This is a genomic window from Agromyces flavus, from assembly GCF_900104685.1.
Taxonomy (GTDB): Bacteria; Actinomycetota; Actinomycetes; order Actinomycetales; family Microbacteriaceae; genus Agromyces; species Agromyces flavus.
The window spans coordinates 2,839,347-2,892,895 of the sequence record NZ_LT629755.1 but is presented as its reverse complement, the minus strand read 5'-3'; the positions used below and the strand labels follow the sequence as shown (position 1 = coordinate 2,892,895).

The following is a 53,549-nucleotide window of genomic DNA, read 5'->3' as shown; positions in this document are numbered from 1 at the left end:
CGGGCCGATCGGCCTCGAGCGCCTGCGCGCGCACCGCGATGCGGCGCGCCTGCGCCTTCGTCAGCTCGACGACCATGCGCCCACGCTACGCCGCGCCTCCGACCGCGCGAGGCTGCGCTCAGGCGACGGATGCCGCGTGGCGCGCGCAGTGCCCGGGGCCGCACGCCTCGCAGCGCACGAGCCGGCCGCGGCACGAGGCATCCGTGCAGTTCACGGTGCGCTTGGACGGAGTTCCACACCCCTCGCACGTGCCGATCACGGCGGCGCGCTCACTGAAGTCGACCGATTCACGCCCGTCGAACACGACCAGCGAACCCTCCCAGAGCCCGTCGTCGCCGAAGCGCTCGCCGTACCGGACGATGCCCCCGTCGAGCTGGTAGAGCTCACCGAAGCCGCGTGCGGCCATCAGGCTCGAGAGGACCTCGCATCGGATGCCGCCCGTGCAGTACGTCACGACCGGCCGGCCCTTCAGGTGGTCGTACGCGCCCGAGTCGAGCAGGCCGACGAAGTCGCGCGTGGTCTCGACCGGCGGCACGATCGCGCCGCGGAACCGCCCGATCTCGGCTTCGAGCGCGTTGCGTCCGTCGAAGAAGACGACCTCGTCGCCGCGCTCGGCGACGAGCTCGTGCAGTGCGTCCGGGCTGAGGCGCGTGCCGCCGCCGATGACGCCCGACTCGTCGACGCGCAGTTCGTCGGGTGCGCCAAACGAGACGATCTCGTCGCGCACCTTCACGCTGAGCTTCGGGAAGTCGAGGCTGCGACCCTCGTCGTCGAGCTCGCTGCCCTCGCTCCACTTGAAGTCGATGGCCGTGAACGCCGGATAATCCCGGGTCTTGCGGACGTAGCGCTTGAGTGAGCCCATCTCGCCGCCGAGCGTGCCGTTGATCCCGTCCTTCGAGATGAGCACGCGGCCGCGCAGGCCGAGGGAGTCCGCGAGGTCGCGCTGCCACAGCCGGATCGCGTCGGGGTCGGCGAGCGGCGTGAAGACGTAGAACAGCAGGATCTTGGCGAGCGGCACCCGGCGATCCTAGGGCGATCGCCTGAGCGGATGCCGCGTCGCGGCGTGTGCTCGTGCGGCGTGGCGCGGCCCGACGTAGCCTGACCGCGACGGTGAGAGGCGACCGGACGAGCCGACGGACGACCGACGAGGAGGATCGACGATGCTCGACCTGGATCCGTACGCTGCGCTGCAGAAGCTCCGCCCCGTGGAGTCGTTCCACGTCACGAGCGCCGACTTCGACGACGGCGGCGCACTCGCGCGCCCGCAGTGGAGTGCCGCCGCCGGAGGCGTCGACCGGTCGCCCCAGCTGTCGTGGTCGGGCTTCCCGGAGCGCACGCGCGGCTTCGCCGTGACGTGCATCGACGTCGACGCGCCGACGGGGTCCGGATGGTGGCACTGGGCGGTCGCGAACCTGCCCCTCTCGACGACGAGCCTCGAGGCGGGCGCGGGCGCGCCCGGCGGCCCGGCGCTGCCCGAGGGCGCGCTCGTGCTGCGCAACGAGGACGGCGATCGCGGGTTCGGCGGCGTCGGGCCGCCTCGCGGCACCGGGGCGCACCGGTACGTGTTCGTGGTGCACGCACTCGACGTGCCGAGCCTCGACCTCGACCCCGCGTCGTCGCCCGCGATACTCGGGATCCGCTGCTTCTTCCATGGGCTCGCACGCGGCATCCTCACGGGCATCGCGAATCGCGACTGAGCCCGCCGATCCGTCAGTCGCGTCGCCGGCCGAACACGAAGTACGCCAGCGGGCCGACGAAGTTCACGAGGATGATGACCGCCCACATCGGCTTCGGGCCGTTGACGTCGTCGGCGGGACGCTTGGCGAGATCCGTCCACGCCGCTGCGGCCAGGGCGAACTGGATGATCACCGAGATGATCGCCCTGCTCTTCTGCTGCGGCGTGATGTCGCTCCACCGTTTCGCGGTTGCCATGGGATCCTCCGTTCCCGAGTTGCCGAACCGATCTTCCGGGCTAGTGCTTGTTGCCCGACAGCGCCAGTACGCCGCCGAGGCCGATCATCATGACACCGCCGGTCGCGGCCAGGTGCGACGCGCGCCGCGGCGACGACGCGAACCAGTCGCGCGCCCACCCCGCAGCGAGCGCCCAGACCGAGTCGCACGCGAGTGCGAGCACGACGAACGCCGTGCCCAGCGTCGCCATCTGCAGCGGGATCGCCCCGGCGTGGAAGTCGACGAACTGCGGCAGGACGGCGACGAAGAACGCGATCGTCTTCGGGTTCGTGACGCCCACGACGAACCCCTCGCCGAGCAGGCGCCAGTGCGAGCGAGGCGCGACGGCACCCGTGACGGCGGCCGCGGCATCCGCCCGGTGACGGATCGCCTGCACGCCGAGGTAGACGAGGTACAGGGCCCCCGCGATCTTGATGCCCGTGAACAGCAGCACCGACTGCGCGACGACGGTGCCGACGCCGAGCGCGACGGCCGCCACGAGCGGCAGCATGCCGATCGCATTGCCGACCACGCTGAGCAGCCCGCCGATGCGCCCGAGCGCGAGCGAGCGGCCGATGACGAACAGCACGCTGGGTCCCGGGATGACGATGAGCACCACCGAGGCGAGCACGAACGCCCAGAAGTTGGATGCGGGGACCATTCGAGGATCGTACTCCGCTCTGTTCACTCCTCCTCGGGCTGCGGCGCGATCGGCTGGCCCAGTCGCACGCGCGTGCCGAACGGATCGGACACCATCGAGACGCGCTCGCCCCACGGCGTGTCATCCGGTCGCTCGATGACGAGGTATCCCGCCGTCTCGAGCGCGGTGGTGGTCGCATCGACGTCGTCGACGTAGAACCAGAGGAGCATGCCGGCGCCCTCGCCGGCGGTGCCGCCCTCGGCCAGGCCCAGCCCGAGCTGCGACGCGCCCGCCTGCAGGGTGACGAAGACGGGCTCGCCGTCGACGGGATACCGGTACACGACGGCGGTGCCGAGCGCGTCGTGGTAGAAGCGCATCGCGGCATCCATGTCGGGCACCTCGACGATGGGGAACGCGGATTCGATCATGGTCCCTCCCTCGGCCGACGCTACGCCGTGCCGATCGATGCCGCTAGCGTGGCAGGGTGAGCGAGCACCTCTCCACGAGCACGGCCGACGGCGTCGGCCGGATCACGCTCGAACGCCCGCAGGCCCTCAACGCGCTGAGCTACGAGATGATCCGCGCGCTCACCGCGGTGTTCGATGCCTGGCGGCACGACCCCGACGTGTCGATGGTGGTGCTGGATGGCGCGGGCGAGCGCGGGTTCTGCGCCGGCGGCGACGTGCGCGAGCTCTACGGCTACACGACGGCGGGGCATGTCGACGAGGCGCTGCGGTTCTTCCGCGACGAGTACCGGCTGAACTCGGCCATCGCGCACTACCCGAAGCCGGTCGTGGCGATCATGGACGGCATCACCATGGGCGGCGGCATCGGGCTCGCCGGCCATGCGCGCATCCGCATCGTCACCGAGCGCTCGCGCGTCGCGATGCCCGAGACGCGCATCGGCTTCACGCCCGACGTCGGCGGCACGTGGCTGCTCGGCCGCGCGCCCGGCGAACTCGGCACGCACCTCGCGCTGAACTCGCGCACGATGGACGCGGCCGACGCCATCCACGCGGGCTTCGCCGACGCGTTCGTGCCGTCCGAGCGGATCCCGCACCTGCTGCAGGCGCTCGCCGAGCGCGCCGATCCCGGCACTCCGTGGGAGATCGTCATGCTCTTCGACGAGACGCCCGGGCCGTCGGCGCTCGCGGCCGCCCGGCCGTGGGTCGACGCGTGCTATTCGGCCCCGACCGTCTCGGCGATCATCGAACGGCTGCGCGCGTTCGCCGAGGGGCGGGCGGATGGCGCGGGGCGCGCGGATCCGGCAGCCGCGGCCTACGCGGCGGCCGCCGCCGATGAGCTCGAGACGCTCTCGCCGACTGCGCTCTCGGTCACGCTCGAGGCCGTGCGCCGCGCCCGCACGCTGCCCTCGCTCGAGGAGGCGCTCGAGCAGGAGTTCCGCGCCGTGTCGTGGTTCATCGGCGAGCACGACCTGCACGAGGGCATCCGCGCCCAGGTCATCGACAAGGACCGCAACCCGAAGTGGGACCCGTCCACGCTCGACGACGTGCCGCCGACGCTGCCCGAGCGCGTGCTCACCGAGCAGCGGCACGAGCCGGTCTGGCCCGCGGCGGCCTGACGCTCAGCGCGCGGTCCTGACCGCCGCCTCGAGTGCGACCCACGAGAGCATCGCGCACTTGATGCGCATGACGTACTTCGCGACGCCGTGGAACGCGATCGCGTCGCCGAGCACGTCCTCGTCGGGCTCGCCCTCGCCCTTCGAGCGCAGCATCGCGCGGAACGCGTCGGCGGTCGCGAGCGCCTCGTCGACGGAGTGCCCCTGCACGAGGTCGGTGAGCACCGACGCCGACGCCATCGAGATGCTGCATCCGTCGCCCTGCCAGGCCACTTCGTCGATGCGCTCGTGCGCGGGGTCGAGCTTCACGCGCACGGTGATCTCGTCGCCGCACGTCGGGTTGTACTCGTGGTGCTCGCCGTCGGCGCCCTCGAGCGCGTGGTCGCCGTGCCGCTCCTTCGAGTGGTCGAGGATGATCTGCTGGTAGAGGCCCTCGAGTGCCGACATCAGGACGCCTCCCTCGCGAGGCCGAAGAAGCCGCGCACCTCGCCGAGTGCGGCGACGAACCGGTCGGCCTCCTCGACGGTCGTGTACACGTGCGCGCTCGCCCGCGTGGTCGCGGTGATGCCGAGCGCGCGGTGCAGGGGCTGCGCGCAGTGGTGACCGACGCGCACGACGATGCCGGCCTCGTCGAGGAACTGGCCCACATCGTGCGCATGCACGCCGTCGACGCTCACGCTGACCAGGCCCGCGCGGCGCTCGCCGGGCTGCGGGCCGACGATCCGCACGCCCGGGATCTCGGCGACGCCCGCGACGACGCGTGCAGCGAACGCCTCCTCGTGCGCTGCGACGGCGTCCATGCCGATGCCCTCGAGGTACCGGACGGCGGCGGCGAGCCCGATCGCCTGCGAGACGGCCTGGGTTCCGGCCTCGAAGCGGTGCGGGGCCGGCAGGAAATGCGACTCCTCGAGCGTCACCCTGGTGATCGTCGAACCGCCCGTGCGCGCCGGCGGCAGCGCATCGAGCAGCTCGTCCCGGCCGTACAAGACGCCGATCCCGTTCGGGCCGAGCATCTTGTGCCCCGAGAAGGCGGCGAAGTCGACGCCGTACGCGGCGAAGTCGACCGGACGATGGGGTACCGACTGGCACGCGTCGAGCACGACGAACGCCTCGCGCGCGCGCTCGCGGACGAGCCCGACGATCTCGGCGACGGGCGCGATCAGCCCGGTCACGTTCGACACCTCGGCGAACGCGACGATGCGGGTGCGCTCGGTCAGCACCGCGGCGAGGTCGTCGATCGTCCAGAGGCCGTGCTCGTCGACGCGCACCGGCACGATCCGCGCACCCGTGCGCTGCGCGACGCGCTGCCACGGCAGGAGGTTCGCGTGGTGCTCGGCCTCGGTGAGCACGATCTCGTCACCCGGCTGCAGCGCGAACCGCGCGGCATCCGGGCCGCCGATGCCGGCGCTCGCGTCGGCGATGCCGAGCGCGACCATGTTCAGCGCGTCGGTCGCGTTCTGCGCCCACACGATCTCGCGGTCGCCGGCGCCGACGAAGCGGGCGACATCGGCGCGTCCGTCCTCGAAGAGGGTGGTCGACTCGCCGGTCGCGGCGCTCGCGCCCCGGTGCACGGCGGCGAGGTGGTGCTCGAGGTACTCGCGTTCGGCGTCGAGCACCGCGAGCGGCCGCTGCGACGTGGCGGCGGAGTCGAGGTACGCGGCCGGCCGGCCGTCGCCGGTCGTCGCGAATGCGGGGAAGTCGAGGCGGATGTCGCGCACGGCGTGGCCGCCGACCGTGTCGGCGTCGGTGAGGTTCATCCCCTCCATGGTCTCACGCGTGATACCGGACACGGCTGGGAGCCCCCGGCCGACGGCCCGCGACATCCGGCACCCCATTCGGTAGCGTTGGCCCGTGAAGACCCACCACCTGCGCACCCACCGGAGCGACGAGGACCTCTCGCGGGAGGGCCAGCTCGCCTGGCAGCTCGCGGCCGTCGCCACGGATCCCGTCGAGGTCGACGACGAGGTCGTCGACATGGTCGTCAACCGGGTCATCGACAACGCGGCCGTCGCGGCGGCCTCCCTCGCGCGTCGGCCGGTGGTCGCCGCGCGCAGCCAGGCGCTGACGCATCCGGTGTCGATCGGCGGCGACGGCGCGACGGTGTTCGGGTCGGATGCCGCGCGGCGGACCTCGCCCGAATGGGCCGCGTGGGCCAACGGCGTGGCCGTGCGCGAGCTCGACTTCCACGACACGTTCCTCGCGGCCGACTACTCGCACCCCGGCGACAACATCCCGCCGATCGTCGCGGTCGCGCAGCATCTCGCCGCGGCGCGCGGGCTCACCGGGCGCGACCTCGTTCGCGGCATCGCCACCGGCTACGAGATCCAGATCGACCTCGTCAAGGCCATCACCCTGCACGCGCACAAGATCGACCACGTCGCCCACCTCGGCCCGTCGGCCGCGGCCGGCATCGGCACGCTGCTCGGCCTCGACCAGGAGACGATCTTCCAGGCCATCGGGCAGGCCCTGCACACGACGACGGCGACGCGGCAGTCGCGCAAGGGCGAGATCTCGACGTGGAAGGCGTATGCGCCCGCGTTCGCCGGGAAGATGGCGGTCGAGGCCGTCGACCGAGCGATGCGCGGCGAGACGAGTCCGGTGCCCATCTACGAGGGCGAGGACGGCGTGATCGCCTGGCTGCTCGGCGGCCCCGAGGCGACCTACGAGGTGCCGCTGCCCGACGCCGGCGAGGCCAAGCGCGCCATCCTCGACTCGTACACGAAGGAGCATTCGGCCGAGTACCAGGCGCAGGCGCTCATCGACCTCGCGCGCAAGCTCCACGACGAGTACCCGCTGATCCTCGACGACCCCGACCGCGTCGAGTCCATCACCATCCACACGTCGCACCACACCCACAACGTGATCGGCTCGGGCGCGAACGACCCGCAGAAGTACGACCCGGATGCCTCGCGCGAGACGCTCGATCACTCCATCCCGTACATCTTCACCGTCGCCCTGCAGGACGGCACGTGGCACCACGCCGACTCGTACGCCCCCGAGCGGGCGCACCGCCCCGACACCGTGACGCTCTGGCGCAAGGTCGCGACCGTCGAGGACCCCGAGTGGACGCGTCGCTACCACTCGCTCGACATCGGCGAGAAGGCGTTCGGCGGCCGCGTCGTCATCCGGCTTTCCGACGGCAACGAGATCGTCGAGGAGATCGCGGTCGCCGACGCGCACCCGCTCGGCGCTCGGCCCTTCGGCCGTGAGCAGTACGTCGAGAAGTTCCGCACGCTCGCCGAGTGGGCGCTCGAGCCCGCCGAGATCGACCGGTTCCTGGATGTCGCGCAGCGCCTGCCCGAGCTCGGCCCCGACGAGCTGCAGCAGCTCACCTTCACCGCCGCCCCCGGCGCCCTCAACGGAGTGGAACCCCCCACCGGCCTCTTCTGACGCGGTCCCGCCGGCCGCGGCGGCCCCCTTTGGTACTCGTGCAGAAACGGACGCTTCACCGACGGTGGGAAGCTCCGTTTCCGCGCGCATGCGTGACGGTGCCGGTCCAGCCTCGGCGGGCGAGGTTGCGCGCGATTCGCCCGACGAGCTCGTGTGGACGTCGCAGGTCGTGCTCCGTGACCTCCATGACGTGATACCCGAGCGACTCCAGTTCGGCCTCGCGCGTGCGATCGCGGCGCCACTGCCGCTGGTCGGTGCGGTGGTAGTCGCCGTGGTACTCGAGCACTTCGCCGTAGCTGCGGAACAGCAGGTCGACCCGTGCCACCACCCGCCCGTCGTGACGACGGATCACGACGTTGGCCTCGGGGTGGGGCAGTCCCGCGAGGATCACGATCGCCCTCAGCTCCGACTCCTTGGGCGACTCGGATGCTGCGTCGGCGAGCTCGAGCGCCGTCCGGAGCATTTGACGGCGGCGGAAATCGGGATACGCCTCGACCGCGGTTCGCAGGGCGTCGGCGTCCGTGCTCCGGGAACGGAGGGCCGAATCGGCGGCGGCGACCAGCTCGGGAACCGTGAGGCATGCGGCGAGGTCGCACCACGTGCGTGCGAGCCGGGTCAGCACGATCTCGCGGACGATCGTGACATCCTCCTCGTCGATGCTCAGACGATGTCCGACGACTCCCGCCCGACGCACCGCTGGCGCATGAGGAGGCACTGCGACATGGAGCGGCGTCGCCGCCGCGAACCGCATGGGCATGGGAAGCCCGTGCAGGAGCGCCGCCGTCGGACCGCAGATGACGGCGTCGGACCGGCAGACCAGGAGCAATGCCAGACACCTGGTATCGAGGCCCGCCTCCCGCGGCATCCGCGCGCCGTGGATCGCGGCGTCGAGGTCGCGGGCCCGGAGACGGTCGGGGGAGATGCCGAGCTCGAGTGCTTTGGCGACCGGGAACGGACGTTCGGCGAGGGTCTGGGGCAGCGGACGAGGAGGGCGCATACCCCGAGCGTGGCCGGGACCGAACCCGCCGCTCGGCGTCGGGGCGACCCATCGTGGACGTTTGCACGGTGTCGGAGGAGGGGAGGACGGGTCGCGCCATCCGACATCGTGCAGGAACCGTGGGTATGCGCGCTGGCGAAGGCACCGTTCTTGCACGAGATCGCGCAGGGGAGCCGACGGGGGCGCGCGCGGCGCCCGAGGTGGCGGACGCGCGGCGGGCGGCGCCCGCGCCGTAGGCTGGGGGAGCGACCGCGCTGGGGCGGACGCCGAATCCCACGAGGAGCACGATGAGCGAGCAGACCCCGCAGGCCGGCCCCACGTCCGAGGCCGCCTTCCAGCCGCAGATCTTCAAGGGCCTGGCGGGCGTGCCCGTCGACTACACCGCGATCTCGAAGGTGAACCCCGAGTCGAACTCGCTGCTCTACCGCGGCTACCCCGTGCAGGAGCTCGCGGCATCCGTCACATTCGAGGAAGTCGCCTACCTGCTCTGGAACGGCGAGCTGCCGGATGACACGCAGCTCGCCGCGTTCGAGGAACTCGAGCGCGGCCACCGCGGCCTCGACCACGAGACCAAGCGCATCGTCGACGAGCTCCCGCTCACCGCGCACCCCATGGACGTCGTGCGCACGGCCGTCAGCGTCATCGGCGCGAGCGACCCGAAGACGCCCGACGACTCGCCCGAGGCCAACCTCGAGAAGTCGGTCCGCCTGTTCGCGAAGCTGCCCTCGATCGTCACCTACGACCAGCGCCGCCGTCACGAGCTCGAGTTCGTCGAGCCGCGGCTCGACCTCGGGTACTCGGCCAACTTCCTCTGGCAGGCGTTCGGCGAGGCGCCCGAACTCGAGGTCGTCAACGCGTTCGACACCTCGATGATCCTGTACGCCGAGCACTCGTTCAACGCGTCCACCTTCACGGCGCGCGTGATCGCGTCGACGCTCTCCGACATCTACTCGGCGGTCACGGGCGCGATCGGCGCGCTGAAGGGCGCGCTGCACGGCGGTGCGAACGAGGCCGTGATGCACGCGTTCGACGAGATCGGCCTCGGCGAGGGTTCGGGCGAGCGTGCGGTCGCATGGCTCGACGCCGCGCTCGCCGAGAAGCGCAAGATCATGGGGTTCGGCCACCGCGTGTACAAGAACGGCGACTCGCGGGTGCCGACGATGCGCGACGCGCTCGAGCGGATGGTGGAGCACTACGACCGCCCGGACATCCTCGAGGTCTACACGGCGCTCGAGCAGGCCATGGGCGAGCGCAAGAACATCAAGCCGAACCTCGACTATCCGGCCGGTCCGACCTATCACCTCATGGGATGGGACACCGAGATGTTCACGCCTCTGTTCGTGGCGAGTCGCGTCACCGGGTGGACCGCGCACGTGATGGAGCAGAACGCCGCGAACGCGCTCATCCGCCCGCTCTCGGTCTACAGCGGACCCGATGAGCGGCACGTGCCGCCGCGCGGCAACGCCTCGGGGGAGCCGGCGGCCTGAGAGCGAGCCGCTTCGCGGCTGTGCACAACGCCGCCCCGCGGCATCCGGCACCGCACTGTGCCCGACCACCAAGGTGGAGAGTTCCACGACGAATCGGGCATACAGTCGTGGACCATGCACATGCTGTTCCGCACCCTGCTCCACGTGCTGTTGCTCGCGCGCCGCAAGCCCAGCCTCGGGCTCTACGAGGTGGCGCGCACCCGATTCATCACCCTGCCGACCGACCTCGACCTCAATCGGCACATGAACAACGGCGTGTACTTCTCGATCATGGATGTCGCGCGATTCGACATGCTCGTGCGAAACGGCGTCTTCGGGCTCATGCGCGCGAACGACTGGTACCCGGTCGTCGCGAGCGAGACCATCACGTTCCGCAAGTCGCTGAGCCTGTGGCAGCGGTTCGCGATCGAGTCGCGGATCGTCGGGTACGACGAGAAGGCGGCGTTCGTCGAGCAGCGGTTCGTGCGGCCCGGGGCCGACGGCACGCCCGAGGTCTACGCGCAGGGGTTCATCCGGGCGCGGTTCCTCCGCAAGGGCGGCGGCACGGTGCCCGTGACCGAGCTCATCGAGGTCTTCGGCGCGCCGCCGGCCGACGACGAGCTGCCCGAGTGGATCGAGCGCTGGGGGGCGGATGTCGCGCTGCCCGCGACGCGCGCTGCCGCGCCATCCCTCTGGCACTGACCCGCGTCGAGGGCACCCGGACCTGGCCGTGAACGGTATCACACCGGCGTCGGACCTGTGAAGAACGGGGATTTCGCGGAATACTGGGTCTCGCGGGGAACGGTCTTGCGAGGAGGTCACCTTGCCGTTTCGCAGTCTGAGGACCATCCAGTCGTGGCTGGACGAATTCGACCAGGTCGGCTATCACTTCGGCGGTGAGCTGAAGGTGATCCAGCAGGACGGCGCAGACGGCGCGGATACAGGCCTGGTCTCGGTTCGCCTGGTCAACGCGGCCACCGTCATCACCATTCAGCCCGAAGTCGTCGGGGCGCCCACCTGGAAGGTGACCATGGAGCCACGGGATGAAGCGGTGACGATGGACGCGGCGGCCGTCCTCAATCTTGCCGCGGAACTCTCGGTCGTGTCGGCGCTCTGCGCCTTCCTGCAGGCGAAGTCGCTCGCCTTCGTCGGCGTCGACTCTGCCTGAGATCTAGGCGGACGCGGCAGTGGCCGCCTCGGTGAACGCATCGAGGGTGGTCGCGAACCGGAGGCCGGCGTCGAGATCGCCCGCGTTGGCCGCGACGTTGAATGCATCGTCGAATCTGGTCAGTGCCGACCAAGGCTCGTCGGCGAGATCGATCGTGAGGTTGAGTCGGTTCACGCGCCGGTCCTCGGCGTCGACGTCACGACGCACCGCGCCCCGTTCGACCAGGCGATCGATGAGGGTGGTCACGCCGGCCGAACTGATGCCGAGATAGCTGGACAGCATTCCGGGGCGGGTTCCGGGATGGTCGGCGACGAAGAGCAGCGCCCGAGCGTCGAGCTCGTTGATCCGCAGCACGCGGCGCGCCTCGATGAGGGCGGCCGACCGCGCATTGACGTAGCGCAGCAGCGCCTCGGCGAGGGACGAGGTATCCGGACGTCCCGACTCCATGGCCTCTCGGCCTCCTTCTGGATCGGCGGTCAGGGTCACCTTATCAGGAAATCTCGCCAGTCTGATTTCTCAGATATTTATCTAAGTTTCCGAGATAATGGTGCTAAACTGGTGGCTCGTCCCGACGGGGGTCGCACAACGACGACGTCGGGAACCTGATGGAAGGAACGGCGATGGGCTCTCTCTACTACGGCAGCAGCAGCGAGCCGATCCAGATCCCCGACAGCCTCCTGGCTCATGTCAAGGTGGTGCTGACCACGAAGTTCCGCCGCAAGGAGCGGCTCACCCTGTCGCTGGTGACACCTGGCTCCTCGCAGGGCGGGCGCACCACGCTGTGGCTCGACCCCTCCATCCCGCTGCGATTCGTCTTCGACTCGGCCGACGCTCCGGCGCTCGACGGCACGCTCCTGCGCCAGCTCGCCGATGCGGCCAACTCGGTGCGCGGGCTCGTGATCGAGCTCGATTCCGTCGAGCAGCAGCGCGCTCTCGAGGCGCCCGTCCTCGCGGCGGTCGGCTGAGCCTCGCGGCGGTCGGCTGAGCCTCGCGGCGGTCGGCTGAGCCTCGAGGCCGCTCGCCCTACGTGCGCGCCTTCCAGGGCACCACGACCTCCTTGACGATGAGGAGGATGCCGGCCGCGACCGGGATCGCGACGAGCGCGCCGGGCAGCCCGGCGAGGGTGCCGCCCGCAAGCGCTGCGATGAGTACGATCGAGCCCGGTACCTGCACGGCCTTGCTCATCACGCGCGGCGTGAGGATGTACGCCTCGACCTGCATGTAGACGAGCATGGCGACCAGCACGATGAGCGCTGCCGTCGGCGAGACGAACAGCGTGAGCGCGGTCATCACGATGGTCGTCAGCACCGTGCCGATGAGCGGGATCAGCGTGATGAAGAACGCGGCGACCGAGATCACGAGCGCGAAGGGCTGGCCGACGAGCGTGAGCAGGATGAAGCTGTAGGTCGCATTGAAGAACGCCAGGATCACCATGCCGCTGAGGTAGCGGCCCACGTTCTGCATGATGCGCTCGGCGTAGTCGACCACCCGGGCCCGGTGCGAAGCCGAGACGAGCGTGGAGATCGCGGCCTTCGATGCGTCGAGCGTGGCGATGAAGTAGATCGTCAAGACGAAGATGAAGAAGCCCGACGAGATCCCGCCGATGATCGCGATGCCGATGTCGAGCGCACCGCCGCCGATCGTCGCCCACGTGGTGGGATCGGCGAGGAGATCGACGAACCAGGCGTACACGTTGCCGAGCACGCCGCCGGAACCCGACACGGCGTCCTGGTACCAGTCCTGCTGCTGCAGCTTGGCGTACAGGTCGGGCAACGACGCGATGAATGCCGCCGCCTGCGAGACCACGAGCGGGACCACGACCCAGAGCAGCCCCGCGATGACCAGCACGAACAGCACGATCACGGTGACGATCGCGAACCCGCGCCGCATCCCGCGCCGCTCGAACCAGCGCACGAGCGGATCGAGTCCGAGCGTGATGAAGATCGCCGCGAACACCGAGAACAGGACGCCCGACAGACTGAGCAGGGCGGCCGCGATCGCCAAGGCCACGAGCACGCCCGCGGTCGCGATGAATGCCCAGACGAACGGGCGGTTCGCCATCAGGCCGCCGGGCGCCGAGACCTGAGCGCGGCGTGCGCGCGAGTCGCGCGCACGCCGCTCGATCGCTCTCAGCGCCCGACTTCCGTCACGGGCGCCGGCACATGCAGCGCCCGGTAGGTGTCGACCAGTCCGGGGTCGTAGTCGCTCCGCTCGGGCAGGGCCCGCCCGGCCCGGACCGCGGCGAACCGATCGAGGTAGTAGTCGCAGCGTGGACCGACCGCCGCGGCATCCGTACCGGACTGCAGGCGGTGCCCGAGGGTGAGCGTCGTCATGCCGCCGGCCTCTCGGAGGTGGCAGTACACCCGGATCGCGGACTCGTCCTCGCCGATGTCGGCTCGCACGCGGTGGGGCGGGTCCCACAGGAGAACGGAGGCGTTGCGCCACTCGCCCTCGTCGCCGGACATCCGGAATCGCACGGCACCCGTCGACGGGATGCCCGTGTACGTCCCGATCCACGCCTGCATGGCGTTCGGATTCGTGAGGGAGTACCAGACCTCCTCGATGGGAGCGTGGAAGAGCCGGTCGAACTGGAGGTAGAGCCCGTCGTCCTTGCGAACGTAGTGGCCGGTCGCCCGAGTGATGGTCATCGTCGCCCCCTGCGTGTCGTCCTGACCACAGGCTAACCGGGGCGGCATCGCAGGGCTAGAGTGACGCGCATGGGCAGCTCTGGATCGAAGCGACGCACCACCAGCCGCCCCTCCGGGGGACGGACGACCGCACCTCACCAGGAGGAGGCGCTGCATCTCCCCGAGGGGCATCAGACGATGTGGGGATGGTTCGCGGGCATCATCGTGCTCGCGCTCATCGCGGTGCCGCTGAGTGCGGCGTTCTCGTTCGCGACGAACCCGCGCACGCAGCAGCTGTTCGCGGGTCGCCTGTCCGAGGCGACGACCGGCGGCTACCAGGCGTTCTGGTGGGTCGTCACGCTCCTGCTGATCGGGCTGCCGATCCTCGTCGGCTACGGCGTGGCGAACCTGTCGACGCGCGCGCTGGCGATCGTGGGCGGCGTGGTCGCGCTGTTCGTCATCGCGATCCTCGTGCTCGGCCAGATGTTCGTGTTCTAGATCACGGCGATCGGATGGCGCGGCCCGCGTCCGCGCCACGCGGTGCGTTCAGGGCAGCTCGCCCTCGAGCACGGCCATCGCGGCGTTGTGCCCGCCGATGCCGCTGACCGCACCGCCCCGGACCGCGCCCGAGCCGCAGAGCAGCACGCGCGCGTGCGGGGTCGCGACCCCCCAGCGCTCGGCCGGCGTCCGGAGCTCGGCGTCGCGCTCGGCCCACGGCCACGACAGGGCTCCGTGGAAGATGCTGCCGCCGGGCATGTTCAGCGCTTCCTCGAGGTCGCGCGTGGTCTTCACCTCGATGCACGGGCGGCCCGCACCATCCGTCGCGATCACGTCGGCGATGGGCTCGGCCAGCACCGAGTCGAGCGAGGCGAGCACGGCGTCGCGCAGCCGTTCGCGCAGCTCGTCGTTGCCGAAGCGATCGACGAGGCGGTCGGGCACGTGCAGGCCGAACACCGTGAGCGTCTGCGCCTCGGAGTCGGCGAGCTCGGGGCCGAGGATGGTCCGGTCGCTCAACGTGTGGCAGTAGATCTCGCACGGCAGCGGGTCGGGCAGCTCGCCGCTCGCCGCCTGCTGGAACGCGGCCGCGAGCTGCGTGCCGAGCTCGTTGATGTGGAACGTGCCCGCGAACGCCTGCTCGGGCGCGACGGACTCGTCGAGCAGGCGGGGCAGGCGCGTCAGCAGCAGGTTCACCTTGACCTGGGCGCCCTCGGGCATGCCGAGGCGCGCGAGCCGGCGCTGCGCGTACTCATCGACGGGCACCTCATCGGAGCCGGCCGAGAAGGGCGGTTCGTCGCGCGGCGCCACCGACGCGTCGGGTCCGGTCTCGTCGGCGGGGGCGCCCGCGCTCGTGGTGACGCCCGCGGCCTCGAGACTCGACGCGGACGGGCCGAGCAGGCGGTCGAGCACGAACGGTGCGACGTTCGCGAGCACCACGTGGGCACGCGCCATCCGCTCGCTGCCGGCCTCGATCCAGTGCACCTCGCCGGTCTCGGCGTCGATGGCGGTGACCTCGGCCTTGGTGCGCAGGCTCGCGCCCGCCTCGCGCGCGACGCGGGCGAGCTCGCCCGTGACGGCGCCCATGCCGCCGACTGGGACGTCCCAGTCGCCCGTGCCGCCGCCGATCACGTGGTAGAGGAAGCAGCGATTCGCATCGAGGGACTCGTCGCCGAGGTCGGTGTACGTGCCGATGAGGCCGTCGGTGGCGACGACGCCGCGCACGAGGTCGTCGGCGAAGCGCGTGTCGATCGCCTCGCCGAGCGGGCGCTCGATGAACTCGGTCCACACGCGATCGTCGCCGACGAGCGCGCGGGCTTCGTCGCGTGTCGGCAGCGGTTCGGTGAGCGTCGGGAAGAGGGCCTCGCCGAGCCGGGCCGTGTCGGCGTAGAACGCCTGCCACGCGTCGACGTCGTCGGCCGCGCCCACCCGGGCGAACGCGTCGCGGGCGGCCGCGGCATCCGCCTCGACGTCGACGAGCAGGCCGCGGCCCGGGTCGCGCGGGTCGGGCGTGTAGGACGAGAAGCGGCGCCGCACGAGGCGCACATCGAGGCCGAGGTCGTCGATGATGCGCTGCGGCATCAGGCTCACGAGGTACGAGTAGCGGCTGAGGCGCGCGTCGACGCCGTCGAACGCCTGCGCCGAGACGGCCGCGCCGCCGAGGTGCTCGTCGCGCTCGAGCAGCAGCACCCGCTTGCCGGCACGGGCGAGGTATGCGGCGGCCGTGAGCCCGTTGTGCCCGCCGCCGACGATCACGACGTCGTGGTCGGGCGCGGCGTCGGAGCCGGCGGGTGCGGGGGTCGGGTGCGCGTCGATGGGCATCCATCGAGCGTAGACGAGCGGATGGCGCGCCCCGGCCGGTCGCGCCATCCGCCCCTCTCTTCGGGCCGGCGGTCAGCGGGCGCGGCGCATCGCCCGGACGCCCAGCGCGAGCCCGATCGCGCACGTGACCGCTGCGGCGATCATGCCGCCGACGATCGACGGGTCGCCGAACTCGCCGCCCAGCAGCGCGCGCTCCGCGTCGACGAGGTAGCTGAGCGGGTTCACGGCCGCCGCGACCTGCATCCAGGCGGGCCCGTCCTCGAGCGGGAGCAGCATGCCCGAGAGGATCATGAGCGGGAAGAGCAGCGTCTGGTGCACCATCCAGAACATCCAGTCGCGGTTGCGGCACGCGAGCGCGAGCGTGTAGCTGAGCGCTCCGAGCCCGACGCCGAACACCGCGAGCACCACCAGCCCCGCGACGAGCCCCGGCACGTCGAGCCGGAACCCGAATGGCACGGCGACCAGCACGACGATCGTGCCCTGGATCACGAGCGGCACGACGTCCTTGAGCGCGCGGCCGACGAGCAATGCGCCGCGCGAGAGCGGGGCCACGAGCGTTCGCTCGTGCGATCCGGTCTGCATCTCGAACAGCAGGTTCGCGCCGGTCGACGCCGTGCCGAACAGCGCCACCATCACGAGGATGCCGGGGACGAACCACTGCAGCGTCGACGCCGCGTCTCCGCCGGCCGCGCCGACGAGCAGCGGCCCGAACAGGCCGAGGAAGACGAGCGGTTGCACGAGCGAGAACACGACGCTGAACGGGTCGCGCACGAGCGGGCGGGTCTCGCGGACGAAGACCGCTGCGGTGTCGTGCACGAACCCGGTCGGGCGAGCGGATGGCGCGCGGTGCGCGTCGCGCGCGGCGGAGGGCGGCGTGGTGGTGCGGGTGAGGGTGTTCATGCGGATTCAGCTCCTTCGTCGTTCGATCGGTGTCAGGCTGCGGCGGGCTCGTCGGAGGCGGCCTCGTCGGATCCGGGCGTGGCGCCCTCCTCGCGCAACGACCGGCCGGTCAGGGCGAGGAACACGTCGTCGAGCGTGGGCGCGCGGTGCGTCGCCGCGGTCACCTCGAGCCCGTCGGCCGCGAGCCCGCGGATCCAACGGGGGAGCGCCCGGTCGCCGTCGGGTGCCGTGACGGTCACGACCGCTCCGTGCACCTCGCCGCCGACGTGCGACGCCGCGGCAGCGGCATCCGACGCCGACCCGAATGCGAGCGTGACCCGGTCGCCGCCGAGCTGCTGCTTGAGCGCGGGCGCGGTGTCGTCGGCGATGACGCGTCCGTGGTCCATGACCATGACGCGCTCGGCGAGTTCGTCGGCCTCGTCGAGGTAGTGCGTCGTGAGGAAGATCGTCGTGCCGGTGGTCCGCCGCAGCTCGATGATGTGCTCCCACAGGTTCGCGCGGCTGTGCGGATCGAGCCCGGTGGACGGTTCGTCGAGGAACAGCAGCTCGGGCCGGTGGAGGAGGCCGAGCGCGATGTCGACGCGCCGCTTCTGCCCACCTGAGAGCGACTGCACCTGGCGGTTCGCGACCTGTCCGAGCTCGAGCGACTCGACGAGCTCGGCGGCGCGGACACGGGTCTCGCGTCGGCCCAGCCCGTAGAACGCGCCCTGCGCGTGCAGCTCGTCGCGCACCCGCTGCGAGTGGCCCCCGGAATCGCCCTGGCCGACGTAGCCGATGCGGCGCCGCACGCCGGCCGGGTCGAGGCGGATGTCGCATCCCGCGACCGTCGCCTCGCCGGCCGTGGGCGGCAGCAAGGTGGTGAGCATGCGCAGGGTGGTCGACTTGCCGGCGCCGTTCGGGCCGAGGAACGCCACGAGCTCGCCCGCCTCGACGGCGAGGTCGACGTCGCGGACCGCCTCGACGGGCTGTCCCTTCGCGCGGAACGTCTTGGTGAGGCCCCGCGCGGTGATCATCTGGTTCGTCATGTGACCAGCCTCTCGCCGCTTGCGGACAGTTCCTGTCCGCAATAGGAGGAGAATCAGCACATGGCCGCGACCACGACCCGCACGCTCGAACTGCTCTCGCTGCTGCAGAGCCACCGCCACTGGACGGCGCGCGAGCTCGTCGACCGGCTCGACGTCTCCGAGCGGACGCTCCGTCGCGACGTCGAGCGGCTCCGCGAACTCGGCTACTCGATCGAGTCGACGCGGGGTGTGGCCGGCGGATACCGGCTCGAGGCCGGCACCGGGCTGCCGCCCCTGCTGCTCACCGACGACGAGGGGGTCGCGATCGCGGTGGGCCTGCGATCCCAGGCGGCCGCCGGGCTGCGCGGCGCCGAGCACACGACCCTCAGCGCCCTCGCGAAGATCGAGCAGGTGCTGCCGCCCGCACTTCGGCGGCGCATCGAGGCGCTGCAGGCGGTCGCGACGCCGGCGGTGCCGTCGGGATGGTCCGGGCTGGGTGGGTCGGGCGCCGGCGCCGCGCCGTCCGTCGACAGCGACCTGCTCGGGCTGCTCGCGCTGTGCTGCCGCGACAGCGAGCGCGTCCGCATGCGATACACGGATGCCTCGGGCGTGCCATCCGCTCGCTCGATCGAGCCCCACCGGCTCGTGCCGCTCGGCCGGCGCTGGTACCTGCTTGCCTGGGACCGCGACCGCGACGACTGGCGCACGTTCCGCCTCGACCGGATCGCCGACGTGTTCCCCACGCGCGTGCGCTTCGCGCCGCGGCCGCTCTCCGACGAGGACGCGCTGGAGCGAGTGCAGCGGGCCGTGCGCTGGCGCGACCGGGGCATGACGGCCCGCATCGTGGTCGACCTGCCGCTCGAGGAGTTCCGGGAACGGCTCGGCTGGTGGGCCCGCGACGCCGTGGCGACCGCAGACGGCGCCGGAACCGAGTGGCCGATCGAGGGCGAGTCGGTGCAGGCGGTCGCCGCCGCACTGCTGTGGGTGCCCGAGGGCGTCGGATGCCGCATCGAGGGTTCGCCCGAACTGCTCGAGTTCCTGCGGTCGCAGTCCGCGCGCCTCGCCGCCGCGGCTGGCTCGTCACCCTGACGTCGACCGTGACACAGGGGTGGCGGTGTCGGCGGGGTGAGGTCGAATGGGGCACATGGACATCGCCTTCATCGCCGGATTCGGGCCGATCGGCACCGTCGACTCGGCGTCCCACGACTTCTGGGCGGGCGCGCTCGGCATCCCGTTCCACGAGAACGCCCCGCGCTACTTCCACACCGAGGAGGTCGAGGGCGCCAAGGCGTTCGCCATCTGGCCACTCGACCAGGCCGCCGAGGCGACCTTCGGCACGACCGAGTGGCCGGCCGACCGGCCCGTGCCGCAGGCGTGGATCGAGTTCGACGTCGCCTCGCCCGAGGCCGTCGCACCGGCGGTCGAGGAACTGCGCGCGAAGGGCCTCGAGATCCTCGTCGAGGCGCACGAGGAGCCGTGGGGACAGACCACGTCGCGGCTCATGAGTCCCGAGGGGCTGCTCGTCGGCGTGAGCTACACGCCGTGGATGCACGAGGCGGGCTGAACCTCAGTCCGCGCGCTCGAGCTGTCCGATCTGCGCACCGTCGGTACCCAGGACCGTCATGGTGTCGCCGGAGACCTCGGCGACGCTCAGCTGCGACATCCAGTCGTCGACGCCCTCGCACGCCTTCTGGGTCGACGCCACGTTCTCGAACACGACCTGGTCTGCTTCGTCGACCGACCACGTGCCGCTGAGGCTGTTGCAGCCGTCGCTGCCCGAGAGGTCGCCACCGTCCTCCAGCGTGAGGAACGGCGAATCGGTGCCCGAGGAGTCGCCCCACGTGCCGGTCGGGTCGATGTCGCCGCCGCTCACGTCGCCCTCTTCGCCGGCGCAGCCCGCGAGGGCGAACACGATGGCGAGGCCACCGACGAGCACGATTCCGTGAGGTCTGCTCATGCCCGAAGCGTAGACCCGGGTCCGCTTCGCGTCACGCCCCCGTTCTGGTCGGATCGGACGCTCGCCCTACGTCACCGGGTCGGGCCGCCCGCTGCGCGCGGCCGCCCGTGCCAGCGCGTCGCGTGCCGCCACCACCGCGGGCCGGCGCGCCGCCGCCTGCCGCGTCGACGAGAACACCTCGCGCTCGGGTTCGCCCGGCAGGGGCACGAGCTGCACGCTCGGCGCCTCGCCGGCCCACACGAGGTCGGGCAGCAGCCCGACGGCGTTGCCCGACCGGATCAGTCGGATGTGCGCCATGAGGTCGGCCGTCTCGAAGCGGACGTCGGGCTCGAAGCCCGCCTGACGGCAGAGCTGCTCGGCCCACTCGCGCGACGCGGTGCCCTCGGGCTCGAGCACCCAGGGGCGAGCGGATGCCGCGGCGAGCGTGTGCCCGGAGGACGTGGTCTCGCGACGGTGCTGCGCGCCTCCTCGGCCGCCGGCATCCGTGGCGGGCGGCAGCGCGAGCCGGATGGCGTCGCGCGCGAGCGGCACGCGATCGAGTTCGGGATGCAGCGGACGCGTGTAGCCCGGATACTGCTCGGCGACCACGAGGTCGAAGTCGCGCGCTGCGACGTCGAAGAGCGCGAGCTCGGGCTCGCGCTCGGTGATCTCGACGCGCAGCGACGGGTGCTCGGCCGCGAGGAGCGTGAGCGCCTGCGGGACGACGGCGTGCGCGGCCGACTGGAACACCGCGATGCGCACGGTGCCGCCGACCGTGGTGAGGGAGCGAGCGACATCCGCCTCGGCCTCTTCGAGCCGCTCGAGCACGGCCTGCGCGTGGCCGACGAGCACCTGCGCCTGGGGCGTGAGCTGCACGCGCCGGCCGACCTGCACGAGCAGCGGCACGCCGACCTCCTTCTCGAGCTGGCTCAGCTGCTGCGACACCGATGACGGGCTGTACGAGAGCGCCTCGGCCACCGCGGTGAGCGTGCCCCGCTGGCTGAGCTCGACGAGCAGGCGGAGTCGGCGGACATCGAGCATGGCGTGCCTCCTTCCGCGCGGCATCCGAACCCGAGAGAATGTTCGGGAAACACGAACAGTATGCATCGGATTCATTCGCTGTACTGAATGGATGGTTGGGCGCACACTGGAGGTGCCGGGCGCGCATGACCCCCGCGCGCCCTCCGAGACGAAGGACCACGCCGTCGTGACCACATCCGAACTGCTTCCCGAGACCGTGCCGAGCACCGACCACGTCGTCGCGCTCGTCGAGCGCTGGCTCGCCGAGAGCGCCCAGCACCCCGTCGACCCCGCGGCGCAGCGGCTCGCGGGCGTGCTCAAGGACCCGAACGGGCTCGCGTTCACGGTGGGCTTCGTCGACGGCGTCATGCGACCCGAAGACCTCGGCGTCGCCGGCCGCAACCTCGCCGAGGTCGCGAAGCTCACGCCGAAGTTCCTGCCCGCGCCGCTCAAGGCCGCGATCCGGCTCGGCGGTGCGATGGCACCGACGTTCCCCTGGCTCGTCATCCCGATCGCCCGCCGCGTGCTGCGCGCCATGGTCGGCCACCTCGTGCTCGACGCCACGCCCGCGAAGCTCGGTCCCGCGATCGCGAAGCTTCGCGAGTCGGGCAACCGGCTGAACCTCAACCTCCTCGGCGAGGCCGTGCTCGGTGAGCACGAGGCCGACCGCCGCCTGAAGGGCACCTACGACTTCCTCGCTCGCGACGACGTCGACTACGTCTCGATCAAGGTCTCGAGCGTCGTCAGCCAGCTCTCGATGTGGTCGTTCGACGAGGCCGTCGAGAAGGTCGTCGCGAAGCTCACCCCGCTGTACGAGCTGGCCGCCAAGGGCGCCGCCGCGGGCAAGGCCAAGTTCATCAACCTCGACATGGAGGAGTACCGCGACCTCGACCTCACGATCGCGGTCTTCAAGAAGGTCCTCGAGCAGCCGCAGCTGCAGCAGCTCGAGGCCGGCATCGTGCTGCAGACCTACCTGCCCGACGCGCTCGGCGCCATCCAGGACCTCACCGACTGGGCGCAGGCCCGCCGTGCCGCGGGCGGCGCTCCCATCAAGGTGCGCGTCGTGAAGGGCGCGAACCTCGCCATGGAGCAGGTCGACGCCGCGATCCACGACTGGCCGCTCGCGACGTACGACCGCAAGCAGGACTCCGACACGAACTACAAGCGCGTCCTGCACTGGTCGATGACGCCCGAGCGCATCGACGCCGTGAAGCTCGGCGTCGCGGGCCACAACCTGTTCGACGTCGCCCACGCGTGGCTCACCGCCAAGGAGCGCGGCGTCGAGGACGGCGTCGAGTTCGAGATGCTGCTCGGCATGGCGACGGGGCAGGCCGCGGCCGTGCGCGGCGACGTCGGCCGTCTCCTGCTCTACACGCCGGTCGTGAACCCGTCCGAGTTCGACGTCGCGATCGCGTACCTCATCCGCCGCCTGGAGGAGAACGCGAGCCAGGACAACTTCATGTCGGCAGTGTTCGAGCTCTCCGAGAACCGAGCGCTGTTCGAGCGCGAGCGAGACCGCTACCTGCGCTCGCTCGCCGCGCTCGAGGCCGAGACGTCCGGGGCGGATGTCGCGGCACCGGGCCCGAACCGCACGCAGAACCGCCGCACGGAGTGGACCGAGCCCGGCACCGCCGGAGCCTCCTCGCCCGTCGCCGCCCCCGCGCCGGGGGAGGAGCACGAGGGATCGCTCACCAGCGTCGTGCTGGGCATCACGCGCGGCTCGGCGCTCGACGGCGAGCTGATGGATGACGCGGCCGCCGCGGCATCCGGCCTCACCGGCCCCGGCGTCACGCCCGGCTTCCGCAACGAGCCCGACACCGACCCCGCGCTCGCCGCGAACCGCGACTGGGGCCGTCGCATCCTCGAGCGCGTGCCCGGCTCGACGCTCGGAATCGACACCCTGAAGGCGAACCGCATCGAGACCGTCGACGAGCTCGAGCAGCTCATGACGGCGGTCGTCGCGCGCGGCACCGAGTGGGGCGCGCTGTCGGGCGACGAGCGCGCCGCCGTGCTGCACCGCGCCGGCCTCGCGCTCGCCGCGAACCGCGACCGCCTCATCGAGGTCATGGCCGTCGAGACCGGGAAGACCATCGCCGAGGCGGACCCCGAGATCAGCGAGGCGATCGACTTCGCCCACTACTACGCCGAGCGGGCCCGCGAGCTCGACCGAGTCCAGGGCGCGCGCTTCGTCCCGTCGAAGCTCACCGTCGTGACGCCGCCGTGGAACTTCCCGGTCGCGATCCCCGCCGGCGGCGTGCTCGCCGCGCTCGCCGCGGGCTCGGGCGTGATCATCAAGCCCGCGAAGCTCTCGCAGCGCTCTGGCGCGATCATGGTCGAGGCGCTGTGGGAGGCGGGCATCCCGAAGGACCTGCTCGCGCTCGTCGACCTCGGCTCGCGTGACCTGGGTACGAAGCTCGTCTCCGACGAGAAGGTCGACCGCGTCATCCTCACCGGAGCGTACGAGACAGCCGAGCTGTTCCGGTCGTTCCGCCAGGACCTGCCGCTGCTCGCCGAGACCAGCGGCAAGAACGCCATCATCGTGACGCCGTCGGCCGACCTCGACCTCGCGGCATCCGATGTCGTCAAGAGCGCGTTCGGCCACGCCGGCCAGAAGTGCTCCGCCGCGTCCCTCGTGATCCTCGTCGGCTCGGTCGCGAAGTCCGAGCGGTTCCGTCGCCAGCTGGTGGATGCCGCGACGTCACTGCGTGTGGGCTGGCCCGAGCACCCCTCGAGCCAGATGGGACCGATCGTCGAGCCCGCCGACGGCAAGCTGCTGCACGCGCTCACGACGCTCGGCGCCGACGAGGAGTGGCTCGTCGAGCCGCGGCAGCTCGACTCGACCGGCCGGCTCTGGTCGCCCGGCATCCGCGCGAACGTGAAGCCCGGCTCGTACTTCCACCTCACCGAGTTCTTCGGCCCGGTGCTGGGCGTCATGCACGCGAAGGACCTCGACGAGGCCATCCGCTTCCAGAACGCGGTCGACTACGGCCTCACCGCGGGCCTGCACTCGCTCGACTCCGACGAGCTCGCGACCTGGCTGGCGAACGTCGAGGCCGGCAACCTGTACGTCAACCGCGGCATCACGGGCGCGATCGTGCAGCGCCAGCCGTTCGGCGGCTGGAAGCGCTCGGCGGTCGGCGCCGGCGCGAAGGCCGGCGGCCCGAACTACCTGTTCGGCCTCGGCGACTGGGAGCCCGTGCACGACGAGCCGAGCCGCTCGCTGCACCTGCGCGGCCTCGAGCAGCGCGTCACCGAGCTCATCGAGGCGTCGCAGCCGTCGCTCGACTACGAGTCGTTCGAGGTGCTCCGCCGCTCCGCGCTGTCGGACGAGGTCGCGTGGGCCGAGGAGTACGGCACGGTCAAGGACGTCTCGGGCCTCGGCGTCGAGCGCAACCTGTTCCGCTACCTCCCGACGGCGGTCACCATCCGCGTCGGCGAGGACGCGACGCTCGCCGACGGCCTCCGGGTCATCGCGGCCGGCCTGCTCGCCAAGTCGAAGCTGTCGGTCTCGACCGCGCACGAGCTGCCGAAGGGCGTCCGCGCCCTGCTCGCCGCGCGCGAGATCCGCGTGGTGCGAGAGGGCGATGCCGGGTGGCTCGACCGCGCGCGCAAGGGGGAGATCACCGGTCGCGTCCGCCTCGTCGGCGGTTCCGCCTCGGCGCTCGCCGAGGCGACGGGCGGCACGCCCGACCTCGCCGTGTGGTCGCACCCGGTCACCCCGTCGGGCCGCGTGGAGCTGCTGCCGTTCCTGCACGAGCAGGCGGTGTCGATCACCAACCACCGCTTCGGCAACCCGACGACGATCTCCGAGGGCGTCATCTAGGGCCGACGGGTCATCGGATGCCACGAGGGGCGGTCGCGTGAGCGGCCGCCCTTCTCGTCCGCGCCCCCTGGGCCATCCGTAGCGGGCGACCGTTTCCCATCGGCTCATGTGAAGCGCGCCTCACATGAGGCCGCGCTGGCACGAGCACGTAGACGACCTCGCCACGCGTGCCAGACGACGCTCAGGAGATGGGCGCCGGGCGACGGGGCCAGGGTGCCCACATCCCGCCGGGCGGCAGCGCCGCGAGCGCGGCGGCGACCGCCTCGCGCGGCAGGTCGTCGGCCCGCGCAGAGCCCGACTGGCTGCCGACGCCCGGCACCGACAACGAGAACGCCACGCCATGCCCGCTCGACGGAACGACCTGTTCGCGATAGCCGCCGTCCACCACGGCCTGCACGTGCCACTCCAGCTCGTCGGCGAGGTACTCCACGCCCTCATCGCACGCGTCGCATCCACATACAGGGAAGAGGAAGTCGTGCAGCGCTCCGGCGTGCAGGATCACCGACGGGAACGAGGTGAAGACGAACGTGAGCGGCGCGGCCGCGGCATCCGCCGGGGTGAGCCGAATGGCCCGAACGACATCGTCGCGAGGATGGATCAGGTCCGATGCCGCGCCGAGGTCGTCATCGACTCCGACCGCGTAGTGCTCGACGAGGTGGGCGATGAGCGCCTCTGCAACGTCGTGCAGCGGGAGGAATCGATCGAGGTGGCTCGTCCGCGAGTACGACTCGGGCGTCGGATCGCCGCCGTCCCACCGACGGCCGTACGGGATGGGCGCGCCATCCTCGTCGTGGAAGACCGGCGACTCGATCGGCGGTCGGAGATAGCCGTCCATGCGTCAGCCGATCGGGTGCTCGACGATGTGGAACTCGCCCTCGGTCGGGTCCTGGTCGGTCATCGATCCTCCTGCGGGTGCGGGATGCCCCCAGTATCGCCCCGGCGGACGGCCCGACCATAGGCTCGTGCCATGTCCGTGCACGCACCGATCGTCACGCTGACCATGAACCCGGCACTCGACGTGTCGAGCACCATCGACCGCGTCGTTCCCGAGCACAAGATGCGCTGCGGGCCGAGCCGGTTCGACCCCGGCGGGGGCGGGGTCAACGTGAGCCGCGCCATCCGGAACCTCGGCGGCCACTCGGTCGCGATCTACCCGCTCGGCGGGCCGACGGGGCAGGCGTATCGCGGGTTCCTCGAACACGCGGGAATCGTCGGCCGCGTCGTCACCATCGCGGGCGCCACCCGCGAGAGCTTCACGGTCGACGAGACCTCGACGGGTGAGCAGTACCGGTTCGTGCTGCAGGGTCCGACGCTGCGGGAGCCGGAGTGGCGCGCGTGCATGTCGGTCGTCGGCGACCACCTGCCGGTCGGCGGGTTCCTCGTCGCGAGCGGCAGCCTGCCGCCGGGCGTGCCCGTCGACTTCTACGCGCGACTGGCGCGCATCGCCGCCGAGCACGACGTGAAGGTCGTGGTGGATGCCTCGGGGCCTGCGCTCATGGCGGCACTCGACGAGGGCGTCTACCTCATCAAGCCGAGCCGCGACGAGCTCGCGGGGCTGATCGGCGCCGACGCCGACCTCGGGCTCGACGAGCAGGTCGACGCCGCACGCGCGATCGTCGCAGCCGGGCGGTCGGCGGTGGTCGCGTTGACGCTCGGGGGTGCCGGGGCGGTCCTCGTCACCGCCGACGAGGTGCTGCGCCTGCCCACGCCGCGGGTCGAGGTCGCCAGCGCGGTCGGCGCGGGTGACGCGTTCCTCGCCGCCCTCGTGCTGCGGCTCGCGGAGGGGCGGTCGCTCGCCGACGCGTTCCGGACGGCAGTGGCCGCCGGGAGCGCGACCGCGATGCTGCCCGCGACCGAGCTGTGCCGTGCCGAGGACGTGGAGGGGCTGGAAGCGCAGCTCTCGTCCTGATCGGGGGAGACCGAACGCTTGCCGCGCGCGCCGAGGATGCGCTAGACACGGAGGCGGACCGCCGGGTCCGGGACTGTTCGTCATTCGGGGGAACCGAGCAGGGGGTCGATGGATGTCGACGACGGCCGATCAGCAGCAGACCACGTCCAAGCTGAGCCTCCCTGCGCTGACCGGCATGGTGGTCGGCTCGATGGTCGGCGCGGGTGTGTTCCAGCTTCCCGCACGCTTCGCCGGCGAGACGGGCGTGTACGGCGCCCTCATCGCCTGGTCGATCGCGGGACTCGGCATGCTCACCTTGGCGCTCGTCTTCCAGACGCTCGCCGTGCGCAAGCCCGAGCTCGACAACGGCGTCTACGTCTACGCGCGCGAGGGCTTCGGCCTGTACCCCGGCTTCCTCTCCGCGGTCGGCTTCTGGGCGTCGGCGTGCGCTGGGAACGCGTTCTACTGGGTCCTCATCATGACGACCCTGTCGCAGCTCTTCCCCGGGCTGGAGCCCGTCCTCGGGCAGGGCGACACGTGGCCGGCGTTCTTCATCTCCGTCGCGGCCGTCTGGGGATTCTTCCTCCTGATCCGACGCGGGGTGAAGGAGGCCGCCGGCATCAACTTCGTCGTGACCGTCGCGAAGCTCGTCCCACTCGCGCTCTTCCTGGTCCTCGTGATCTTCTTCCTCGACTGGGACGTCTTCGTCGGCAACCTGAGCGGCGGTGCCGACGTTCCCGGCGGCGACTCGCTGTTCCTGCAGGTGCAGGGCACGATGCTCATCACGGTGTTCGTCTTCCTCGGCATCGAGGGAGCGAGCGTGTACTCGCGGCACGCGCGCAAGCGCGAGGATGTCGGAAAGGCGACCGTGCTGGGGTTCCTGTCGGTCCTCGCGCTGTTCGCGTCCATCTCGATCCTCTCGTACGGCATCCTCCCCAAGGACGAGATCGCTGCCCTGCCGCAACCCTCGGTCGGCGGTGTGCTCGAGGCGGCGGTCGGCCCGTGGGGCGGGGTCCTCATCCGCATCGGCCTCATCATCTCGGTGCTCGGGGCCTACCTCGCGTGGCAGCTCCTCGCCGCCGACGTCGTCTTCGCGGCCGCACGCGACAACGACCTGCCGCGTCGGTTCGCGCGCCTCAACGCACGCGACGTCCCGGAACAGGCGGTGCTCTGGACCTCGATCCTGGTCACCGTCATCCTCTTCGCCGTGCAGTTCGTGAGCGATGCGCTCGACTTCACGCTCGATCTCACGGCGGCGCTCGCGCTCGCCCCGTACGCGCTCGCGAGCGCGTACGCGGTGAAGATCGCGGTGCAGGGCGACGGGTACGCCGGAACAGAGCCCGGCCGACGCACTCGCGAGCTCGTCATCGCGGCGATCTCGACGCTGTACACGCTCTTCCTCGTGTGGGCGGCCGGGTACGTCTTCCTGTTCCTCGCGTGCATCCTGCTCGCCCCGGCGACCGTCCTCTACATCATGGCGCGGCGGCAGCAGGGCGCCCGGGTGTTCACGCGGACCGGGCTCGTGATCTTCATCGTCGTCGTGGCCTTTGCGGTCGTCGGCGTCGTCCTGCTCGCCACGGGAACCGTGCAGATCTGACCAGCGTCGACCGCGTCGACGGCGCGGCAGAAGGGAGCCTCCCATGGGTGACATCGCGTACGGAGTCCACTCCGAGGTCGGCCGGCTGAACAAGGTGCTCGTGTGCCGGCCCGGCCTCGGCCACGAGCGCCTCACGCCGAGCAACAGCGACGCGCTGTTGTTCGACGACGTGCTGTGGGTGCAGAACGCGCAGCGCGACCACGCCGACTTCGTCCGGAAGCTCCAGGACCGCGGCGTCGAGGTCGTGGAGCTCCACGACCTCCTGGCCGAGACCCTCGCCGTGCCCGGAGCCCGGGCGTGGCTGCTCGATCGCAAGATCACTGCGAACGAGGTCGGCAGCGGACTGGTGCACGACACCCGGGCGTTCCTCGACACGCTCGATCACGCCGCGCTGGTCGAGCACCTCATCGGAGGACTCTCGACGCGCGACCTCCCGACCGAGTTCCGCTCGGGCCACCTGGCGCTCGTCCGCGAGTCCGCCGGCGTCACCGAGTACCTCATGCCGCCGCTGCCCAACACGATCTACACGCGCGACACGACGTGCTGGATCTACGGCGGCCTCACGCTGAACCCGCTCTACTGGCCCGCGCGGCACGACGAGACCCTCCTGATGAAGTCGATCTACGAGTTCCACCCGGACTACACGGGCAACACGATCTGGTGGGGCGACCCCGAGCTCGACTGGGGCCAGGCCACGCTCGAGGGCGGCGACGTCATGCCGGTCGGCAACGGCGTGGTGCTCATCGGGATGAGCGAACGGACGTCCCGCCACGCGATCACCCAGCTGTCCGAGCGGCTCTTCGCGGCGGGCGCGGCCGAGCGGGTGGTCGTCGCGGGCATGCCGAAGCTGCGCGCGGCGATGCACCTCGACACGGTGTTCACCTTCGCCGACCGCGACCTCGTCACCTACTACCCCGACATCGTCGACGGCATCAGCACGTTCTCGCTCCGTGCCGCGGACGCCGGTGGAGTGGAGGTCACCGAGGAGAAGGCCGCGTTCATCGACGTGGTCGCCGAGTCGCTGGGCCTCCCGCGGCTGAGGGCGGTCGAACCCGGCGGCGGATGGTACGCGGGCGAGCGCCAGCAATGGGACAGCGGCAACAACGCGGTGGCCGTCGAGCCGGGCGTCGTCTTCACCTACGACCGGAACACCTACACCAACGAGCTGCTCAGGAACGCCGGCGTCGAGGTGATCGAGATCGTCGGCGCCGAGCTCGGTCGCGGGCGTGGCGGCGGCCACTGCATGACGTGCCCGATCTCCCGGGACCCGGTGGACTACTAGCCCCGTCGAGCCGATCGACTCAGGCGCGCCCGCGGTTGCGACGGCGGATGGGTCGGGGCGCGCGCCCGCCCACGAAGGAACGCCCGGCATCGACGAGGAACCCGTTCCGCAGCGCCTCGCGGCCGACCAGCATGCGGAACCCCATCTCGTCGCGATTGGTGAGCGTCACCTCGGCGGTCACCGCGCGACCGAGCAGCACGACGTCCATGAGCACGACCAGCCGCTCCTGCGTATGCCCCGTCGAGCTGCGGATGACGCGGCGATCGTGCACCGGAAGCTCGACGGTCGCCGCGTCGATGTCGGTGTCCTGCCAGGGGTGGATGCCGAACCGCACCCACGACGAGCCGTCCCGCTCGAACTCCTCGACGTCGAACGCGTGGAGCGCCGACGAGCGGGCACCGGTGTCGAGCTTGGCCTTGATCCAGTCGATCTCGGCCTGGGGGAGACGCACCCATTCGCGCCATCCGGCGATGGTGCTTGAATGGGTGGGCTCTGTCATCCGAACCATCTTCGCAGGGACTCTCGAATGAAACTCGCGATCCTGTCGCGCGCCCCCCAGGCCTACTCGACCCAGCGTCTCCGTGCTGCAGCGCAGCAGCGCGGCCACGACGTCAAGGTCCTGAACACCCTCCGCTTCGGCATCGACCTCTCGGGTCCCGAACCCGACCTCCAGTACCGTGGTCGCCCGCTGTCCGACTACGACGCCGTCCTGCCGCGCATCGGCAACTCGATCACGTACTTCGGCACGGCCGTGGTGCGCCAGTTCGAGCAGATGGACGTCTACACGCCGAACACCGCGAACGGCATCACGAACGCGCGCGACAAGCTCCGCGCGACGCAGATCCTCTCGCGGCACGGCATCGGCATGCCCGCCACGACGTTCGTGCGCAACCGCGCCGACCTGCGCCCGGCGATCGAGCGCGTCGGCGGGGCGCCCGTCGTGATCAAGCTGCTCGAGGGCACGCAGGGCATCGGCGTCATCCTCGCGCCAGAGGTCAAGGTCGCCGAGGCGATCATCGAAACGCTGCACTCGACCAAGCAGAACGTGCTGATCCAGCGCTTCATCGGCGAGAGCCGCGGCCGCGACATCCGTGCCCTCGTCGTCGGCGACCGCGTGGTCGCGGCGATGCGGCGCGTCGCGAGCGGCGACGAGTTCCGCTCGAACGTGCACCGCGGCGGCACCGTCGAGCCCGTCGCGCTGTCGGCCGAGTACGAGCAGGCGGCCGTGCGATCGGCGCAGATCATGGGACTCAAGGTCGCGGGCGTCGACATGCTCGAGGGCAACGAGGGGCCGCTCGTGATGGAGGTGAACTCGTCGCCGGGCCTGCAGGGCATCGAGACGGCGACGAACCTGGATGTCGCGGGCGCCATCATCGACTACATCGCCAACCAGGTCGCCTTCCCCGAGATCGATGTGCGCCAACGTCTCACGGTGTCGACCGGGTACGGCGTCGCCGAGCTGCTCGTCCACGGTGCCGCCGACCTCGTCGGCAAGACGCTCGGCGACTCGGGGCTGTGGGACCGCGACATCACCGTGCTCACGCTGCACCGCGGCACGAGCGTCATCCCGAATCCGCGCAAGGGCGTCGTGCTCGAGGCCGAGGACCGCCTGCTCTGCTTCGGCAAGCTCGAGGAGATGCGCTCGATGATCCCCGAGCGCCGCCGCCGGCGGCAGAAGGTGCGCCGGCTGCCGAAGGAGCCGATCCCGGCCCCGGTCGAGGTCGCCGGCTAGCGTCGCCGCGCTGGTCTCTGCGAGTCAGCGGGCGCCGAGTGCCCGCTCGACGGCCTGCACCGCGGCATCCGTCGGCACCGACAACCTCGCGACCGCGTCGGCGTACGCGGATGCCGCGGCCTGCAGCGCCTGCTCGACGGGGTCGCCGGTCGCGCGCACGAACGTGCCGTTCCGGCCTCGGCCCTCGACGACCCCGTCGGCCTCGAGCTCGCGGTACGCCCGGGCGACCGTGTTGACCGCGAGCCCGAGCTCTTCGGCGAGCGCTCGGACGGTCGGCAGCTTGGCGCCGGCGGCGAGCCGACCGTCGCGGACGGCGTCGACGACCTGCATGCGCAGCTGCTCGTACGGCGGCGTCGTGGAGCCGGCCTCGACGGTGAAGCGCATGGCGTGCCCGACCGCGATCAATCGCGGTTGCGGTTGACGAGGCGCGAGAGCACGATCGCGCTGCGCGTGTGGTCGACGTTCGGCGCGATGCGCACGCGTTCGAGCGCGTCCTCGAGCGAGGTGATGTCGCGGGCCCGCATGTGCACGATCGCGTCGGCGCTGCCCGTCACGGTTCCGGCGTACACCACCTCGGGGACGCCCTGCAGGATGCGCTGCAACTCGTCGGGCGCCACCGTGCCGCGGCAGAACAGCTCGACGTAGGCCTCCGTGCTCATGCCGTCGACGGCCGGATCGACCTGGATGGTGAACGCCTTGATGACCCCGTCGGCGACGAGCTTGTCGACGCGCCGCTTCACCGCCGACGCGGACAACCCCACCGAGGAGCCGATATCGCCGTACCCGGCGCGCGCGTTCTGTCGGAGCAGGTCGAGGATGGCCCGGTCCAGGTTGTCCATGCGCCGAGTGTACGACCGATCGTTGCGTCGCGGTACGCAAGGACGCCGCTTTCCTGCGTGCCGTTGCGCATCCGTGATGGTTCGCGCGTTGGGCCAGAGCGTGAAGCCGGGCGGGACGAGGCATCCGTTCGCGTTGGGCGCAACGCAACCCCTCCGAAACCGTTCGCCGCTGTGCCTACGCTCGACGCATGACCCCGAACCCCACGAACGCACCCGCGCGCCTCGGCGTGCAGCTGCAGCCCCAGCACGCGAACTACACCCAGATCCGTGACGCCGTGCTCCGTATGGAGGACCTCGGCGTCGACGTCGTCTTCAACTGGGACCACTTCTTCCCGCTCTCGGGCGACCGCGAGGGACTGCACTTCGAGGCCTGGACGATGCTCGGCGCGTGGGCCGAGCAGACCGAGCGCGTCGAGTTCGGCACGCTCGTGAACTGCAACTCGTACCGCAACGCCGACCTGCAGGCCGACATGGCCCGAACGCTCGACCACATCAGCGCCAAGGGCGGCGACACCGGCCGGTTCATCTTCGGCACGGGCTCCGGCTGGTTCGAGCGCGACTACGACGAGTACGGCTACGAGTTCGGCACGGTCGGCTCGCGACTCGACGACCTGGCTGAGGCGCTGCCGCGCGTCAAGGCCCGCTGGGCGAAGCTCAACCCGGCGCCGACACGAGGGATCCCGATCATGATCGGGGGCAAGGGTGAGCAGAAGACCCTGCGGCTGGTCGCCGAGCACGCCGACATCTGGCACTCGTTCGTCGCGCCGGGCGACCTCCAGCACAAGCTCGACGTCCTCGCTCGCTGGGGTGAGAAGGTCGGCCGGGATGTCTCGGGCATCACGATCTCGAACGAGCTGTCGCGCGGCTCGCTCGACGACGGGCACGCCGACGCCCTGTACGCCGCCGGCGTGCGTCTGTTCACCCTCGGCCTGTCCGGCCCGCACTACGACGACACCCCGGTGCGGCACTGGCTCGCCTGGCGCGACCGGAAGAACCGCGAGGCGGGGGTCGGCGCCGCCGCCTGACGCGGGTCAGTTCGCGGGGCTGCTGCTCAGGCTCAACGCTCCCGAGGGCTGCCACGAGATGCGGTAGGACATTCCGCCGATCTCGCTGTCGAGGGTCATGCCGTCGGTGGCGAAGTCGCGCTCGGCCATGCACATCGAGCTTGCTCCGTGGTCAGGTCGTTCGACGTGCAGGCAGATCTGGTTGGCATCGTCCTGGTGGGCGGCGTGGACGGAGGCCCCGTCGGGAAGGGTGGCGATCCGGCGGTAGGACGACGGGTCGATCTCGGGATGGGTGGAACTCGGGAGGTCCTCCGGGACCTGGGCCCGCTCGAAGACGGCCATGGCGGGCGCATCCTCGAGCGAGGTCGGCTCGGCGGGCTGCGCGGGTGCGAGCTCGAACGTCACGTCGTCATCGGGTGCGGCGGCGGGCGCGGCGCCGGGGGTGAGCGTCGCCGCCGTCTGCACTCCGAAGAGCCATCCGATCCCGACGCCGACGGCCAGAGCGACGGCGCCCGCGAGTGCGGCCCATTGGAGGGTGGTAGACCGCGAGCCCGCGAGATCTTCGGCATCGGCGTCGAGGTCCGGGTTCGGGTCGGCGGTAGGGGAGCCGACCGTTGTCGTCTCCACGTCGGGGGCAGCGCCCGCCGAGCGCGAGTCGGCCGCCTCGGCACGGGAAAGCGCAGGGCGAAGGCCCTCGAGCTCATCGACCGCGGCCGCGCGTTCATCGTCGGACGCGCCGGCGCCGTACACGACGCGCTGGAGTTCGGCGATGCGTTCGGCGTTCGACATCCGGATCTCCTCGCTGGGCCGGCGTAGGGCAGGTCGGGGCTGCGCCCAGCCTGCCCGAACCCCCCGGAGCGGGCAAGCCGCTGCATGCGAGGAGCGGGGTCAGTACCTCATTCGGCCGGGACCGCTGGGGCGATCGACACTCGACCGCTCACATCCCAGGTTGCGCTGTACGCGCCCGTTCCCGTCGTCTCGGTCTCGGCCACCAGGCCCGCGACCGGGAAGCGGCCGTCCACCGTGCAGGCCGACGCGGGAGGCGCCAACGGTGCCACGAGCACGAGACACGCATCCCGGCCGTCGACGGTTCGCACGGCGGTCACGCGGAGGCCGTCCCAGCGCGAAGCGAGGACGCGGCGGCTGTCCAGGTCGAGAACGAGCTCGACGTCCGGCTGTGGGAAGCGGGCGGGATGGCCGTTCAGCGGGGGAAGTTCGAACACCCGCCAGGCCTCGGTCTGCGCGGCGGGCACCGTCCTCGAGGTCGCGACCAGTCCGCCCACGGTGCCGAATGCCCACCCGATCGCCACGCCGGCCAGAAGCAAGACGGCCGAGGCGGTCCGCCGGTGCCGCGCCGAGGCCGAGGGGGCGGTCGAGGGCGCCGCAGGAGCGCCCGACCGAGCGGTCGGCGTCGGGTCCGCCGTCGGCTCCACCGGCCGTTCGACAACGCCCTCGGTCGCCCCCGCCCGCCCGCTCGCGCGTCGCAGTGCGGCGAGCTCGGTCGCGGCCGCCGCTCGCGCCTGATCGGACGCGTCGGCACCGTAGGCCGCGCGCTGCAGGCGTGCGAGCCGATCCTCGTCGAGCCGGGACATCCCGCGTTCCTCATCCGGCTGTTGCAAGCCGTAGCTCCAGCATCCGCCGAGGCGCGCGTCCGCGCAATGGATCCGCGACGTGCACCGCCGACTGCGAGACGGGCCGGCTCGCAACGATCGAGCGGCCAGCGGCAGCGGTGGAACGGCGAAACTGTGCGGCCGCTCGGTCGCACACTGGCCGACCATTGCGTTGGAGCGCAGAACGCGCACGAATCGTGTGCGCTACGCCGAGAAGGCGCGCGAGTTTCGCTCCACACTGGGAGTGGCGTCTCGACGGCGGCGCAATCCGAACGGCGTCGTCGAGGCTCGAGAGAGCGACCTGGTCCGCCGACACCACACCGGTCGAGCCGGCGGCGCGCCGCCGTCCTCGGCCCACCCGATCCTCATGAGGAGTGAGATGTCGACTGTGACCGAGACCCAGTCCGAGACCACCATCGAGGCCGCCGTGCGCCCCGCCGCGATCACCCGCACGCCGTCGAAGAAGACGGTGCTGATGTGCCGCCCCGAGCACTTCACGGTCGTCTACCAGATCAACCCGTGGATGGACCCGGCCAAGCCGACCGACACCGCGCTCGCGATCGCGCAGTGGCAGACGCTCCACGACACGTACGTGGCACTCGGCTTCGACGTGCACCTCATCGACCCGGTCGAGGGCCTGCCCGACATGGTCTACGCCGCCAACGGCGGCACGGTCATCGACGGCATCGCCTACGGCGCGAAGTTCACCCACCAACAGCGCGCGGCCGAAGGCCCCGCCTACATGGACTGGTTCCGCGCCGCCGGCTTCGACGTCCGCGAGCCGGTCGAGGTCAACGAGGGCGAGGGCGACTTCCTGCTCGTGGGCGATGTGATCCTGGCGGGCACGGGCTTCCGCAGCGACGCGTCCAGCCACGCCGAGCTGGCCCGCATCACGGGTCGCGAGGTGGTGACGCTGAACCTCGTGAACCCGAGCTTCTACCACCTGGACACGGCGATCGCCGTGCTCGACTCACGTGCAGGCCAGGAGCACATCGCCTACCTGCCGAGCGCGTTCGACGAGCCGTCCCTCGCGATCCTGCGCGAGCGCTACCCCGACGCCATCCTGGTCTCCGAGGAGGATGCCGCGGTCCTGGGCCTCAACTCGTACAGCGACGGGCTCAACGTCGTCATCGCGGCCCGCGCGACGGGATTCGAGCAGCAGCTGAGGGAGGCGGGCTACCACCCGATCGGCGTCGACCTCTCCGAGCTGCTGCTGGGCGGCGGCGGCGTGAAGTGCTGCACGCTCGAGCTGCGTCGCTGACGGGCGGGCAGACCCGTCAGCCTTCGGCCGCGAGGAATGTCAGCAGCGCGGCGTTGACCTCCTCGGCGTGCGTCCACATCATGCCGTGCGGCGCACCCTCGATCTCGACGTACTCGGCGGAGGGCAGGCTCTCGCGGAACCGCCTGGCCGTCACGTCGATGGGCAGGATCCGGTCGGCGGTTCCGTGGAGGATGAGCGAAGGGACGTCGATGCGCTGGATGTCGCCGCGGAAGTCGGTGAGCCAGGCGTCGACGCACGCCGACGCGGCGTACCAGGAGGCCTGCGACGCCGTCGCCCAGTTGCCGCGGAGGGCGGCCTCGGAGATGCGCGACCCGAGGTTCTCATCGAGGTTGAAGCAGTTCTCGAAGTACGCGTCGAACCACGCGAACCGGTCGCCCTCGGCCTGCGCCTTCAGGCCGTCGAAGTCGGGAGCCGCTCCGTCGGGATTGTCGGCGGTCTGACGGAGGTACGGCTGCTGGCAGCCGAGGAACGCGGCCTTGGCGACCCGGTCGCTGCCGTAGTTCCCGAAATACCGCGTGATGTCGCCCGTGCCCATGGAGAAGCCCACGAGCGAGACGTCGCGCAGGTCGAGCGTCTCGAGCAGGGCCCTGAGGTCGGCGGCGAACGTGTCGCAGTCGTACCCGATCGTGGGCTTGCCCGACCGGCCGAATCCGCGCCGGTCGTAGACGATCACGCGATAGCCGGCGGCGAGCAGCGCCCGCTGCTGCTTCTCCCACGACTGGCTGTCGAGCGGATACCCGTGCAGGAGCACCACCGGCCGTCCCGTCCCATGGTCCTCGTAGTACAGCTCGATGGGCGCCGAGTTCTCGGTCCCGACGGTGATGGTGGGCATGCGGATTCCCTCGTCTGCGTTCGTGGTGTCGTGCCGTGCGCGGCCAGTCCAGCACCGGGGGCCGCACGGGGCAAGGCCTTGCGTCCGAGCGTGCGGGGTCGTTCAGGCGATCGCCGCCGCGACGAGCGTCGAGCGGAGGCGGTCGCGTGCGTGGCGCACGGCGGCCGCCCCGGGCGAGACGACCGCGCCGGCGGCCACGATCGGCGGGATCGAGGCCAGCGCGCCACCCCCGAGTGCCGGACGGTTGTCGCGGAACGCGGCCTCGATGTCGCCGGCAAGCGGTGCCCACCATCCCCCCACGGTGATCACGTCGGGATCGACGGACGGCACGACCACCTGGAGGGCTCGGCCGATCCAGAGGGCGGCGTCCAGCCACGCCCACCGGGCACGGTCCTCCGCCTCAGCGACGCGCGCGGCCAGTTCGTCGAGCGCGGCGCGTCGCCCGTACTGCCGGTCGACGTCGTCGAGCTCGGCCCGCTCGAGCAGGACGGCCGGCGAGGCGACCGTCCTGAGGCAGCCGCGCTGGCCGCAGCCGCAGCGGACGCCGTCGGGTACGACGGGCAGGTGCCCGAAGGTCCCGGCGAGGCCGTGCGCACCGAGGTACGGCGCGCCGGCGATCGCGATGCCGGCAGCGACCTGAGGCTCGCCGGTGAGGTGCAACAGGACGGCGGCACCCCGGATGGAGGCTTCGTCGACCGCGCGGGCAGCCGGCTCGGAGACGAGGAACGCCGGCACCGTGAACTCCGGCTCGACGTCGGCCAGCCGCTCGGAACGGTCGCGGACCGCGGCGATCACGTCGGCGGGCTCGAGGCCGAACGCATCGTCGAGCACCGCGAGCTCGGGCGAACCGGCGACGGCGCCCTGCACGATGATGCCGGTCGTGGCCAGGCTCCGCCCGTCTCGGCCGGCGCGCGCGAGCGCCCGATCGACGACGACGGCGAGCGCATCGAGCGACGCCGCAGCGGGGCCGCGGAAATCGTCGTCAGTCACCGCAACGGGTTCCTCGTAGCGGGCGACCTCGGCGCCGTCGAGCTCGAGGAGCGTTGCGACGGCCTCGTCGCCCCGGACCCCGGCGGCGAGGATCAGGCGGTCGGCCACGGCGAGCGCGACACGGGCGCCGCGCGGGCCGGGCGCGCCATCCGACTCGATCACCACGCCGCGTTCGACCAGGCGATGCACGAGCGCCGAGACCGCGGTCCGGCCGAGACCGGTCGCCGACGCGAGCTCGGACCGGGTCGCCGCCCCCTTGGCGAGCAGGTGATCGACGACGGCCGCGACGTGCGCGACGGGTGCGGCGCCGGGTGCCGCGGTCGGGAGGGCGTGGGAGTCGGCCGGGGCGCCGGGCTGCGTCATGGCGCAAGCATGCTGGCCGCGGTTGCCACGCAGAAAGCACCCCGTTCGGGGGGCGTCAGCGGCCGCGACGCCCGGCGAGCCATCCGTCAACCCATGGTCGCCTCACAGCCGCGGCACCTAGCCTGACGTGGTCCGGCCGTGGCCGGCCGCCGTGGGGGGAGGGCAGCAGCTCGTGCAGACCTTCCTGCCCTATGCCGACTTCGCGCGCAGTGCGGCCGTGCTCGACACGGTCCGCCTGGGCAAGCAGCGCGTCGAGACGCTCCAGGTGATGCGCGCACTGACCATCCCGAGCTACGGATGGCGCCACCACCCGGTCGTGCGGATGTGGCGCGGCTTCCGCCCGGCGCTCATGGCGTATCAGGACGCGGTGTGCGACGAGTGGGAACGTCGCGGGCACTCCGACACCTGCCGCGAGAAGACCCTCGCCGAACTCGATGCCGACCACCTCGATGCCGCGGCCTACCGCGCCCGCGAGTTCCCGCTGCCGCCGTGGGTCGGCGACGAGGAGTTCCACCGCTCGCATCGGTCCAACCTGCTGCGGAAGGACGGCGAGTTCTACGCCGAGATCGCGTCGGACGTCCCCGCCGACCTGCCGTACGTGTGGCCTCCGGGCCACGAGACGATCGTCTGAGCTCGCGCGGGCTAGCGGCGTTCCTCCGCGACGGAGTTCCCGCCATCGACCGCGATGAGCTGCCCGGTGACGTACGAGGCGCCGGGTGTCGCGAGCCACGCGACCGCCGAGGCGACCTCGCCGGGTCGGCCGCTGCGCGCCACCGGCACGAGGAGGCCCTCCTCGGCCTCGCTCGGAAGCTGGCTCGCCGTCGCGATCCACCCGGGTGCCACGGCGTTGGCCGTGATGCCCGTCAGCGCCTCGTCGACCGCGAGCGCGCGCACGTAGCCGAGCATGCCGGCCTTGGCGGTCGCGTAGCCGACGTCGCCCTTCGACGCCATCAGCGGGCCCGAGACGCTCGAGATGCAGATGACGCGTCCCCATCCGGTGTCGCGCATGCCGGGGAGCATCGCGCGGGTCAGCAGGAACGCGGTCGTGAGGTTCATCGCCAGGCCCGCGTTCCAGTCGGCGAGGGTCATCGTCCCGTCGCCGTGCAGCATCTCCGGGTCGCCCGTCGCGATCATGCCGGCGTTGTTCACGACGATCGTGGGCCGGATGCCGGCGGAGGCGAGCTCCGCCCCCAGGTCGTCGACCTGCGCCTCGTCGTCGAGTCGTGCGATGACCGCCGTGGCCGCGATGCCGTCGCGCCGCAGCTCCTCCGCACGCTCGTGCACGCGATCGCTCGTCGCCGTCAGCACCACTCCGGCGCCGAGCTCGCCCAGCGCGCGGGCTGCCGCGAACCCGATGCCCTCGGCGCTGCCTGCGCCGCTCACGATCGCGACGCGGCCCTCGAGGCTCCACAAGGAAGGAATACTCATGGCGGCATCGTACGAATCGCGCGCCGGATGCGGAATCCGAACGGTCGCGCGGATGCGGTCAAGGGGTTGGGGGAGGAGCGGCAGGCGGCGTAGCCTCGCCGACGAGCGGACCCGATCGGGCCGCATGGGGAAGCGAGGGGAAGCGATGGTCGCGGTGCACGACCGGGTGAGCTGGGCGACGTCCCAGGGGCGTACGCAGGGTCGCGTGGTCGAGCGGAAGACCGAGGACTTCACGTTCGACGGTCAGCTATTCACGGCGTCAGCCGACGACCCCGCGTTCATCGTCGAGAGCGAGAAGACCGGTGCGCGCGCCGCGCACAAGGGATCCGCGCTGCGCGTGCTGAAGAAGTAGGAGGACCCGATGGCGAAGACCGAGACCGATCGAGACATCCGACGTGCCGCGAAGCGCGCCGTGAAGGAGGCCGAGCGGGCCGGCAAGGAGGCCCGCAAGCTCGCCGATTCGCTCCCCGAGCCGGCGAAGACCAAGGTGAAGGCCGCCCAGAAGGCCGAGGCCGAGCGGATCGGCCGCGCGAAGAAGGATGCGTCCCGCAGCCCCCTGGCCGCCCGGCGCGCCGCACGGCGTTCGTCGGCCCGGCTCGAGCGGGTGTCGGTGCGCTACGGCACCGCGGGCGGGCGTGCCTCGTCGAGCGACGCGCCGAAGAGCCGCCGTCGCTCCAAGACGATCAAGCAGCAGCGCGCCCAGGTGAAGCAGCCGTCGAAGATGGCCGTCCTGAGCGGTTTCCGCACGGCACTCGCCACCATCTTGACCCCGACCGACAAGGAGGCGGCGCGCAAGACCGCGAAGCTGCGCGTGCGCCGCATGAAGGCGAAGGGAGCCTGACGTGGGCATCCGGTTGAACGAGACGGCGCTCAAGCACGCCAGGTCGCTGGTTCGCGAAGGCAAGGTCGTGCGCGACGAGCGGGACGACTGGAGCGAGCACGCACCGAGCGCCGATGACGAGAACCGCGTGATCGAGAAGGACGGCTGGACCGAATTCCGCCACTGGCACCTCGGCATCGACGACGACGAGAACCAGGACACCAAGGGCGCGTACTCGTTCCCCTACGGCGACTACGCCAAGGTGCACCGTTGCGCGGTCATCTCGCTCGAGAGCCGCGCGGGCCAGTACGACCACGACGACATCCGCGATGCCGCGAAGAAGCTGCTCGAGCTCATCGACGAGGGCTGACCGACCGCTCCGGATGGCGCGAGCGGCGTGCGCCGATCGGAGCGGCTGAATCCGGGGTCGGTCCCGATGCGCCGCGCCGACCCGGGTCGTAGCGTCGCAGCATGGATGGCGCCATCCTCGCCGGCGCTCTGTCGACCGGCCTCTTCGCCATGAGCTACCTGCCCATGCTGGTGAAGGCTGCGCGCACGAAGGACCTCTCGTCGTACAGCCTCGGCAACCTGGTGACCACGAACGCAGGCAACCTCGTCTACTCGTTCTACGTGTTCAGCCTGCCGGCGGGTCCGATCTGGTTCCTGCACGGCTTCTACCTCGTCGCGTCGGCGCTGATGCTCGCGTGGTTCCTCCGCTTTCGGCCCAGGGCGAGGGCGGCAGATGGAACGACGCTCGATGCCGCGCACCGCGTGTCGCCGCGGCCGCCGGCACGACACGTCAGTCGAGCGGCAGCACGCATGTCGGTGACGTGACCTCGAGCACGCGGCGTGCGGCACCGGTCACGAGATCGACCTCGACGAGCGCGTGGCCCCGCTCGGCGGCGACCACGACGGTGCGGTCGTCGAGGTGCGCGTGGTGGCGCGGCCACGCGGCACCGATGGGGTGCTCCGACGCGAGGTGCGGGTGCGCGGCATCCGTCGCCTCGAAGACGCTCACGGTGTCGCGGCCGCGCACGAGCGCCGTGAGCAGCCGCCCGGACGGGCTCGCGTCGAGGTGCGAGGGCTGCACGACGTCGTCGGCACCGCCCGATGGCCGGACCATCACGGACTCGGTGCCGGCGGGGCGCGCGCTCGCCGCGTCGACCTCGAACGTGTGGAGGTGCCCGTCGAGCTCGCCGATGACGTGCACCTGCCCGGACCGCACGAGCAGGTGGCGGGGACCGGTGCCCGGCGCGAGTTCGATGGTGCGCACGATGCGCAGCGCCGGGCCGGAGGCATCCGTCGCCCGTTCGGCCACCAGCTCGTGGACGGCGTCGCCGCCGAGGTCGCTGACGAGGTGCGTGCCCCAGGGGGTGGCCACGACCTGGTGGGCGTGCGGAGCATCCTGCCGGTCGCTCACCGGACCCGTGCGCGGCGGGAGCCGCAACGTGACCGGCCGGCCGAGCGCGCCCGACTCGAACGGCACTGCCGTGACCGAGCCGCCCGTGTAGTTCGCGACGAGCAGCAGGCCGGATGCCGCGTCGACGGCGATGTGGCACGGGTGCGCCTCGCCGTGCTCGACGGAGTCGACCGGTTCGAGCGCGGCGTGCGCGCCATCCGCCCCGCCCTCGTCGATGCGGAAGCTCGCGACAGAGCCGGACGCGTCCTCGCCGACCGCGAAGAGCAGGTCGCCCGATCTCGCGACGAACGACGGGTTTGAGGCGGTGGCCGACGCGACGATCCGCCACTCGCCGGACTCCGAGCGCTCCGCGAGGTGCAGGCTCGGGCCCGGCCCGTCGGGCGTGTAGGACCCGAGGGCGAATCGCCGCGTCGGTGCGCTCACAGCTGCACGGGCAGCCGCGCGGCGACGGCCTCGGCGGCGTCGGCGACGGGGCGGGAGATCGGCTGCAGGCGCGTGAGCTGCGTCACGTGCTTCGGAGACAGCTCGTCGAGCGTCGCGACCTCGAGCAGCTTCATGGTGCGCTCGATCTCGGCGCGGAGGATCGCGATCGTGCGGTCGACACCGCGGCGACCGCCGGCCATGAGGCCGTAGAGGTACGCGCGGCCGATGAGCGTGAAGCGTGCACCGAGCGCGATCGAGGCGACGATGTCGGCGCCGTTCATGATGCCGGTGTCGAGGTGCACCTCCATGTCGCCGCCGACCTCGCGGACCACATCGGGCAGCAGGTGGAACGGGATCGGCGCGCGGTCGAGCTGGCGGCCGCCGTGGTTGGAGAGCACGACGCCGTCGACGCCCGTGTCGGCGAGGAGCCTGGCGTCCTCGACGGTCTGCACGCCCTTCACGACGATCTTGCCCGGCCAGATCTCGCGGATCACGTCGAGGTCGGCGAACGAGATCGTCGGGTCCATCGCGGCGTCGAGCAGCTCGCCGACCGTGCCGCCGGTCGAGGAGAGCGACGCGAACTCGAGCTTCGGGGTCGTGAGGAAGTTGATCCACCACGCCGGGCGGGGGATCGCGTTGATCACGGTACCGGGCGTGAGCTGCGGCGGGATCGAGAAGCCGTTGCGCTTGTCGCGCAGGCGGGCGCCCGCGACCGGGGTGTCCACCGTGAAGAACAGCGTGTCGAATCCGGCGCCGGCCGCACGACGAGCGAGCTCGTAGGAGATCTCGCGGTCGCGCATGACGTAGAGCTGGAACCAGTTGCGACCGTTCGGATTCGCGGCCTTCACGCCCTCGATCGAGGTCGTGCCGAGCGTCGACAGCGTGAACGGGATGCCCGCCGCGCCGGCCGCACCTGCGCCGGCCTCCTCGCCCTCGGTCTGCATGAGGCGCGTGAAGCCCGTCGGCGCGATGCCGAACGGGAGCGCGCTCGGCCCGCCGAGCACCTCGCGGCTCGTGTCGACGACGGGCACGTTCCGCAGGATCGACGGGTGGAACTCGACGTCCTGGAAGGCCTGCCGAGCGCGGGTCAGCGAGAGCTCGCCCTCGGCGGCTCCCTCGGTGTAATCGAACGGCGCCTTGGGCGTGCGGCGCTTGGCGATGTCGCGCAGGTCGGCGATCGTGAGCGCCTTCTCGAGACGGCGGTCGGTCGGGTTCAGGGTCGGCTTCTTGAACCGCATGAGTTCGGCGAGCTCGCGCGGGTTCGGCAACTGGCGCTGGACCATGGTTCGGCTCTCTTCCTAGGGGGTGCTCGTGGCGCGTGCGGCGCCGTGGTCGGGTGAGATCTCGGCGTAGTAGCGCGAGATGTGGTCGTGGATGCGTCGCCGGGCGGTCGCGGCATCCGCTGCTCGGATCGCGTCGACGACCCCGCGATGCTCGGCGCGGAGTCGGGTCGCGGTGGTCTGCCAGTCGCCGAGGCGACGGCTGCCGCCGAGCGCGTAGCCCTCGATGCCGCTGCGGAGTCCCGCCATGGTGGCGGTGACGACCTGGTTGCCCGACGCCTCGGCGAGGGCGAGGTGGAACGCGGCGTCGAGCGCGAGGAACTCGGCCGGGTCGAGGTCGGGCTCGTCCATCGCGTCGAGCAGGCGGTCGGCGGCGGCGAGGTCGGCTCCGGATGCCTCGGCGAGGTCGCTCACGACGTGCGCCTCGAGCGCGAGGCGGGTCGCGACGATGTCGTCGACCGGGAACCCGCGCACCGCGACCTGCAGTCGCATGAGCGCGCTCATGCCGCCGCCGGGCGTGGCGATGATCATCGCGCCCGCGGTCGGCCCGGATCCGGTGTGGGTGCGGATGAGCCCGAGCACCTCGAGCACGCGGAGCGCCTCACGAACGCTGGACCGCCCGACGCCGAGTTCGGACGCGAGGGCGCGCTCACCCGGCAGTCGGTCGCCGGGCCCGAGCTCGCCGTCGAGGAGCCGGCGCTCGATGTGCTCGAGCACGGCCTCCCACGCGCGCGGCTCGATCGAGCGGGCGGATGCCTCGTCGCCCATGCCGCTCCCTCCGTCGCGTGGCCTGTGGTCAGACCACAGTAGCAGATGTGGTCTGACCACAGCGGGTCCGCGGCGTAACCGACCGTCGCCGCCCGGGCAAGCCCCTGCCGTGCCGCGCCGCGGCGACGCAGACTGTCGGCCATGGCGCGACCGCGCCGGAAGGAGCGCACGACGATGAGCGACATCAACACGCCCCGCGGCGACGAGCACGCGCAGGACCCGGCCGAGGGCGCGAGCGGATCCGACGCTCCCGAGCAGCGGCACCATCCGGACCAGCCGGCGGAGGGCGCGGACCGCGACGAGCCGCCCGCCGACATGTCGTCCTACGACATCCAGCCGCCGCCCACCGAGGACGCCGAGATACCCGGCGTGCCGGACGCCAGCGCCGCGATCCAGGGCGGTACGGAGGACGAGCCGGGCACCAACGCCACGGGCGTCGGCACCTGACGCCGACTGGGGTCCTTCGTCACTACCGGGCGGACGGCGGGACCGGCACGCTGGCCCCATGAACGGCTACGCGAACCCCGACCGCCCCGATCAGCGGCTCAGCAACGCCGAACGCGAGGACGCCGTCGCGCGGCTCTCCGACGCCCAGATCGAGGGTCGGCTCACTCCCTCGGAGTACGAGCAGCGCGCGGCGTCGGTGCGGAGCGCCGTCACTCGCGGGGACCTCGCGCCGCTGTTCGCCGACCTCCCCGAGGTCGCCCCGACGGTCTCCGCGCCACCCGCGCCACCCGCGCCACCCGCACCGACCGTGTTGTCCGGCCCCGGAACGCTTCCGCCGCCGTCAGCCGGGCCGCTGCCGCCGGCGCCCGCGTCGGTGCGCGGCTCGCGCGCGCTCGGCGGCCGGATCGGCGACACGATCATGGCGCTCACGCCGTTCATCGCCCTGGGCCTGTTCTTCTGGTCGGGCTTCAACGGCGGCTTCGTCTGGTCGTGGCTCTGGTTCCTGCTGATCCCGGTCGTGGCGATCATCATCTACGGACCGGGCGGGAAGCCCGACCGCGGCACGTGAGTCGGAAGGGCCAGGTCAGCCCTTCTTCGAGCGGATGCGGACGCGGTTCTGCCCGGTCGCCTCGTCGAGTTCGACCACGCCGCCACGCGACTTCAGGAAGTCGGTGAACGTCGGGAAGCCGAGCCGGCGCTCCTGGAACGACGGGTCCATGCGCAGCATCTGGTTCTTCACCGCGCTCGAGTCCTGCCATTCCTGGTCGTTCTTCGCGCGCAGCAGCTCGAGCGCCTTGAGGAGCAGGCGGCCCGGGTTGCGCGTGGTGCCCGTCGCGGCATCATCCGCAGCACCCGGCTCGGCGGGCGCCACGAACTGCACGGCCTTGGACGAGCTCTTGGGCGCCGCTGGCTCTTTCGACGCCGGGGCCTCCGCCGCAGCGTCGGCCGGCGCGGAATCCGTCACGGTCTTCGACGATGCGCGGCGGCGCCGAGCGGGGGCTCCCGGCTGCGCTCCGGCCTCGGCCACCGGTGCGGCGCCGGCCTTGGCCGTGCCGACGGACGTCTTCGACTCGGCCCCGTTCGACCCTTCGGTTGCCTCGTCATCACGCACCGCGGCATCCGTCGCGAGGATCGCGTCGTAGTCGGCGTACTCGTCGCATGCGGCGGTGAGCGCCCGGCTGGTGCCGCCCGCGACCCCGATGCCCACGACGTACCGGCCGAGCTTCTTGGCCTTCTGCGCGAGCGCGACGTAGTCGGAGTCGCCCGCGACGATGACCACGTTGGAGAGGTTCTCGATGAGGAAGAGGTCCTCGATCGCGTCGACCGACAGCCGGATGTCGGCGCCGTTCTTCGTCGCCGACAATGGGAAGAGCTGCACGAGGTCGACCGCCCGGTCGATGAGCTGGTTGCGGTAGCTCGCGTTCACCGGCGTCGACCAGTCGGCGTAGGCGCGCGCGATCGCGATCGTGCCGAACGTGGCCGCGAAGTCGAGCACGGCGTCGATGTCGACCGTCGCCTGCTGCAGCCGCTTCCACGCCTGCGTACCCGGCTGCACCGTCTTCGTGCGGCTCGTGTCCTTGCGGTACGCGCCCTCGCCGTGCAACTGGTCGTAGCGGGAGATGACGATGTTGTCGAAGTCGAAGTACAGCGCGACCCGTGGTTCTGCCGAAGCGGGCATGTCGACCTTCCGTCGGGGTGTCCTCCGATCGTAGGCCCGGGCGGCGACGTGATCCCAGCGACAGGCGTCAGGCGGCCGCCGCGACGGCGTTGTGCAGTTCGTCGGCGTCGAGCCCGAATCGCCCGATACCGCCTCCGACGTTGGTCAGGAACACGAAGCACACGTCGAGCGAGGGCGTGATCCAGAACTCGGTGCCGGCCCAGCCGCCGTGGCCGAACGTGTCGCGTGCGAGCAGGCCGGGTGCCGAGTGCCGCACGTTCCACGTGAAGCCCCAGTCCTGCCCGCGCGACTCGACGTAGGGCTCGAGCTTCGGCAGTCCGGCGGTCAACGGGCGTCGCATGGCCTCGAAGGCGACCGGCGAGACGACCGAGCCGTCGTTGCGCAGCAACGCGCTGCCGAGCGCGAGCAGGTCGGCGGCGCGAGCGAACAGGCCCGCACCCGGATGGCGCAGCGCCGCCATGCGCGCCCAGTCGAGCCCGTGCTCGGCGGCGTCGACCGGCGCATGCGGCGATACGTCGTCGAACGTGATGCCGGCGGCATCCGCTCGCTCGCCGACCTCGGCCACGGCCCGCTCCCATGGCGCGCCCGAGGCGTCCTCGATGAGCGCGGCGATGCCCTCGAACGCGATCGTCGAGTACCGCGAGACGGTGCCGGCCGGGAAGTCGCGGCCCGGTTCGAGCAGCGAGGTGCGCAGTCCGCGTGGCGTGTCGAGCGGCGGCTCGATGATGCCCGAGGTGTGACTCGCGAGGTGGCACAGGCGCACGATGTCGTCACGGTCGGCCCCGAACGACGGGATGGCGCGGGTCAGCGGGGTCTCCGGCGTGAGCCGGCCCTGCTCGATGAGGCGCAGTGCGGCGAGGCCGACGATCGGCTTGGTGATCGAGAACAGCGGGTAGTGGTCGTCGACGGATGCTGCGCCGAACGCGTCGAGCGCGACGACGCCCTCGGACGTGGCGATGCCGAGCACCGCGGTCGGCAGCGGGCCGTCGTCGACGTGGCGGCGCACCCAGTCGAAGGCGTGGTCGAACTTCGTCATGCGGGCGGTTCCTCTCGGTCGGGCGTCTCGCGAAGGGTCAGGTGCGCAGCACGATGTTGCGGGGTTCGTCGCCGCGCGACATCCGCTCGATCTGCTCGCGCAGCAGGCGCGCCATGCGCGGCATCATCGCGGTCGTGGCGCCGCCGACGTGCGGCGAGACCAGCACGTTCGGCAGCGCGAAGAGCGGATGGTGCTCGGGCAGCGGCTCGGGGTCGGTCACGTCGAGCGCGAAGCGCAGGCGCCCCGACTGGGCCTCGGCGAGGATCGCGTCGGTGTCGGCGACCGGTCCGCGCGCGACGTTGACGACGAGCGCGCCCTCGGGCAGCGCCTCGAGGAACGCGGCATCGACGAGCCGCGTGGTCGCATCGCCCAGCGGGACCGCGACGAACACGATCTCGGCCTCGGGGAGCAGCGTCGGCAGTTCGTCGATCCCGTGGACCCGCCCGTGCTCATCCTCACGAGCACGACTCGCGACCCGGGTCACCTCGACCTCGAACGGCGCGAGCCGCGCCTCGATCGCGCGGCCGACGCCGCCGTATCCCAGGAGCAGCACGCGGCGATCGGCGAGGCTCGCGTGGCGCGCAGGAGCCCAGCGGCCCGCCGCGGCCGCACGCACGAAGTCCGGGATGCCGCGCTGGGAAGCGATCGCGAGGCCGATCGCCAGCTCGGCGGTCGACGTCTCGTGGACCGACGCCGCGTTCGCGAACACGTGCCCGGCGGGCAGCGCGTCGGGCACGTCGTCGTACCCGATCGACTGCGACTGCACGAGGCCGACCTCCACGCCGTCGAGGGCGCCGAGCCGCTCGGCCGCGCCCATGTACGGCGGCACCACGATGTCGATGCGGCGACCGGATGCCTCGGGCGGCGGCGGCCCGGCCAGGTCCCACTCCACGAGCTCGACGCCATCGGGCACGCCGCCCGGGGTCTGCTCGAGCGCTCGACGGAGGGTCGCGCCGGGAACGGTCACGAGGAGGGGACGGGGCTCGCCGGTCATTCCTCGATCCTCGCAGAGCGGATGTCGCGCCGTCACGTCGCGCTGGTACCGTGACGCGCATGAACGAGGCCGCCGCATCCGATGCCGCGGGCCGGCCGCGCCGGCGACCGCGTCGCACCGATCGTTCGGTCGACGAGCAGGCCGAGGCGCTCAAGGAACGCGTCTACGCGACCTTCACCGGTCTCGCGATCGTGCTCGTGCAGCACGCGAACGTCGAGCACGTCAGCGCGACCCGGGCCACCCTCACGCTGCTGGTCGGCATCGTGGCGATCACGGCGGCCGGCTTCGTGGCCGACATCGTCGCGCACCTCGCGGTGCACGCGGCGTTCCCCGAGCGCGACGAGCTCGGCCGCATGCTGCGCATCTCAGGCTCGGCGATCGCGTCGGCCGGCGTGCCGCTGATCCTACTCGCGCTCGCCGCCTTCGGGGTGTTCGAGCTCGAGGGCGCGCTGCGGGCCGCGTCGATCGTGTACCTCGTGACGCTCGGCCTGATCGGGTACGTCGCGGTGCGGCGCACCCGTGCACCCTGGTGGAAGCAACTCCTCGGACTCGGCGCGCTCGTCGCACTCGGCCTCGCGGTCGTCGTGCTGCAGCAGCTCGCGCACGGGCATTGAGCCGGGTACGCCTAGCGCCCCGACGGCTCGTACCGGACGGGGGTGAACGCCCGCGCCACCAGCGCGCGCAGCGACTCGAGGTCGCCCTCGGCGAAGCCCTGCGCGCGGGCCTGCACGAGCACGTTGCCGATCGCGGTCGCCTCGACGGGTCCGGCGAGCACCGGGAGCCCCGAGCGGTCGGCCGTTCGCCGGCACAGCAGCTCGTTGAGGGCACCGCCGCCGACGACATGGATCGTCGCGACGTCCACGCCTGAGAGCACCGACGCCGTGCGCACCGCGTCGGCGAACGCCTCGGCGAGACTCTCGACGATCGACCGGGCGAACTCGGCGCGCGTCTGCGGCCCCGGCACGTCCTGCTCGCGGCACCACTCGGCGATGCGGGCGGGCAGGTCGCCCGGTGCGAGGAAGCGCGGGTCGTTCGCGTCGAACACCGCGACGTCGCTCGTGACGGATGACGCGGCCGCGAGCAGCGCGGGCAGGTCGACGGCGTCCCCGTCCCGCTCCCACCAGCGCACCGACTCCGACAGCAGCCACAGGCCCATGACATTGTGCAGGAACCGGATGCGCCCGTCGACGCCGCCCTCGTTCGTGAAGTTCGCCTCGCGCGCGGCATCCGTCGTCACCGGGTGCTCGAGTTCGACTCCGACGAGCCCCCACGTGCCGCACGAGATGTACGCGGCCGACTCGGCCTGCATGGGCACGGCGACGACGGCCGACGCGGTGTCGTGCGAGCCGACCGCGACGACCTCGATGCCGGCGGGCGCGCCGAGATCGTCGGCGACGTCTGTGCGGAGGCCGCCGAGCGAGTCGCCCGGCGACACGAGCGGGGCGAAGACGGATGGCGCGAAGCCGAGCCGTTCGACCAGGTCGTCGTCCCACTCGCCGGACTCGACCGCCACGAGCCCTGTCGTCGAGGCGTTCGTGCGTTCGGAGACGCGGGCGCCCGTGAGCTGGAAGCCGATGAGGTCGGGGATCAGCAGCAGCGAGTCGGCGAGGTCGAGCCATCCGCTCGCCTGCTCGGCGGCCAGCTGGTACACGGTGTTGAACGGGAGGAACTGCAAGCCGTTGCGGCGGTAGAGCTCGGCGAACGGCACCCGGGCGTGGACGGCCTCGACGGCGGCGTCGTTGCGGGCGTCGCGGTAGTGGAACGGCTCGCCGAGGAGGCGGTCGCCGCGCAGGAGCCCGTAGTCGACGGCCCACGAGTCGACGCCGATCGACTGGACGCCCGGCTCGCGCCGGAACGCGTCGGCGAGCCCGCGCGCGAGGTCGCGGGAGAGGCCGGTGAAGTCCCAGTGCAGGCCGGAGGCGAGTCGCACGGGCCCGTTCGGGAACCGGGCGACGTGGTCGAGGTCGAGCCGCCCGGCCGCCTGGTCGACGTGACCGACGATGACCCGTCCGCTCGTCGCGCCGAGGTCGACCGCGGCGACCGCCCCGCCTCGGTGGCTCGCGCTCATCTGGTCACCGCCTCGGTCGAGGTGCCGCTTCCGCCGGGTCGGCGCGCCGCAATCCCGGCGGAACCGGCAACCCGGGCGGGGCCATGCTCGGGCGCTCGCGCCGCACGCTCCCGCGAGGTGCCACTTCCGCCGGGTACGCGCGCCGCGCTCCCGGCGGAACCGGCAACTCGACGCGGGCAGCCGCCGCTCATCGCAGGAACGCGGCGGCGACGCCGGAGTCGACCGGGATGTGCAGGCCCGTGGTGCGGCTGAGCTCGGGGCCCGTCAGCACGTAGACCGCGTCGGCGACGTTCTCGGGCACGACCTCGCGCTTGAGGATCGTGCGGTTCGCGTAGAACTGGCCGAGGTCCTCCTCCTTCACCCCGTAGGTCGCGGCGCGGTTCGCGCCCCAGCCCGACGAGAAGATGCCCGAGCCGCGCACGACGCCGTCGGGGTTGATGCCGTTCACGCGCACGCCGTGCTCGCCGAGCTCGACCGCGAGCAGGCGCACCTGGTGCGCCTGGTCGGCCTTCGTGGCCGAGTAGGCGATGTTGTTCGGGCCGGCGAAGAGCGAGTTCTTCGAGGCGATGTAGACGATGTCGCCGCCGAGCTTCTGCTCGATGAGCGCCTTCGCGGCCGCCTTCGCGACGAGGAAGGATCCCTTCGCCATGACGTCGTGCTGCAGGTCCCAGTCCTTCTCGGTGGTCTCGAGCAGCGGCTTCGAGAGCGAGAGGCCGGCGTTGTTCACCACGAGGTCGATGCCGCCGAACGCGAGCACGGTCGCATCGATCGCGGCCTGCACCCCGTCGGCGTCGGCGACGTTCGCGGCGACGCCGATCGCGACATCCGTCCCGCCCAGCTCGGCCGCGGCGGCCTGCGCCTTCTCGAGGTCGAGGTCGGCGACGACGACGCAGGCCCCCTCGGCCGCGAGCCGGGTCGCGATGGCCTTGCCGATGCCGGATGCCGCGCCGGTCACGAACGCGATGCGGCCCTGGTGCGTCTTGGGCTTGGGCATTCGCTGGAGCTTGGCCTCTTCGAGCGCCCAGTACTCGATGCGGAACTTCTCGGCGTCGGAGATCGGGGTGTACGTCGAGAGCGCCTCGGCGCCGCGCATCACGTTGATCGCGTTGACGTAGAACTCGCCCGCCACGCGCGCCGTCTGCTTGTTCGCGCCGTAGCTGAACATGCCGACGCCCGGGACGAGCACGATGAGCGGGTCGGCGCCGCGGATCGCGGGGGAGTCGGCCGTCGCGTGCGCGTCGTAGTACGCCTGGTAGTCGGCGCGGTACGCCTCGTGCAGCTCGTGCAGTCGCGCGAGCTGTTCCTCGACGGTCGCCGTCGCCGGCAGGTCGAGGAGCATCGGCTTGACCTTGGTGCGCAGGAAGTGGTCGGGGCAGCTCGTGCCCAGCTCGGCGAGGGTCGGCGCCTTCTCGGAGGCCAGGAACTCGAGCACCACGTCGGCATCGGTGTAGTGGCCGACCATCGGCTTGTCGGTCGACGCGAGACCGCGGATGGTGGGGGCCAGCGCGGCGGCGCGGGCCCGGCGCTCGGCCTCGGGCAGGGCCTCGAAGCCGGCGCGGACGCCGCCGAACGGGTCGGCCTTCCCGTGCTCGGCGATATAGGCCGCGGCGGTGTCGATGATCCAGAGCGAATTCGCCTCGGCCTCCTCGGAGGTGTCGCCCCACGCGGTGATGCCGTGCCCGCCGAGGATGCAGCCGATCGCCTGCGGGTGCTTCGCCTTGATCTCGGCGATGTCGAGGCCGAGCTGGAACCCCGGGCGCCGCCATGGCACCCAGACGACCCTGTCGCCGAAGATCTGCGCGGTGAGCTGCTCGCCGTCGGCCGCGGTCGCGATGGCGATGCCCGAGTCGGGATGCAGGTGGTCGACGTGCGCGGCGTCGACCAGACCGTGCATGGCGGTGTCGATCGAGGGGGCCGCGCCGCCCTTGCCGTGCAGGCAGTAGTCGAACGCGGCGACCATCTCGTCCTCGCGGTCGACGCCCGGGTACACATCGACCAGCGCGCGCATGCGGTCCAGGCGCAGCACCGCCAGGCCCGACTCCGTGAGGGTGCCGAGGTCGCCGCCCGAGCCCTTGACCCACAGCAGCTCGACGGGCTCGCCCGTGACCGGGTCGGTGTCCGTGCCCTTGGCCGACGTGTTGCCGCCGGCGTAGTTCGTGTTCTTCGGATCGGCGCCGAGGCGGTTCGACCGCGCGATGAGGTCGGCAGCTGCCTGGTTCGTCATGGGGTGATTCCTTCGGTGGTGCGGAGGGTGGTCGGGGTGGTCGCGGGGCCGAGCGCGTCGAGCCAGCGCGCGACGCGATCGACGGTGACGGATGCCGCGGGCTCGTCAGGGCGGTTGAGGTGCCCGTGCTCGGTGCCGGGTTCGGTGACGACCTCGACGGGCACGGATGCTGCAGCGAGCGTCGTTGCGAAGACCTCGCCGGAAACGCGGAGCTCGTCGGCCTCGCCGTTCACCATGAGCACGGGCGGGAAGCCCGCGACGTCATCCGCACTCCCGTTCCCGGGCACGGCGACCAGCGGTGCGTCCTCGACGGGTCCGCCGAGGTAGTTCTCGTACATGGCGCGCACGGCCGCGGGCCCGAAGCGATCGGCGACCGGGTTCGCGTCGAGCACCGCCCGCAACGCGGCATCCGGTGCCGTCTGCACCGCGAGCAGGGTCGGGTACGCGAGGAACACGCCCGCGGGCGGGGGCGTGGAGGCCGCCGACGGGGCGCGCGTCTCCCGCGCGGCCTCGGGTGTCGCGCCGGGCGCAAGCGCCCCGCCGGCGGAGTCGGAATGCGTGGGATGTCCGAGCAGCCGCAGCACGGCGCCCGTCACGAGGTTCGCGCCGGCGCTCGCACCTCCGGCGATCAGGCGCGACGGGTCGACACCGAGCTCGTCGACGTTCGCCAGCGTCCAGCGCCAGGCTGCGAGCACGTCGTCCGAGCCGGCAGGGTAGCGTCCGGATCC

The 53,549-nt window shown here is 71.8% G+C and carries 59 protein-coding genes (2 of these 59 cut by a window edge); 25 read left to right on the top strand and 34 right to left on the bottom strand.

The window, feature by feature from the left end:
• Both BLT99_RS13700 and trhO read right to left on the bottom strand, forming a co-directional pair.
• Positions 1-76 carry the 5' portion of a DNA glycosylase AlkZ-like family protein gene (locus tag BLT99_RS13700; RefSeq protein WP_092673575.1) on the bottom strand. The gene continues 1,040 nt to the left of window position 1, outside the view, so the window shows 76 of its 1,116 coding nt (coding positions 1-76); its start codon is at positions 74-76; its stop codon lies off the left edge, out of view.
• A 42-nt stretch (positions 77-118) separates the two neighbouring features.
• Positions 119-1,018 (bottom strand): oxygen-dependent tRNA uridine(34) hydroxylase TrhO, encoded by a 900-nt coding sequence (gene trhO, locus BLT99_RS13695; protein ID WP_092673572.1) that lies wholly within the window; start codon positions 1,016-1,018, stop codon positions 119-121.
• 142 nt (positions 1,019-1,160) lie between these two features.
• On the opposite strand from trhO, the gene BLT99_RS13690 reads away from it, so the two are divergent.
• Positions 1,161-1,697 (top strand): YbhB/YbcL family Raf kinase inhibitor-like protein, encoded by a 537-nt coding sequence (locus BLT99_RS13690; RefSeq protein WP_092673569.1) that lies wholly within the window; start codon positions 1,161-1,163, stop codon positions 1,695-1,697.
• 13 nt (positions 1,698-1,710) lie between these two features.
• On the opposite strand, the gene BLT99_RS13685 is transcribed toward BLT99_RS13690, so the two are convergent.
• Genes BLT99_RS13685 through BLT99_RS13675 form a run of 3 tightly spaced genes read right to left on the bottom strand, consistent with a single transcriptional unit; the run spans position 1,711 to position 3,018 of the window.
• Positions 1,711-1,932, bottom strand: a complete 222-nt coding sequence (locus tag BLT99_RS13685) for a PLD nuclease N-terminal domain-containing protein (protein WP_092673566.1) — start codon at positions 1,930-1,932, stop codon at positions 1,711-1,713.
• Positions 1,933-1,972: 40 nt separating this feature from the next.
• Positions 1,973-2,611, bottom strand: a complete 639-nt coding sequence (locus tag BLT99_RS13680; RefSeq protein WP_092673563.1) for a LysE family translocator — start codon at positions 2,609-2,611, stop codon at positions 1,973-1,975.
• A gap of 23 nt (positions 2,612-2,634) precedes the next feature.
• Positions 2,635-3,018, bottom strand: a complete 384-nt coding sequence (locus BLT99_RS13675) for a VOC family protein (protein WP_092673560.1) — start codon at positions 3,016-3,018, stop codon at positions 2,635-2,637.
• 56 nt (positions 3,019-3,074) lie between these two features.
• Between BLT99_RS13675 and BLT99_RS13670 the strand changes: the two genes are divergently transcribed.
• On the top strand, positions 3,075-4,172 hold the full coding sequence (locus tag BLT99_RS13670) for an enoyl-CoA hydratase/isomerase family protein (protein WP_092673557.1): 1,098 nt from the start codon (positions 3,075-3,077) through the stop codon (positions 4,170-4,172).
• Positions 4,173-4,175: 3 nt separating this feature from the next.
• On the opposite strand, the gene sufU is transcribed toward BLT99_RS13670, so the two are convergent.
• Together sufU and BLT99_RS13660 are read right to left on the bottom strand one after the other, a co-directional pair.
• Positions 4,176-4,616, bottom strand: a complete 441-nt coding sequence (gene sufU / locus BLT99_RS13665; protein WP_092673554.1) for a Fe-S cluster assembly sulfur transfer protein SufU — start codon at positions 4,614-4,616, stop codon at positions 4,176-4,178.
• Positions 4,616-5,926, bottom strand: coding sequence for an aminotransferase class V-fold PLP-dependent enzyme (locus BLT99_RS13660; RefSeq protein ID WP_371874205.1), 1,311 nt, complete (start codon positions 5,924-5,926; stop codon positions 4,616-4,618). Before BLT99_RS13660 ends, sufU begins: the two co-directional genes overlap by 1 nt.
• A 94-nt stretch (positions 5,927-6,020) precedes the next feature.
• Between BLT99_RS13660 and BLT99_RS13655 the strand changes: the two genes are divergently transcribed.
• Positions 6,021-7,559, top strand: coding sequence for an MmgE/PrpD family protein (locus BLT99_RS13655; protein ID WP_092673548.1), 1,539 nt, complete (start codon positions 6,021-6,023; stop codon positions 7,557-7,559).
• Positions 7,560-7,614: 55 nt separating this feature from the next.
• Here the strand turns inward: BLT99_RS13655 and BLT99_RS13650 are convergent, their stop codons facing one another.
• Complete coding sequence (locus BLT99_RS13650) at positions 7,615-8,556, bottom strand: PDDEXK family nuclease (protein WP_092673545.1); 942 nt, start codon at positions 8,554-8,556, stop codon at positions 7,615-7,617.
• A gap of 287 nt (positions 8,557-8,843) precedes the next feature.
• On the opposite strand from BLT99_RS13650, the gene BLT99_RS13645 reads away from it, so the two are divergent.
• From BLT99_RS13645 to BLT99_RS13635, 3 genes are all read left to right on the top strand, one after another.
• The gene (locus tag BLT99_RS13645; RefSeq protein WP_092673542.1) at positions 8,844-10,043 is read left to right on the top strand and encodes a bifunctional 2-methylcitrate synthase/citrate synthase; all 1,200 of its coding nucleotides are present in this window, start codon (positions 8,844-8,846) and stop codon (positions 10,041-10,043) included.
• A 114-nt stretch (positions 10,044-10,157) separates the two neighbouring features.
• Complete coding sequence (locus tag BLT99_RS13640) at positions 10,158-10,724, top strand: acyl-CoA thioesterase (RefSeq protein WP_092673539.1); 567 nt, start codon at positions 10,158-10,160, stop codon at positions 10,722-10,724.
• A 121-nt stretch (positions 10,725-10,845) separates the two neighbouring features.
• Complete coding sequence (locus BLT99_RS13635) at positions 10,846-11,190, top strand: hypothetical protein (RefSeq protein WP_092673535.1); 345 nt, start codon at positions 10,846-10,848, stop codon at positions 11,188-11,190.
• Between the two features lie 3 nt (positions 11,191-11,193).
• Here the strand turns inward: BLT99_RS13635 and BLT99_RS13630 are convergent, their stop codons facing one another.
• Positions 11,194-11,637 carry a MarR family winged helix-turn-helix transcriptional regulator gene (locus BLT99_RS13630; protein ID WP_092673532.1) on the bottom strand — a complete coding sequence of 148 codons (444 nt, stop codon included), beginning with the start codon at positions 11,635-11,637 and terminating at the stop codon, positions 11,194-11,196.
• A 173-nt stretch (positions 11,638-11,810) separates the two neighbouring features.
• On the opposite strand from BLT99_RS13630, the gene BLT99_RS13625 reads away from it, so the two are divergent.
• Entirely contained in the window at positions 11,811-12,155 is a 345-nt protein-coding gene (locus BLT99_RS13625; protein WP_092673529.1) for a DUF7882 family protein, read from the top strand.
• A gap of 58 nt (positions 12,156-12,213) precedes the next feature.
• On the opposite strand, the gene BLT99_RS13620 is transcribed toward BLT99_RS13625, so the two are convergent.
• Complete coding sequence (locus tag BLT99_RS13620; protein WP_092673526.1) at positions 12,214-13,251, bottom strand: AI-2E family transporter; 1,038 nt, start codon at positions 13,249-13,251, stop codon at positions 12,214-12,216.
• Positions 13,252-13,319: 68 nt separating this feature from the next.
• Positions 13,320-13,838 carry an SRPBCC domain-containing protein gene (locus BLT99_RS13615; RefSeq protein ID WP_157674999.1) on the bottom strand — a complete coding sequence of 173 codons (519 nt, stop codon included), beginning with the start codon at positions 13,836-13,838 and terminating at the stop codon, positions 13,320-13,322.
• A 69-nt stretch (positions 13,839-13,907) separates the two neighbouring features.
• On the opposite strand from BLT99_RS13615, the gene BLT99_RS13610 reads away from it, so the two are divergent.
• Positions 13,908-14,315, top strand: a complete 408-nt coding sequence (locus BLT99_RS13610) for a hypothetical protein (RefSeq protein ID WP_229724400.1) — start codon at positions 13,908-13,910, stop codon at positions 14,313-14,315.
• A 48-nt stretch (positions 14,316-14,363) separates the two neighbouring features.
• Here BLT99_RS13610 and BLT99_RS13605 read toward each other — a convergent pair whose 3' ends face one another.
• From BLT99_RS13605 to BLT99_RS13595, 3 genes are all read right to left on the bottom strand, one after another.
• Positions 14,364-16,133, bottom strand: coding sequence for a phytoene desaturase family protein (locus BLT99_RS13605; protein WP_092676374.1), 1,770 nt, complete (start codon positions 16,131-16,133; stop codon positions 14,364-14,366).
• A gap of 72 nt (positions 16,134-16,205) precedes the next feature.
• Positions 16,206-17,033, bottom strand: a complete 828-nt coding sequence (locus tag BLT99_RS13600; protein ID WP_092673520.1) for an ABC transporter permease — start codon at positions 17,031-17,033, stop codon at positions 16,206-16,208.
• A gap of 32 nt (positions 17,034-17,065) precedes the next feature.
• Complete coding sequence (locus BLT99_RS13595) at positions 17,066-18,058, bottom strand: ATP-binding cassette domain-containing protein (RefSeq protein WP_197675499.1); 993 nt, start codon at positions 18,056-18,058, stop codon at positions 17,066-17,068.
• A 60-nt stretch (positions 18,059-18,118) separates the two neighbouring features.
• Here BLT99_RS13595 and BLT99_RS13590 point away from each other — a divergent pair, with 60 nt between their 5' ends.
• Positions 18,119-19,126: a helix-turn-helix transcriptional regulator gene (locus BLT99_RS13590; RefSeq protein WP_092673517.1), complete on the top strand. Its 1,008-nt coding sequence runs from the start codon at positions 18,119-18,121 to the stop codon at positions 19,124-19,126.
• A 55-nt stretch (positions 19,127-19,181) separates the two neighbouring features.
• Positions 19,182-19,601 carry a VOC family protein gene (locus BLT99_RS13585; RefSeq protein ID WP_092673514.1) on the top strand — a complete coding sequence of 140 codons (420 nt, stop codon included), beginning with the start codon at positions 19,182-19,184 and terminating at the stop codon, positions 19,599-19,601.
• Between the two features lie 3 nt (positions 19,602-19,604).
• On the opposite strand, the gene BLT99_RS13580 is transcribed toward BLT99_RS13585, so the two are convergent.
• The gene (locus BLT99_RS13580) at positions 19,605-19,994 is read right to left on the bottom strand and encodes an META domain-containing protein (protein ID WP_092673510.1); all 390 of its coding nucleotides are present in this window, start codon (positions 19,992-19,994) and stop codon (positions 19,605-19,607) included.
• Positions 19,995-20,060: 66 nt separating this feature from the next.
• On the bottom strand, positions 20,061-21,014 hold the full coding sequence (locus tag BLT99_RS13575; RefSeq protein ID WP_092673507.1) for a LysR family transcriptional regulator: 954 nt from the start codon (positions 21,012-21,014) through the stop codon (positions 20,061-20,063).
• Positions 21,015-21,105: 91 nt separating this feature from the next.
• Here BLT99_RS13575 and BLT99_RS13570 point away from each other — a divergent pair, with 91 nt between their 5' ends.
• A complete protein-coding gene (locus tag BLT99_RS13570) occupies positions 21,106-24,816 on the top strand; it encodes a bifunctional proline dehydrogenase/L-glutamate gamma-semialdehyde dehydrogenase (protein WP_092673504.1) in 3,711 nt (1,236 codons plus the stop codon).
• Positions 24,817-24,997: 181 nt separating this feature from the next.
• Here BLT99_RS13570 and BLT99_RS13565 read toward each other — a convergent pair whose 3' ends face one another.
• Positions 24,998-25,651 (bottom strand): DUF6226 family protein, encoded by a 654-nt coding sequence (locus BLT99_RS13565; RefSeq protein WP_092673501.1) that lies wholly within the window; start codon positions 25,649-25,651, stop codon positions 24,998-25,000.
• 132 nt (positions 25,652-25,783) lie between these two features.
• Between BLT99_RS13565 and BLT99_RS13560 the strand changes: the two genes are divergently transcribed.
• The 3 genes from BLT99_RS13560 (at position 25,784) to BLT99_RS13550 (ending at position 29,583) form a co-directional block, all read left to right on the top strand.
• Positions 25,784-26,725 carry a 1-phosphofructokinase family hexose kinase gene (locus BLT99_RS13560; protein ID WP_092673498.1) on the top strand — a complete coding sequence of 314 codons (942 nt, stop codon included), beginning with the start codon at positions 25,784-25,786 and terminating at the stop codon, positions 26,723-26,725.
• A 112-nt stretch (positions 26,726-26,837) separates the two neighbouring features.
• Positions 26,838-28,301, top strand: coding sequence for a basic amino acid/polyamine antiporter (locus BLT99_RS13555; protein WP_092673495.1), 1,464 nt, complete (start codon positions 26,838-26,840; stop codon positions 28,299-28,301).
• Between the two features lie 43 nt (positions 28,302-28,344).
• Positions 28,345-29,583, top strand: coding sequence for an arginine deiminase (locus BLT99_RS13550; protein ID WP_092673492.1), 1,239 nt, complete (start codon positions 28,345-28,347; stop codon positions 29,581-29,583).
• A 19-nt stretch (positions 29,584-29,602) separates the two neighbouring features.
• Here BLT99_RS13550 and BLT99_RS13545 read toward each other — a convergent pair whose 3' ends face one another.
• Positions 29,603-30,082, bottom strand: coding sequence for an ATP-dependent zinc protease family protein (locus BLT99_RS13545; RefSeq protein ID WP_092676366.1), 480 nt, complete (start codon positions 30,080-30,082; stop codon positions 29,603-29,605).
• Positions 30,083-30,109: 27 nt separating this feature from the next.
• Between BLT99_RS13545 and BLT99_RS13540 the strand changes: the two genes are divergently transcribed.
• Positions 30,110-31,315 (top strand): RimK family alpha-L-glutamate ligase, encoded by a 1,206-nt coding sequence (locus tag BLT99_RS13540; RefSeq protein ID WP_092673489.1) that lies wholly within the window; start codon positions 30,110-30,112, stop codon positions 31,313-31,315.
• A 24-nt stretch (positions 31,316-31,339) separates the two neighbouring features.
• Here the strand turns inward: BLT99_RS13540 and BLT99_RS13535 are convergent, their stop codons facing one another.
• Both BLT99_RS13535 and BLT99_RS13530 read right to left on the bottom strand, forming a co-directional pair.
• Positions 31,340-31,699, bottom strand: coding sequence for a GntR family transcriptional regulator (locus BLT99_RS13535; RefSeq protein WP_092676362.1), 360 nt, complete (start codon positions 31,697-31,699; stop codon positions 31,340-31,342).
• A 17-nt stretch (positions 31,700-31,716) separates the two neighbouring features.
• On the bottom strand, positions 31,717-32,154 hold the full coding sequence (locus BLT99_RS13530; RefSeq protein ID WP_092673486.1) for an Lrp/AsnC family transcriptional regulator: 438 nt from the start codon (positions 32,152-32,154) through the stop codon (positions 31,717-31,719).
• Positions 32,155-32,342: 188 nt separating this feature from the next.
• Between BLT99_RS13530 and BLT99_RS13525 the strand changes: the two genes are divergently transcribed.
• Complete coding sequence (locus BLT99_RS13525) at positions 32,343-33,179, top strand: LLM class F420-dependent oxidoreductase (protein ID WP_092673483.1); 837 nt, start codon at positions 32,343-32,345, stop codon at positions 33,177-33,179.
• 6 nt (positions 33,180-33,185) lie between these two features.
• Here the strand turns inward: BLT99_RS13525 and BLT99_RS13520 are convergent, their stop codons facing one another.
• Complete coding sequence (locus BLT99_RS13520; protein ID WP_092673480.1) at positions 33,186-33,947, bottom strand: hypothetical protein; 762 nt, start codon at positions 33,945-33,947, stop codon at positions 33,186-33,188.
• Positions 33,948-34,054: 107 nt separating this feature from the next.
• Positions 34,055-34,960: a hypothetical protein gene (locus BLT99_RS13515; RefSeq protein WP_133988383.1), complete on the bottom strand. Its 906-nt coding sequence runs from the start codon at positions 34,958-34,960 to the stop codon at positions 34,055-34,057.
• A 187-nt stretch (positions 34,961-35,147) separates the two neighbouring features.
• Here BLT99_RS13515 and ddaH point away from each other — a divergent pair, with 187 nt between their 5' ends.
• A complete protein-coding gene (gene ddaH / locus BLT99_RS13510; protein ID WP_092673475.1) occupies positions 35,148-36,029 on the top strand; it encodes a dimethylargininase in 882 nt (293 codons plus the stop codon).
• A 16-nt stretch (positions 36,030-36,045) separates the two neighbouring features.
• Here the strand turns inward: ddaH and BLT99_RS13505 are convergent, their stop codons facing one another.
• Complete coding sequence (locus tag BLT99_RS13505) at positions 36,046-36,882, bottom strand: alpha/beta fold hydrolase (RefSeq protein WP_092673473.1); 837 nt, start codon at positions 36,880-36,882, stop codon at positions 36,046-36,048.
• Between the two features lie 102 nt (positions 36,883-36,984).
• The gene (locus BLT99_RS13500; RefSeq protein ID WP_092673470.1) at positions 36,985-38,235 is read right to left on the bottom strand and encodes an ROK family protein; all 1,251 of its coding nucleotides are present in this window, start codon (positions 38,233-38,235) and stop codon (positions 36,985-36,987) included.
• 172 nt (positions 38,236-38,407) lie between these two features.
• Here BLT99_RS13500 and BLT99_RS13495 point away from each other — a divergent pair, with 172 nt between their 5' ends.
• Positions 38,408-38,866: an MSMEG_6728 family protein gene (locus BLT99_RS13495; RefSeq protein WP_092676359.1), complete on the top strand. Its 459-nt coding sequence runs from the start codon at positions 38,408-38,410 to the stop codon at positions 38,864-38,866.
• A gap of 11 nt (positions 38,867-38,877) precedes the next feature.
• On the opposite strand, the gene BLT99_RS13490 is transcribed toward BLT99_RS13495, so the two are convergent.
• On the bottom strand, positions 38,878-39,663 hold the full coding sequence (locus tag BLT99_RS13490) for an SDR family NAD(P)-dependent oxidoreductase (RefSeq protein WP_092673467.1): 786 nt from the start codon (positions 39,661-39,663) through the stop codon (positions 38,878-38,880).
• Positions 39,664-39,808: 145 nt separating this feature from the next.
• On the opposite strand from BLT99_RS13490, the gene BLT99_RS13485 reads away from it, so the two are divergent.
• The 4 genes from BLT99_RS13485 to BLT99_RS13470 all read left to right on the top strand — a co-directional run bounded on the left by BLT99_RS13485 (position 39,809) and on the right by BLT99_RS13470 (position 41,317).
• The gene (locus tag BLT99_RS13485; RefSeq protein ID WP_092673464.1) at positions 39,809-40,015 is read left to right on the top strand and encodes a hypervirulence associated TUDOR domain-containing protein; all 207 of its coding nucleotides are present in this window, start codon (positions 39,809-39,811) and stop codon (positions 40,013-40,015) included.
• Positions 40,016-40,024: 9 nt separating this feature from the next.
• Complete coding sequence (locus BLT99_RS13480) at positions 40,025-40,504, top strand: hypothetical protein (RefSeq protein ID WP_092673461.1); 480 nt, start codon at positions 40,025-40,027, stop codon at positions 40,502-40,504.
• Position 40,505: 1 nt separating this feature from the next.
• Positions 40,506-40,853 (top strand): hypothetical protein, encoded by a 348-nt coding sequence (locus tag BLT99_RS13475; RefSeq protein ID WP_092673458.1) that lies wholly within the window; start codon positions 40,506-40,508, stop codon positions 40,851-40,853.
• Between the two features lie 101 nt (positions 40,854-40,954).
• The gene (locus BLT99_RS13470; protein ID WP_229724397.1) at positions 40,955-41,317 is read left to right on the top strand and encodes a PQ-loop repeat-containing protein; all 363 of its coding nucleotides are present in this window, start codon (positions 40,955-40,957) and stop codon (positions 41,315-41,317) included.
• Here the strand turns inward: BLT99_RS13470 and BLT99_RS13465 are convergent.
• From BLT99_RS13465 to BLT99_RS13455, 3 genes are read right to left on the bottom strand one after another with little or no spacing between them, the layout of a single operon-like run.
• A complete protein-coding gene (locus BLT99_RS13465) occupies positions 41,283-42,326 on the bottom strand; it encodes a lactonase family protein (protein ID WP_092673455.1) in 1,044 nt (347 codons plus the stop codon). The genes BLT99_RS13470 and BLT99_RS13465 overlap by 35 nt on opposite strands.
• Complete coding sequence (locus BLT99_RS13460; RefSeq protein ID WP_092673452.1) at positions 42,323-43,609, bottom strand: alpha-hydroxy acid oxidase; 1,287 nt, start codon at positions 43,607-43,609, stop codon at positions 42,323-42,325. The genes BLT99_RS13465 and BLT99_RS13460 overlap by 4 nt, the downstream gene beginning before the upstream one ends.
• 15 nt (positions 43,610-43,624) lie before the next feature.
• Positions 43,625-44,374: a FadR/GntR family transcriptional regulator gene (locus tag BLT99_RS13455; RefSeq protein ID WP_092673449.1), complete on the bottom strand. Its 750-nt coding sequence runs from the start codon at positions 44,372-44,374 to the stop codon at positions 43,625-43,627.
• Between the two features lie 174 nt (positions 44,375-44,548).
• Between BLT99_RS13455 and BLT99_RS13450 the strand changes: the two genes are divergently transcribed.
• Positions 44,549-44,821 (top strand): hypothetical protein, encoded by a 273-nt coding sequence (locus tag BLT99_RS13450; protein ID WP_133988385.1) that lies wholly within the window; start codon positions 44,549-44,551, stop codon positions 44,819-44,821.
• A 58-nt stretch (positions 44,822-44,879) separates the two neighbouring features.
• Positions 44,880-45,389, top strand: coding sequence for a DUF1707 SHOCT-like domain-containing protein (locus tag BLT99_RS18185; RefSeq protein ID WP_092673443.1), 510 nt, complete (start codon positions 44,880-44,882; stop codon positions 45,387-45,389).
• A gap of 15 nt (positions 45,390-45,404) precedes the next feature.
• Here the strand turns inward: BLT99_RS18185 and BLT99_RS13440 are convergent, their stop codons facing one another.
• The 3 genes from BLT99_RS13440 to BLT99_RS13430 form a co-directional block, all read right to left on the bottom strand.
• On the bottom strand, positions 45,405-46,499 hold the full coding sequence (locus BLT99_RS13440) for an NYN domain-containing protein (protein WP_092673440.1): 1,095 nt from the start codon (positions 46,497-46,499) through the stop codon (positions 45,405-45,407).
• A gap of 67 nt (positions 46,500-46,566) precedes the next feature.
• Positions 46,567-47,535 (bottom strand): serine hydrolase domain-containing protein, encoded by a 969-nt coding sequence (locus BLT99_RS13435; protein WP_092673437.1) that lies wholly within the window; start codon positions 47,533-47,535, stop codon positions 46,567-46,569.
• A 37-nt stretch (positions 47,536-47,572) separates the two neighbouring features.
• The gene (locus tag BLT99_RS13430; protein WP_092673434.1) at positions 47,573-48,529 is read right to left on the bottom strand and encodes a 2-hydroxyacid dehydrogenase; all 957 of its coding nucleotides are present in this window, start codon (positions 48,527-48,529) and stop codon (positions 47,573-47,575) included.
• A 59-nt stretch (positions 48,530-48,588) separates the two neighbouring features.
• On the opposite strand from BLT99_RS13430, the gene BLT99_RS13425 reads away from it, so the two are divergent.
• A complete protein-coding gene (locus tag BLT99_RS13425) occupies positions 48,589-49,143 on the top strand; it encodes a hypothetical protein (protein WP_133988387.1) in 555 nt (184 codons plus the stop codon).
• Positions 49,144-49,154: 11 nt separating this feature from the next.
• Here the strand turns inward: BLT99_RS13425 and BLT99_RS13420 are convergent, their stop codons facing one another.
• The 3 genes from BLT99_RS13420 to BLT99_RS13410 form a co-directional block, all read right to left on the bottom strand.
• Positions 49,155-50,597, bottom strand: a complete 1,443-nt coding sequence (locus BLT99_RS13420; RefSeq protein WP_092673428.1) for a rhamnulokinase — start codon at positions 50,595-50,597, stop codon at positions 49,155-49,157.
• Positions 50,598-50,784: 187 nt separating this feature from the next.
• Positions 50,785-52,821: a bifunctional aldolase/short-chain dehydrogenase gene (locus BLT99_RS13415; RefSeq protein WP_092673425.1), complete on the bottom strand. Its 2,037-nt coding sequence runs from the start codon at positions 52,819-52,821 to the stop codon at positions 50,785-50,787.
• Positions 52,818-53,549, bottom strand: partial view of an alpha/beta hydrolase gene (locus BLT99_RS13410; RefSeq protein WP_092673422.1) — the 3' portion only. The gene runs 216 nt beyond the window's last position; the window shows 732 of its 948 coding nt (coding positions 217-948); its start codon lies off the right edge, out of view; its stop codon occupies positions 52,818-52,820. Before BLT99_RS13410 ends, BLT99_RS13415 begins: the two co-directional genes overlap by 4 nt.

Bases quoted from the DNA above. Each gene is read 5' to 3' on its own strand.
- BLT99_RS13690 (WP_092673569.1), top strand. From the start codon at position 1,161: ATGCTCGACCTGGATCCGTACGCTGCGCTGCAGAAGCTCCGCCCCGTG.
- BLT99_RS13685 (WP_092673566.1), bottom strand. From the start codon at position 1,932: ATGGCAACCGCGAAACGGTGGAGCGACATCACGCCGCAGCAGAAGAGC.
- BLT99_RS13680 (WP_092673563.1), bottom strand. From the start codon at position 2,611: ATGGTCCCCGCATCCAACTTCTGGGCGTTCGTGCTCGCCTCGGTGGTG.
- BLT99_RS13675 (WP_092673560.1), bottom strand. From the start codon at position 3,018: ATGATCGAATCCGCGTTCCCCATCGTCGAGGTGCCCGACATGGATGCC.
- sufU (WP_092673554.1), bottom strand. From the start codon at position 4,616: ATGTCGGCACTCGAGGGCCTCTACCAGCAGATCATCCTCGACCACTCG.
- BLT99_RS13660 (WP_371874205.1), bottom strand. From the start codon at position 5,926: ATGAACCTCACCGACGCCGACACGGTCGGCGGCCACGCCGTGCGCGAC.
- BLT99_RS13650 (WP_092673545.1), bottom strand. From the start codon at position 8,556: ATGCGCCCTCCTCGTCCGCTGCCCCAGACCCTCGCCGAACGTCCGTTC.
- BLT99_RS13645 (WP_092673542.1), top strand. From the start codon at position 8,844: ATGAGCGAGCAGACCCCGCAGGCCGGCCCCACGTCCGAGGCCGCCTTC.
- BLT99_RS13640 (WP_092673539.1), top strand. From the start codon at position 10,158: ATGCACATGCTGTTCCGCACCCTGCTCCACGTGCTGTTGCTCGCGCGC.
- BLT99_RS13630 (WP_092673532.1), bottom strand. From the start codon at position 11,637: ATGGAGTCGGGACGTCCGGATACCTCGTCCCTCGCCGAGGCGCTGCTG.
- BLT99_RS13625 (WP_092673529.1), top strand. From the start codon at position 11,811: ATGGGCTCTCTCTACTACGGCAGCAGCAGCGAGCCGATCCAGATCCCC.
- BLT99_RS13620 (WP_092673526.1), bottom strand. From the start codon at position 13,251: ATGGCGAACCGCCCGTTCGTCTGGGCATTCATCGCGACCGCGGGCGTG.
- BLT99_RS13615 (WP_157674999.1), bottom strand. From the start codon at position 13,838: ATGACCATCACTCGGGCGACCGGCCACTACGTTCGCAAGGACGACGGG.
- BLT99_RS13610 (WP_229724400.1), top strand. From the start codon at position 13,908: ATGGGCAGCTCTGGATCGAAGCGACGCACCACCAGCCGCCCCTCCGGG.
- BLT99_RS13605 (WP_092676374.1), bottom strand. From the start codon at position 16,133: ATGCCCATCGACGCGCACCCGACCCCCGCACCCGCCGGCTCCGACGCC.
- BLT99_RS13600 (WP_092673520.1), bottom strand. From the start codon at position 17,033: ATGAACACCCTCACCCGCACCACCACGCCGCCCTCCGCCGCGCGCGAC.
- BLT99_RS13595 (WP_197675499.1), bottom strand. From the start codon at position 18,058: ATGACGAACCAGATGATCACCGCGCGGGGCCTCACCAAGACGTTCCGC.
- BLT99_RS13590 (WP_092673517.1), top strand. From the start codon at position 18,119: ATGGCCGCGACCACGACCCGCACGCTCGAACTGCTCTCGCTGCTGCAG.
- BLT99_RS13585 (WP_092673514.1), top strand. From the start codon at position 19,182: ATGGACATCGCCTTCATCGCCGGATTCGGGCCGATCGGCACCGTCGAC.
- BLT99_RS13580 (WP_092673510.1), bottom strand. From the start codon at position 19,994: ATGAGCAGACCTCACGGAATCGTGCTCGTCGGTGGCCTCGCCATCGTG.
- BLT99_RS13575 (WP_092673507.1), bottom strand. From the start codon at position 21,014: ATGCTCGATGTCCGCCGACTCCGCCTGCTCGTCGAGCTCAGCCAGCGG.
- BLT99_RS13570 (WP_092673504.1), top strand. From the start codon at position 21,106: ATGGTTGGGCGCACACTGGAGGTGCCGGGCGCGCATGACCCCCGCGCG.
- BLT99_RS13565 (WP_092673501.1), bottom strand. From the start codon at position 25,651: ATGGACGGCTATCTCCGACCGCCGATCGAGTCGCCGGTCTTCCACGAC.
- BLT99_RS13560 (WP_092673498.1), top strand. From the start codon at position 25,784: ATGTCCGTGCACGCACCGATCGTCACGCTGACCATGAACCCGGCACTC.
- BLT99_RS13555 (WP_092673495.1), top strand. From the start codon at position 26,838: ATGTCGACGACGGCCGATCAGCAGCAGACCACGTCCAAGCTGAGCCTC.
- BLT99_RS13550 (WP_092673492.1), top strand. From the start codon at position 28,345: ATGGGTGACATCGCGTACGGAGTCCACTCCGAGGTCGGCCGGCTGAAC.
- BLT99_RS13545 (WP_092676366.1), bottom strand. From the start codon at position 30,082: ATGACAGAGCCCACCCATTCAAGCACCATCGCCGGATGGCGCGAATGG.
- BLT99_RS13540 (WP_092673489.1), top strand. From the start codon at position 30,110: ATGAAACTCGCGATCCTGTCGCGCGCCCCCCAGGCCTACTCGACCCAG.
- BLT99_RS13535 (WP_092676362.1), bottom strand. From the start codon at position 31,699: ATGCGCTTCACCGTCGAGGCCGGCTCCACGACGCCGCCGTACGAGCAG.
- BLT99_RS13530 (WP_092673486.1), bottom strand. From the start codon at position 32,154: ATGGACAACCTGGACCGGGCCATCCTCGACCTGCTCCGACAGAACGCG.
- BLT99_RS13525 (WP_092673483.1), top strand. From the start codon at position 32,343: ATGACCCCGAACCCCACGAACGCACCCGCGCGCCTCGGCGTGCAGCTG.
- BLT99_RS13520 (WP_092673480.1), bottom strand. From the start codon at position 33,947: ATGTCGAACGCCGAACGCATCGCCGAACTCCAGCGCGTCGTGTACGGC.
- ddaH (WP_092673475.1), top strand. From the start codon at position 35,148: ATGTCGACTGTGACCGAGACCCAGTCCGAGACCACCATCGAGGCCGCC.
- BLT99_RS13505 (WP_092673473.1), bottom strand. From the start codon at position 36,882: ATGCCCACCATCACCGTCGGGACCGAGAACTCGGCGCCCATCGAGCTG.
- BLT99_RS13500 (WP_092673470.1), bottom strand. From the start codon at position 38,235: ATGACGCAGCCCGGCGCCCCGGCCGACTCCCACGCCCTCCCGACCGCG.
- BLT99_RS13490 (WP_092673467.1), bottom strand. From the start codon at position 39,663: ATGAGTATTCCTTCCTTGTGGAGCCTCGAGGGCCGCGTCGCGATCGTG.
- BLT99_RS13485 (WP_092673464.1), top strand. From the start codon at position 39,809: ATGGTCGCGGTGCACGACCGGGTGAGCTGGGCGACGTCCCAGGGGCGT.
- BLT99_RS13480 (WP_092673461.1), top strand. From the start codon at position 40,025: ATGGCGAAGACCGAGACCGATCGAGACATCCGACGTGCCGCGAAGCGC.
- BLT99_RS13470 (WP_229724397.1), top strand. From the start codon at position 40,955: ATGGATGGCGCCATCCTCGCCGGCGCTCTGTCGACCGGCCTCTTCGCC.
- BLT99_RS13460 (WP_092673452.1), bottom strand. From the start codon at position 43,609: ATGGTCCAGCGCCAGTTGCCGAACCCGCGCGAGCTCGCCGAACTCATG.
- BLT99_RS13455 (WP_092673449.1), bottom strand. From the start codon at position 44,374: ATGGGCGACGAGGCATCCGCCCGCTCGATCGAGCCGCGCGCGTGGGAG.
- BLT99_RS13450 (WP_133988385.1), top strand. From the start codon at position 44,549: ATGAGCGACATCAACACGCCCCGCGGCGACGAGCACGCGCAGGACCCG.
- BLT99_RS18185 (WP_092673443.1), top strand. From the start codon at position 44,880: ATGAACGGCTACGCGAACCCCGACCGCCCCGATCAGCGGCTCAGCAAC.
- BLT99_RS13440 (WP_092673440.1), bottom strand. From the start codon at position 46,499: ATGCCCGCTTCGGCAGAACCACGGGTCGCGCTGTACTTCGACTTCGAC.
- BLT99_RS13435 (WP_092673437.1), bottom strand. From the start codon at position 47,535: ATGACGAAGTTCGACCACGCCTTCGACTGGGTGCGCCGCCACGTCGAC.
- BLT99_RS13430 (WP_092673434.1), bottom strand. From the start codon at position 48,529: ATGACCGGCGAGCCCCGTCCCCTCCTCGTGACCGTTCCCGGCGCGACC.
- BLT99_RS13425 (WP_133988387.1), top strand. From the start codon at position 48,589: ATGAACGAGGCCGCCGCATCCGATGCCGCGGGCCGGCCGCGCCGGCGA.
- BLT99_RS13420 (WP_092673428.1), bottom strand. From the start codon at position 50,597: ATGAGCGCGAGCCACCGAGGCGGGGCGGTCGCCGCGGTCGACCTCGGC.
- BLT99_RS13415 (WP_092673425.1), bottom strand. From the start codon at position 52,821: ATGACGAACCAGGCAGCTGCCGACCTCATCGCGCGGTCGAACCGCCTC.